This is a genomic window from Neisseria sp. HMSC070A01, from assembly GCF_001810165.1.
Taxonomy (GTDB): Bacteria; Pseudomonadota; Gammaproteobacteria; order Burkholderiales; family Neisseriaceae; genus Neisseria.
On record NZ_KV800119.1, the window covers coordinates 1 to 56,997 of the forward strand.

Sequence of the window (56,997 nt, forward strand, 5' to 3'; positions counted from 1 at the left end):
AAAGGGCAATATATAAGGCCGTCTGAAAACCAAATGCATAGATGCATCATTTTCAGACGGCCTTGTTCATGCCTGAACAACTCGACGCTTAACGCCAGTAACGCCACCAAGGCATATCGTCAGATCGCCATTCGTGTTGCAAGAACGGGCTTTGCGGGAAGTTGGTTTCCAAAACGCGGTGTGTATCGGCAGCCAGTTGCGGCTTGTCCAGTTTTTTGTATGCCAATTCCATCATCGCCAAAGCTTCTTCGACGTAACGGGTATTTTGGTAACGGCTAACGATTTTTTGCGCACGGTTGGCCGCTGCGACATAAGCACCGCGTTTCATGTAATAACGCGCCACAGACATTTCGTTACCGCCCAAAGCGTCCACCAGCTTGGCCATGCGTTCGGTTGCATCGGCAGCGTATTTGCTGTTTGGATAACGTTGTACCAACTCTGCAAACGCCTGATAAGCATCGCGGTTGGCTTTCGGATCGCGGTCGGACCAGTCTTGGGAAGCCAGCTTGTTCAAGAAAGACTGGTCTTCGTTAAACAGGACCAAGCCTTTCAAGTACAGCGCGTAGTCCATATTCGGATGTTGCGGATGATGGCGTTGGAAGCGCGCGATGGCAGCCAAGGCTTTTTCCGGCTCATCGTCTTTATAATAGGCATACGCCGTATCCAACTGGGACTGCTGTGCATAGCGGCCGTTTGGAAAACGGGATTCTAAAATTTCGTATAACTTGACAGCTCGCGTATAATTGTTGCTGTTCAACTCGTCTTGCGCTTCGGCATAAAGCTTTTCCACACTCCAATCTTGAGTAATTTGGGCGTCTTTATCGATTGTGCCTTTATTTGCGCAGGCACTCAGTGCCAAACCTAAAGAAACTACTAAAAGAATTTTTTTCATGCAGAATACTTCCTTTGATAACGAAGCCGATTATAGCGATGATTTAGACTTTCCGTCATCCCCCGAAACAGAAAGTTGTGTTAATTTGACCGTTCCGCTCGAAATGGCGGGCGGAAGGCTGGATGCCGTATTGGCCAAACTCATGCCCGACTACTCGCGCAGCCGCCTGAGTTCGTGGATTAAAGAGGGTGCAGTCATTGTAAACGATAAGCCCGCTCAACCCAAAGATAAAATGATAGGCGGTGAATTGATTGCCGTTACGGTACGTCCGAGCGAAGAAAACCTCGCGTTCACGCCCGAACCGATGGATTTGGACATTATTTATGAAGACGATACCGTCATCGTCATCAACAAACCGGCCGGATTGGTCGTCCACCCTGCTTCAGGCAACTGGAGCGGCACCCTGCTCAACGGCCTGTTGGCGCACTGTCCCGAATTAAGCCAAGTGCCTCGTGCGGGCATCGTACACCGTTTGGACAAAGAAACCAGCGGCCTAATGGTGGTCGCCAAGACCCTGCCGGCGCAAAACTCACTGGTTCAACAGCTTCAAGAGCGCACAGTCAAACGCATTTACCGCGCAATCGCCAACGGCATCGTTCCTTTTGACGGTAAAATCGAAACCCAAATCGGCCGCGATCCGCACAACCGCCTGAAAATGGCAGTCGTCAAATTCGGCGGCAAACCTGCCATCACCCACGTCAAAGTGTTGGAACGTTATCTGGCACATAGCTACATCGAATGCTCGCTCGAAACCGGCCGCACCCACCAAATCCGCGTCCATATGCGCGAAGCCAACCATCCGCTGGCCGCCGACCCTGTTTACGGCAACCTGCGCCACCCGTGCAGCGACGCAGTTAAAGAAGCCGTCAAAGCCCTCGGCGCGCGCCAAGCCCTGCATGCCTACCGCTTGAGCTTTGTCCATCCGAAAACCGGCGAAACTGTTTCCTTTGAAGCGCCTATGCCTGACGATATGTACCACCTGCTTTCCGTCCTGCGTTTGGAAGCCGGTTTGGATTCGTCTTTAAGTAATGAAGAAGAATGGCAGGAGAAATTCGGTACGGACGATGACGACGATTGGAATGAAGACGACTACGATGTCGAAGTCGTTTACGTAAGGGATTAAACCCATTTTTCAGACGGCCTAAAATATTATTTCAGGCCGTCTGAAATCAATCCGTTCCAATATTTCAGCGATTCAAAGATTATGAAAACCATCACAGATACCCTAAACCTCGCTCCCCAAGGCAAGAACTTTTTGACTGCCGACTGGCCTGCCCCTGCCAATGTTAAAACGCTTATTACCACGCGCAACGGCGGTGTCAGCGAAGGCGTGTACCGCAGCCTGAATGTCGGTTCGCACGTCGGCGACAATCTGCAAGCCGTGCTCCGCAACCGTGAAATCGTCCAGGAACAAGTCGGCCTGCCCGTTGCCTACCTCAATCAAATCCACAGCACCATTGTTGTGAACGCCGCCGAAGCGTTAGGCAATACGCCCGATGCCGATGCCTCGGTGGATACGACGGGCACGGTCGCCTGCGCTTCCATGACTGCCGACTGTCTGCCCGTCTTGTTTTGCGACAAAGCAGGGACGGTGGTTGCAGCAGCCCATGCAGGTTGGCGCGGTTTGGCCGGCGGTGTTTTGCAAAACACCATTGCGGCAATGAAGGTCGAGCCGTTGGAAATCATGGCCTATCTCGCCCCTGCCATCGGTCCTGATGCGTTTGAGGTGGGGCAAGATGTATTTGATGCGTTTTGCACACCCATGCCGGAAGCTGTCGATGCGTTTGAAGACATCGGCGGCGGCAAATACCTTGCCGACATTTACGCTTTGGCGCGCATGGTTCTGCACCGCGAAGGCGTGAACATGATTTATAGCGGCACCCATTGCACCGTTTTGGAACGCGATACTTTCTTCTCCTACCGCCGCGACGGACAGACCGGCCGCATGGTCAGCCTGATTTGGTTGGAAAAATAAGATTTGCACCATCAAAGACAAGGCCGTCTGAAATACTTTCCGTTTACGGTCTCAGACGGCCTAAACATTATTCGTTATAATCCGACGATACCGTAACTGGTTTCAACGAAGGAATATCCAATGAAAAAAATCCTATTGCCTGCAATCGCCCTATTGCTTGCCTCTTGCGGTTTCCACCTGAAAGGCACAGGCGTGACTTCTCAGCCGCTGCCTTATCAGAACTGGCATGTAGAAGGCGGAGCCGTCATGCAAAAAGCGCTGGAAAATGCCTTACGCCGTGCCGACGGTCATCCGGTTAGCGAAGCCGAATCACAAATCACCCTGCGCGTTGTCGACTTCCAAAAACGCCGCGACATCTACACCATCACCCGCGCCGCCGCGATCAACGAATACCTGCTGGCCATGACCGTCAAAGCCCAAGCTTTCCGCAACGGCGAGCCGGTTGGCGAACCGATGGAAGTCAAGGTGCACCGCACCATGGACTACGCTGACAGCGAAGTTTTGGGCAAACAGGAAGAGGAAGAAACTATTTGGTCTGAAATGCGCATCGACGCCGCAGATCAAATCGTCCGCCGCCTGACTTTCCTGAAGGCGCAATAATGGCTGCCGCGCCCATTGAGAGCCTGCGCCCCGATACGCCGCTTAAACCGTTGTACATCATCCACGGCGAAGAGGATTTGTTGCGCATCGAGGCTTTGGATACGCTGCGCGCAGCCGCAAAAAAACAAGGTTATCTCAACCGCGAAGTCTATACCGCCGAAAACAATTTTGACTGGAACGAGCTGTTGCAAAGCGCCGGTAGCACAGGTTTGTTTGCCGATTTGAAACTGCTGGAAATCCACATTCCCAACGGCAAACCCGGCAAAAACGGAGGCGATGCCCTGCAAGCCTTCGCCGAACGCCTGCCCGAAGATACGGTTACGCTCATCCTACTGCCCAAGCTTGAAAAAGCGCAAATCCAGTCCAAATGGTTTTCCGCATTGGCAGGCAAAGGCATCGTCTTAGAAGCCAAAGCCGTTGCACCACATGCTTTGCCGCAATGGATACAAGGCCGTCTGAAACAACAGGGTTTGGATATCGAACCTGAAGCACTCGCCCTGTTTGCCGAGCGCGTCGAAGGCAATCTTTTAGCCGCCCGTCAGGAAATCGAAAAACTCGCCCTGCTCCATCCCAAAGGCCATTTGATCAATATTGCCGACGCAGAAGCCGCGGTTGCCACCGTCGCCCGTTTCGACGTATTCCAACTGGCCGGCGCATGGATGAAAGGCAATGCCCTGCGCGTTTCCCGTTTGCTGGACGGCTTGGAAGAAGAAGGTGAAGAGCCGGTTTTGCTGTTGTGGGCGGTTGCCGAAGACATCCGCACCCTAATCCGCCTCACTGCCGCACTCAAGCAAGGCCAAAACATCCAAAGCCTGCGCAACAGCCTGCGCTTATGGGGCGACAAGCAGACCCTTGCACCGATGGCGGCCAAACGCATTTCCATCAACCGCCTGCTCAACGCGCTCAAAACCTGCGCCAAAATCGACCGCATCATCAAAGGCGCGGAAGAAGGCGATGCATGGACCGAGTTCAAACAGCTCGTTACCTCGCTGGCCGCTTGAAACCGTTGCCGCGCGTCAAGAAACTTGCACGCAATACGCCCCAAAAACAGAAAATACTGTAAAATAGCGTAAACTCAAATTCAGGCCGTCTGAACCTCGCATTTCAGACGGCCTCTTCCAGCAAAAAACAAGGAAACACCAACCGTATGGATAATAAAACCAAACTTCGCATCGGCGGCCTGGCCCTGCTGACCACTGCCGTATTAAGCCTCATCATCGTTCTGATCGTCGATTCATGGCCGCTGGCCATCCTGTTGGCCGTCATCATCGTGGCCGCTGCCGCAGGCGGTTTCGTTTGGACTTCGCGCCGTCAGCAACGCCAATTCCTCGAGCGCCTGAAAAAATTCGACATCGATCCGGAAAAAGGCCGTATCAACGAAGCCAACCTGCGCCGTATGTACCACAGCGGCGGCCAACATCAAAAAGACGCGATTACCTTGGTTTGCCTGTCGCAAAAATGTTCCGTTGACGAAGCGCACGCCATCTTCAAAAAACGTCCGACCCGTCAGGAAATGAACCAAATGGCCGCCCAACAGGCACGCGGTCAAAAACGTCCACATCGCTAATCCCGACAGTAACAGGCCGTCTGAACATTCCACTCCGTTTCAGACGGCCTGTTTTTATTCCCATCAAACCCATTTCCGTTTTCATCGCATTATGACCCGCCTTCCCACCGCCCCACTCAAACGCCGCCTCGCCGCACTGGTTTACGAACTTCTGCTGACCGGCGCCGTGACCAGCATTGCCGCCCTTGCAGCCGGTATTGTCGCCATCTTTCTCAATCCCGTTTCCACGCGCCTGTCCATGCTGGCAACCTGCCTGATTCTGTTCTACGCATGGTGGCTCTACTTCCGCGCCAACTGGCACAAAAAAGGCCAAACCCTCGCCATGCAAACATGGAAAATCGGTTTGGCCGATAAAAACGATACCCAGCCGCCCCTGTTGCAGCTGCGCCTGCGCTTTATTTGGGCAAGCATTTTTATTGTTTTCATTCCCCTTCTCGCCTACGCCGGATTGCGTCATCTGCTCAATATACCGCCCAAAGGCGCATTCGGCGCCGCGCTTATTTGGCTCATCCTGCCATGGGGCTTCGCCCTGTTCCATCCCGACCGCCAGTTCCTCTACGACTTCTTGGCCGGAACACGGCTGGTGGATTTAAATCAGAAGAAAACAAACGAATAAAATTCGCAAGCATCTCAAGCTCTAAATAAAATAAAGGCCGTCTGAAACTCCAGATAAGTTTCAGACGGCCTTTAATCATAACATCAAGCAATGATTATTCTTGCCAACGTTTGAACACCAGCGAAGTATTGACGCCGCCAAAGGCAAAGTTATTGCTGACCACATAATCGGTTTGAATCTCGCGTCCGCCTGTTTGAATGTAATCCACCTTGCCGCAACGCGGATCGATGTTTTCCAAATTGACAGTCGGCGCAAACCAACCGTTGTTCATCATTTCGATGGTGAACCAGGCTTCCAACGCGCCGCACGCGCCGAGCGTATGGCCGAGATAGCTTTTTTGCGAACTCATGGGGATGAATCCGAACACAGCCTCGGTCGCCAATGTTTCGGCAATATCGCCTTTTTCAGTCGCCGTACCATGGCCGCTGACGTAGCCGACTTTATCAGGCGTAATACCGGCGTCTTTCAGCGCAAGCTCCATACATTTCTGCATGGTTTCTTTTTGCGGTTGGGTAACGTGGCTGCCGTCGCTGTTGGCACCATAGCCGACAAGCTCGGCATAGATTTTCGCACCACGCGCACGGGCGTGTTCCAATTCTTCCAATACGAAAATTCCTGCGCCTTCGCCGATGACCAAGCCGTCGCGTCCGCTGTCGTAAGGACGCGGCGTCAGCTCAGGTTCGCCGTTACGACGGCTGGCGGCATAAAGTGAATCGAAAACATACACTTCGGACGGACAAAACTCTTCACCGCCGCCAGCTAGCATCATATCAATCATGCCGTATTTAATCGCTTCGTAAGCATAACCAATACCCTGGCTGCCGGAAGAACACGCGCTCGAAGTCGGGATAATGCGGCCTTTCAAACCGAAGAAAATGCCGATATTGGCGGCAGTCGTATGCGGCATCATGCGTACATAAGTATTGGCGTTGAAATTGCGCGATGTGCCTGTTATCAAAAGTTCGCCCATATCGCCGATGTCTTTGGTACTGCCGACAGACGAGCCGCACGCTACGCCCATACGGCCGTCTGTAATGCTTTCATCGCCCAGCAAACCCGCATCCGTCAAAGCTTGTTCCGCCGCATCGACACACAAATGAGATACGCGCCCCATGCTTCTGAGCTGCTTGCGCGTCCAATGTTCGGGCGGGGTGTAGCCTTCAATCGGCGCGCCCAGTTGCGCTTCCAATTCAGGAAAGCGTCCGCTCCAGTCCATGTATTTGACCGCGTTTTTTTCAGCTTTAAAGGCCGTCTGAATACTTTGCCAATCACGGCCGAAGGCGGTAATGCCGCCGATACCTGTTACAACGACTCTTCTGGTATTCAACACAAACCTCCGTTCACAGCAATCACTTGGCGCGTAATGTACGCCGCTTTTTCATCCATCAAAAAGCGCACTGCATGCGCCACTTCTTCCGGCAATCCCATGCGCGCGGCAGGGACGGCCTTTAAGATTTCTTCGACAGGCACGTTCTCATCGATAATATCGGTATCGATAAGGCCCGGCGCCACGCAGTTGACGGTAATTTTTCGTTTTGCCAACTCAACCGCCAAGGCTTTTGCCGCGCCGATCAAGCCCGCTTTGGACGCGCTGTAATTGACCTGACCGCGGTTGCCCGTCAAACCGGACACCGACGCCATGCACACAATCCGTCCTGCTTTACGGCGGCGTATCATCGGCATGGTCAAAGGGTGCAACACATTATAAAAACCGTCCAAATTGGTACGCAGCACCAAGTCCCAATCATCATCTGTAAACGCAGGAAACGCATTGTCGCGCGTCAGGCCGGCATTCAGCACCACGCCGTAATACGCGCCGTTTGCCTCAATGTCGGCGGTCAAAATTTCACGGCAGGCTTCGCGGTCGGACACGTCAAACTGCAACACGCGCGCATTTCTACCCAATGTACGGATTTCTTCCGCGACAGCTTCCGCTTCATCACGGCGGCTGCGGCAGTGGACGAGAATATCAAAACCGTCCTGCGCCAAACCAAGCGCAACGGCTTTGCCGATACCGCGATTAGACCCTGTAATTAAAATAGTTTCACTCATACGTTTTCTCACTATATCGACAGGCCGTCTGAATCTTTGTCTTTTCAGACGGCCTTGTAAACGGTTTAAATGATTTGACCGTCTTTCGGACTGTACACATTTAAAGAGGCTTTTGCCAGCAAACCGTCCGGCGGCAACAGAGGCTTCACATCTTCCGGCGCATCCGTCCAGCGCAACTCGCAATCAAATACGCCCATGCCGCCCAAATCCTGAATGGACACATGCGCCCTGACTTCCAGCTCAGTACCGACAGGCACGGAATCGGCAAACAAATCCAGCTTGCGCGTTCCCAATAAAAAACCCAAGCGTACAGGCTCTCCGGCCTTTAAAGCCTCAATGCCTGCAAATGCGCCTATGCCCTGCGCCATCAATTCCATATAAGCCATAGAAGGCAACACGCCGTCCTGCAGCAAAATATGCTTGTCGCCAACCGGCGCACGGCAAACCGTATAGTCATCGCCAAATTCTTTCACACAGTCGATAAGCACCATATGTCCGCTGTGCGGAAGCAGCGGAGCCACATCATAAATCGGGGCACTCGGTATTGAAGGCATAAAATGTCATCCGGGAATAAATTACGTTACAATATGCATTATAACAGAGCCTAGCTTTTACTAACCCATTTCATTACAATGTATGAAAATGTAAAACATTGAAAGACATCATGCCTCAAAACGTTTGCCGTTTCAGCTTCAATATCGCCGCATGGCAGGCCTCCTCCAGCAAAATCAGTACGCCGGAGCAATGGCGGGACTGGGCGCAGGGAAAACTCGATACCGCCTCACTGCCGGAGTGCAAACCCGCACTCTCCTTTTTGCCGCCCATGCAACGCCGCCGCCTGGGAAAAGCGGCACGCTTGGTTTGCGATGCCGCATGGAATCTGGCCGACCAATATCCCGAAAGCGTCCCGGTGTACGTTTCGCACGACGGCGAAAGTAACCGCAGCTTTGAATTGTGGCAAGAGCTTTTGAACACGCATACCGTGTCGCCGACCTCATTCGGCCTGTCCGTCCACAACGCAACGATTGGGCAATGGTCGATGTTGCGCAAAGACATGAGCGAACATACTGCCTTGGCCGTTGCCGCCGATTCCTTTGAAACCGCGCTGACCGAGGCATTTGCGCTTTTGCAAGACGGCGCGCCATCCGTTTTAGTGATTGTCGCCGATGATCCGTTGTCTGAAGGCTATCCCGTCTTGGCTACACGTGCGCCGTTCGCCTATGCATTGGCACTGGTAATCACAAAGGGCGAAGACTATACCTTAAACTTGGAAACCACATCCGCAAGGCCGTCTGAAAACCCTAACGATACAACAGTCGAGCCCTATTGGAGTAGCTTGGAGTGGGTACGCTTCCTGCTTTCAGACGGCCGACAACACACGCAACACTATATCGGCAGAAACTGGCACTGGCAGAAAAACGCATGAAGACTTTAGACTATTTCCGTCGCTTTTTTGCCACACTCTTCGGCTTCATCCTCTTCGGCGTTGCAGGCGTATTGTTCAAAATCGCACTTTTACCCTATACGCTCAAATCGACCAAAGGCGACATCAAACGCCAACTTGAAGCAAGACGCATGATAGGCAAAGTTTGGCGTTTCTTCGTCGGCTACCTGCAATGGTCGGGGGTATTGAGCGTCCGTTTCAACGGCTTGGAAAAACTCGGCAGACCCGGCCAGCTCATCCTTGCCAACCACCCCTCGCTCTTGGATGTTGTTTTACTGATCAGCCACTTCCCCGACCCGAACGTGTTGGTCAAAAAAGACCTGTTGCACAACCCCAGCATGAAAAGCCAAATTATCGCTTCAGGCTACATTCCCAACGACGAAAGCATGGAAATGTTGGAAGAAATCGACGCCGTGTTCAAAAGCGGGCAAAGTATGCTGATTTTCCCCGAAGGCACGCGCACAGGTTGGGACGGACAGGTTAAAATGCACCGCGGCGCCGTATCGCTCGGTTTGCGCAGCGCATCAGTCATCACGCCCGTGTGCATCAAGATGACGCCGCCCAATTTCAAAAAGGGGCAACCGTGGTACAAAATCCCGCCGCAAAAAATTCATTATGAAATCACCGTCGGCGACGACATCCTGCCGGAAGAATGGCTGGCAGAAAAACCCCTGCCCATCGCCGCAAGGCGTTTAAACGAATACCTGCAAGACTATTTTACAAGGAAAACCACATGAGCAATTTAGAAAACCAAATTAAACAATTAATCATCGACAGCTTAGGTCTGGAAGACATTACCGTTGCCGACATCGGCAGCGAAGACCCGCTTTTCGGCGATGACGGCCTGGGTCTGGATTCGGTTGATGCATTGGAACTTGGTTTGGCCGTACAAAAAACCTTCGGCTTCCAGCTCGACGGCGAAAACGACAACCTGCGCGAAAACTTCGCCAACGTCAAAACACTGGCCGAGTTCGTCAAGAGCCGCCAAGCATAAGGGAGAGAGAAGATGACCGAACAAGAAGTACGCACCCTGCTGACCGATGCACTGGTTAACCTGTTTGAAATCGAACCGGAACGCATCAAACCCGAAACCAACCTCTACGAAGATTTGGAAATCGACAGCATCGACGCCATCGACCTTATCGACCACATCAAACGCGAAACCGGCCGCAAACTGCAAGCCGAAGACTTCCGCAATGTGCGTACCGTAGAAGACGTGGTTCAAGCGGTTTTGAAAGTACAACAAGATTCCTGATTTTGCTTTGAATCAGCATATTTTCAGACGGCCTTGTCAATCCGCAAGGCCGTCTGAAAATCAATCGCAACCATGAAAATATTAGGAAAACTCCTACTGACCCTTGCCAGCCTCGCCTATCCGCTCCTATGGTATTACGGCAGGGAAAACGGCGCATTTTTCTGGCTTGCAGCGGCCATGTGTGTGTTATGGCTGATACGCGCCGCCATGCCGCAAACCACGGCACAACGCATTACGGCGATTATCCTTGCCGCTTTTTTTGCGGCGGTACTGGTTTTCAGACGGCCCGACTCGATGTATTGGTATCCCGTCGCCGTCAACACGCTGATGCTTGCCGTTTTCGGCGGCAGCCTGTTTGCTAAACAAACCGTTATCGAACGCCTTGCCCGACTGCAACACCCCGACCTGCCGCCCGAAGGCGTGCGCCACACCCGGCGCGTTACGCAAATCTGGTGCGCGTTCTTTATCTTAAACGGCGCAACCGCCGCCATTTTGGCAGGCTTGCAATATTACGATTGGTGGGCGGCTTATACAGGCATTGTGTCGTATGTGTTAATGGGAATCTTATTTGCCGGAGAGTGGATTTATCGGAAATTGGTTTTGAAGGTTTAAACCATTAAAAATATTTCATCAATTAGACGAATAACCATAATGAAAAAAATCATCCTACTTACCCTGATTTCCTTCACATTTACCGCATGTTCTTCGACATCTAAAACGCCTTTATCCCCTGAAGAAAAGGCAGAAACCGAATACAAGAAAAATTATACGGAAGTTGCCAGCCACACCATCAAAACGCGCTCGGGAAACCTGACTGTCATTGACCGAATACACAATAGGTATTCTGACGATACTACAACCAGCAGCATGAATTTGATGATTATTCGGAAATCCAATACGGTAAAAGCAAGGGCTGCACAAACAGCCGTATTTACAGCAACTTTTGCATTACTGATTCTTGCCCGCAACAGCAATCATATTGGATATGAAGGCCCTGACCTGCTGGACAAACACAGCTTAAGCGGGAAGCCCATTAAACCGAATTTTGCGAATCCTGTTTTTGAACAATTCTCCCCAAGAGTTCGCAACTGGGCGGCAAAACGATCATTTAAAGGCAATAGTGCCAATAAAAAACTATTTATCCAACCAGGCCGTTTCTATTTGGTTTATGAAAAATTCAATAAACGAGACCGATTCTTTCTAAACAATGAAGTCAGCCTTTTGGTAGACGGACAAAGCGGCAAAACCGATCGCTTACTCCATTGCTTCAAAAGAAGTGAAAGCCATTCATTGGAAGAGTGGCAGGCAAATGATTACGAATTGGTACGCCAAACGACAAACAAACAATACGATGAATGCTTGGCACAAATCAAAGAAGATACCAAGGCAAATACATCGAAATTATAAAACCTTAGAACCATCATGCACCTAACCCGAATCCTATCCCCCAACCTACCCCAACACGACCTTATCGCCACCCATCCGAATTGGACGCGTGCTGATTTCAACCGTGCGGTTTTCCATCTGTCAGGCCGTCTGAAACAGGCAGGCGTGCAAACGGCCGCGTTGTGGTTTGACGATGCCGCGCTGTTTGCCTGTGCCGTGTTGGCAGTGTGGCATTCTGGCGGAAAGGTTTTATTGTTGCCCAATTTGGCGCAAGACAATTTGGAATGGGGGAAAACGGCAGAAGCGTTTTTAACGGATTCAACAGATAAAAAGCTGTCTTCAGACGGCCTGAACATTTGGCACTTGCCTGATGTATTGACTCGAACAGAATCGGAAGAGCTGAGCACCTATCCCGAAAACCATCTGATTCCCGACCATGCCGAAGCATGGCTGAAAACATCAGGCTCCAGCGGCGAAGCGCAGATTATTGTGAAAACCGCCGCGCAAATGCAGGCAGAAGCCCTGACTTTGGCAAATACGCTGCCATTTGGACAACACGGTGAAACCGTGATCGGCAGCGTCATTCCGCAGCATCTTTACGGCTTCACATTCCGCTTCGCACTCGCGCTGACAATGGGTTGGACTATGGAGCGGCAGCAGGCGGTTTATCCGGAAAACCTGCTTTCCAGCACGGCCGCACATGATAAAGTGGTTTGGATTGCCAGCCCGGCCGTACTCAACCGCTTGGGAGAAAACCGCAACTGGCAAAGTATCGGCCATAAAATTGCAGGCATTGTCTCGGCCGGCGGCGCATTGCCCGCAGCCACGGCGGATTTGCTGCAACAGGATGCCGTCCGCCCGTTTGAAGTTTATGGCAGTACCGAAACCGGCGTGATTGCCTCACGTTGCGAACGCCAAGAATGGCAGCCTTTCAATGGCGTGGAAATCGGGCAAAACGAAGAAGGCGCACTTTGGGCTTCTTCGCCTTGGTCGCCCGAACGCCGCCAAACCGCCGATTTGATCGAGCCGCAAGATGACGGTTTTCTGTTACTCGGTCGCCAAGACCGTATTATTAAATTTGAGGACAAACGCGTGTCGCTGACCCAAATCGAACACGAACTTTTACAACACCCTTGGATTGCCGACGCCCACTGCGGCCGTCATCCGCAACATCAACGCATTGCCATATGGGCGGCATTGAACGCAGACGGTATCGCTGCCTTGCGCGAGAAAGGCCGCGCTGCGGTCGCCGATACGCTCAAACACCATCTGGCCGCCACGCAGGACACCATCGCCCTGCCGCGTTACTGGCGTTTTACCGACAGCCTGCCGCGCAATGCCCAAGCAAAAATCGCTGCGGCGGATTTTCAGACGGCCTTTACCGTAGCCCAAACTTCGCCTGTTTGGTCGAAAACATCATCTGACGATGAAACCAATACCGAAACCTTCATCGGCCGCGTGCCTTTGGATTTGGTTTATTTCGGCGGCCATTTTGCCACCTTCCCGCTGGTTCCCGGCGTGGTCGAGCTGCAATGGGTGCGCAACCTGATCGCGCCCCAGCCATGGGGCAAACAGCGCATCATCCGCATCGAAAATCTAAAATATCAGCAGTTTATCCGTCCTCATGATGAAGTGTCGGTAGAGCTGAAATACGATGAAGGTAAAAACAAACTGAGCTTTAAAATCAACAACGGAGAGCATCCGTGTGCATCAGGACGGATTGTGTTTGAGGCCGTCTGAATATACCTATTAACTTTTTAGTGGAAACCAACAATATGCAACTCTTCCCCGCCCTAGAACAACGCTATTCCCACGAACACCAGTCCGCAGGCGAGGCTCAACGTCTGGCTCAAGAAATCGCTTTTGCACCGATTGTGTTCCAAGTTTCCCGCCTGATGGTAAAATTTGGCATTCTGGACCTGCTGAACGACCATCCAGACGGCCTCACTCAAGCCGAAATCGCTGAAAAAGCGAAAATCAGCAACTACGCGGCACAAGTCCTGCTGGAAGCTTCACTTTCTATCGGCACTGTCTTGACTCGCGACAACCGCTATTTCATCAGCAAGGCCGGTTGGTTTGTCCTCAAAGACAAAATGGCCCGCGTCAATATGGATTTCACGCAGGAAATCTGCTACCTAGGCATGTTTGATTTGGAAAAAACCCTGCAAACTGGCAAGCCCGAAGGCCTGAAAGTATTCGGCGACTGGCCGACCATTTACGAAGGCTTGTCTTCATTGCCAAGTATCGCGCAGGAAAAATGGTTTGCATTCGACCATTATTATTCCGACAACTCCTTCGCCGAAGCACTCAACACCGTGTTCGCCAAACCGGTTAAAAAACTGCTCGATGTCGGCGGCAATACCGGCCGCTGGGCAGAGCAATGCGTCAACCACAATGCCGAAGTCGAAGTCACCATCATGGATCTGCCGCAACAAATCGGCTTGATGCGCGAAGCGACCAAAGGCAAAAACGGAGCAGACCGTATCCACGCCCATCCGGCCAACCTGCTTGATCCTGAAATTCCGTTCCCGACCGGTTTTGACGCGATTTGGATGAGCCAATTCCTGGACTGTTTCACCGAAGAACAAGCCACCAGCATTCTTCAACGCGCCGCCGCGTCCATGAGCGAACACACCAGCCTCTACATTATGGAGCCTTTCTGGGACAGACAACGATACGAAACCGCCGCCTACTGCCTGACCATGACCAGCCTGTATTTCACTGCCATGGCCAACGGCAACAGCAAAATCTTCCATTCTGAAGACCTGATCCGTTGCGTTGAAAAAGCCGGATTGAAAGTAGCGGAAATTTCAGACGGCATCGGCCGCGGACACAGCATCTTGCGCTGCGTTAAGGCCGTCTGAACATCATCTTTTAAACCCTAAAAAGAAACCGACCCCAACAGCCATTGCAGCTATCAGGGTCGGTTTATTTTTGGGTATCCGTCTCAAAACATCAGCCGTGCAACATCCATACTGCACACACTAACGCAATCGCTACCAACAAAGCGGCAAGCAGTTGTCCCACTCCGGCCAATTTAGGCTGCTTGGCATCGATGGTTTTAAAGCCGTTAATCATCGGCGTAATCAAATCCTGTTTTTTCACAAGGCGATACAGCAAAACAGCTGCGATATGTACGCCCGCCAAAACGGCCAAAATATTAAAGAAATTGACATGGATTTTTCGTGCCAGCGTACCGGCGTGTTCGCTGACCAAATGATTCAAAAAACCGGAATTGGTAAACGTATTTTCATCGGCGGCAAATAAGCCAGTGGCCGTCTGAAAAACCAGCGCGGCCAATAAAGCGATGACCATCAGCGCACCCAAAGGATTGTGGCCGACCAATTCGTCTTCAGACATCTGGCCTTGTGTATAGCGGCGGATTTCGGAAAATGGACGCACAAATCGGCTGAATCTTGCCGTATCGCTGCCCCATATCCCCCAGCACAAGCGGAAAACCACCAACGCCAACATCAACAAACCGCCGCGTAAGTGCCATACCAGCATATCGCCGCCTCGGGTGGCGCTGTACCACATAAAACCCATCAATAACACCAAGAGCCAATGGAACAGGCGCGTAGGTGCGTCCCAAACTTTTATTTTTTGCTTCATTACCTTTTACTTTCTGATTTAAAATTAAATTTCTTATCTTGGAAGGTTACGCCATGCAGCCCATCTACACGCTTCCCGAATCGTTTCAAGCTTTTCAGACGGCCTTAGCATTTCCCGACGTATTCCGCCCCCGCGTCCAAGAGTCGCACAAAGGCACATACGGCACGCTTGCCATTATCGGCGGCGCAACGGGAATGAGCGGCGCGGTGGTTTTGGCAGCCACAGCCGCCATATATCAAGGATGCGGCAAGGTTTGGGCGGGTTTCAACCAAGCCGCGCTGCCTTTTGCCATCATTCCCGAACGCCCTGAAATCATGCTCGCCACTGCGGCCCAACTGATGGAACGCAACGATGTCAGCGCACGGGTAATCGGCTGCGGATTCGGTCTGGACGGATTATCAAAGCAGCTGCTGCCCAGAATCCTGTCGACACACCATGACCGGCCTTTATTGCTCGATGCAGATGCCTTGACACTGCTGGCCCGTTCTCCCGAATTAGCCGAATGCCTCAAATCGTACAAACATATCGTCCTGACACCCCATCCGGCCGAAGCCGCCCGCCTACTCGGTACCGATACCCAATCAGTTCAAGCCGACAGACAAAAAGCCGTAACCGAAATCAGCCAAAAATATGGCGCGACCGTCGTATTGAAAGGCCATCATACATTAGTTGCCGCAACTGACGGCATGGTCTATACCAACACCAGCGGCAATGCTGGTTTGGCCACCGCCGGCAGCGGCGATGTCTTAAGCGGTATGATCGGCAGCCTGCTGGCACAAGGCATTCCGGCATTCCAGGCCGCTTGTGCCGGCGTTTGGCTGCATGGCGCGGCAGCCGATGTCATCAAACATAGCAGCCAAATCGAAACCGGCATACTTGCCGGAGAAATCGCACCTGCCGCCCGATGGCTGCGCAATATTTTATCAAAAGAGTAATACCGCCTATATCATCAATACAAATTGCAGGCCGTCTGAAAATCAATCTCTATTTTCAGACGGCCTGGTTTATTTTTAAGTCATTTTGCAAATTAAGGTTAAGACGTGTATCCTTGACTTCCCTTAAAAACAACTTCACAACATATTATCATGAGTATCCTCAATAAAATCAGCAACTTTATTGGAAAAACATTTTCCCTTTGGGCGGCGCTCTTTGCCGGTATCGCTTTTTTCGCACCCGACACCTTCAAATGGGTCGGCCCTTACATTCCTTGGCTTCTGGGCATCATCATGTTCGGTATGGGCTTGACGCTCAAACCTTCCGACTTCGATATTTTGTTCAAACGCCCCAAAGCCGTCATCATCGGCGTGATTGCACAATTCGCCATCATGCCGGCAACCGCCTATCTGCTGGCCAAGCTGTTGAACCTGCCTGCCGAAATCGCAGTCGGTGTGATTTTGGTCGGCTGCTGCCCTGGCGGTACGGCTTCCAATGTAATGACTTATCTCGCGCGCGGCAATGTGGCTTTGTCGGTTGCCGTTACATCGGTTTCCACCCTGATTTCCCCATTGCTGACCCCCGCCATCTTCCTGATGCTTGCCGGTGAAATGCTGGAAATCCAAGCGGGCAGTATGTTGATGTCCATCGTCAAAATGGTTTTATTCCCCATCGTTTTGGGCTTGATTGTCCATAAAGTCTTGGGCAACAAAACTGAAAAACTGACCGACGCGCTGCCGCTGGTTTCCGTTGCCGCCATCGTGCTGATTATCGGCGCGGTTGTCGGTGCCAGCAAAGGCAAGATTATTGAAAGCGGCCTGCTGATTTTCGCGGTTGTCGTACTCCACAACGGCATCGGCTATCTGCTCGGCTTCTTTGCCGCCAAATGGACCGGCCTGCCTTATGATGCACAAAAAACGCTGGCCATCGAAGTCGGTATGCAAAACTCGGGCTTAGGCGCCGCGCTTGCCGCCGCACACTTTGCCGCCGCGCCGGTCGTTGCCGTTCCCAGCGCATTGTTCAGCGTGTGGCACAATATCTCCGGCTCACTTCTGGCAACTTATTGGGCAGCCAAAGCCGATAAAAATAAAGAATCCTAATCGCCTTTAATCATCAGGCCGTCTGAACAGGCATAAACGAAATCAACAATTTCTGCCTAAGCTGTTCAGACGGCCTTTATTTTAAAATCAAGCAGGATTATTGTTTGGCTGCTTCGATTTGGATATTGATGTTTACTTTTTTGCTCATGCCGGCACTTACCAGATAATCCAAGCCCCATTTGGTACGGTCGATGGTGGTGCTGAAGTCGCCGCCGCAAACTTCTGCTTTTAACATCGGGCTTTGGTAGCAGTTGAATTTGTCGGCTTTGAGTTTCACCGGCGCAGTTTTGCCGTTCATGGTCAGATTACCGTCAACGGAAAGTAGTTTTTTGCCGTTGAAATTGAATTTGGTGGAAACAAAACGGATTTCAGGGTATTTGTCCGCGTTGAAAATATCGGCAGATTTCAAGTGTTGGGTAAAGTGTTCAGAACCGGTTTGCAGTTTGGACAAAGGCAATACGATATCGATAGAGCCTTGGCGTTTGGCGCGGTCAAATTCCAAATTTCCGGTCAAACCATAAATACCGCCGACGTTGGTGCTGGTGTTGAAATGGTCGATGGCAAAGCGGGCATTGGCATGAAATTCGTCCACTTTATAAACAGCGGCGGACGCAGCGGAAGCCAACATGGCCGAACACAATGCAAACATGATTTTTTTCATCGTCTTATCCTTAAAAGTGTGAGAAGTTCCCTATCATATCACTTTTTGATGCCAACATCTTTTGCAACTGAGAAAGACAGTGTTTTATCCTAAGAAAACTTCAGGCCGTCTGAAAGAATGAGCAGCAAATTCAGGTGAAGCAAACACAGTTTAGTTTTATTACAAAATAGCGTGCTTCATCGCTCGTAATTGGTATAAAATACCGAGTTATTTCTACAACGGGCCGCCAAACTACCAGCCTATTTCAGACGGCCTCAGCATAAAACAAAGGAACAAAAATGCCTGAATACCGCTCCAAAACCTCTACCCACGGCCGCAATATGGCAGGCGCGCGCGCATTATGGCGTGCGACCGGCGTCATGGAAACCGACTTCGGCAAACCGATTATCGCCATTGCCAACTCCTTCACCCAATTCGTCCCAGGCCATGTGCACCTGCACAATATGGGTCAACTGGTTGCCCGTGAAATTGAAAAAGCCGGCGGCATTGCTAAAGAATTCAACACCATCGCCATTGACGACGGTATCGCCATGGGCCACAGCGGTATGCTCTACTCCCTGCCCAGCCGCGATCTGATTGCCGACTCCATCGAATACATGGTCAACGCCCACTGCGCCGACGCGCTGGTCTGCATTTCCAACTGCGACAAAATCACCCCGGGTATGCTGATTGCCGCCATGCGCCTGAACATTCCGACCATCTTCGTTTCCGGCGGCCCGATGGAAGCCGGTAAAGTTATCGGCGTGGCCAATATTCAGCCCGAACGCCGTTTGGACTTGATTGATGCCATGATCGAATCGGCAGACGACAATATCAGCGACAAACAAGTCGAAGAAGTCGAGCAAAACGCCTGTCCGACTTGCGGCTCCTGCTCCGGCATGTTTACCGCCAACTCCATGAACTGCCTGACCGAAGCGCTCGGCCTTTCCCTGCCGGGCAACGGTTCTTATCTGGCTACCCACGCAGGCCGCAAAGAATTGTTCCTCGAAGCCGGCCGCATGATTGTCGAAATCACCAAACGCTATTACGAGCAAGACGACGAAACCGTGCTGCCGCGCAGCATCGCCACCAAAAAAGCGTTTGAAAACGCCATGACGATGGACATCGCCATGGGCGGTTCCACCAACACCATCCTGCATTTGCTCGCCGTTGCCAACGAAGCGGGCGTGGATTTCAAAATGGCCGACATCGACCGCTTAAGCCGCGTCGTCCCCTGCATCTGCAAAACCGCGCCAAACAACCATGACTACTACATGGAAGACGTGCACCGCGCAGGCGGCATCTTCGCCATCCTGAAAGAATTGGACAAAGCGGGCAAACTGCACACCGACGTGTACACCATCCACGCACCGACGCTGAAAGACGCGATTGAAAAATGGGACGTGACCAACCCTGAAAACACCCACGCCATCGAGCGTTTCAAAGCGGCTCCCGGCGGCGTGCGCACCACTCAGGCGTTCTCGCAAAACCGTATGTGGAAAACCCTCGACCTCGACCGAGAAAAAGGCTGTATCCGCGATGTCGAACATGCCTACTCGCAAGACGGCGGTTTGGCAGTATTGTTCGGTAATATCGCCGAGCGCGGTTGCGTGGTAAAAACCGCAGGCGTGGACGAGAGCATCCTCAAATTTACCGGCCGCGCCCGCGTATTTGAAAGCCAAGAAGACGCAGTCGAAGGCATTTTGGGCAACCAAATCGTCGCCGGCGACATCGTTATCATCCGCTACGAAGGCCCTAAAGGCGGCCCGGGCATGCAAGAAATGCTGTACCCGACTTCTTACCTGAAATCCAAAGGTTTGGGCAAAGAATGCGCCCTTCTGACCGACGGCCGCTTCTCCGGCGGTACTTCCGGCCTGTCCATCGGCCACGCTTCGCCTGAAGCGGCAGAAGGCGGCGCCATTGGTTTGGTACACGAAGGCGACACCATCGAAATCGACATTCCAAACCGCAGCATCCACCTTGTCATTTCCGATGAAGAGCTTGCCGCACGCCGTGCCGAAATGGAAGCACGCGGCAGCAAAGCGTGGAAACCGGAAAACCGCGACCGCTACGTCTCCGCAGCCCTGCGTGCCTACGGCGCGATGGCGACTTCCGCCGACAAAGGCGCAGTACGCGACGTATCGCAAATCGAACGTTAATTAACCTGACTTTAAGGCCGTCTGAACGCTTTCAAGTGCTTCAGACGGCCTTCATTCAAACGGACCAATATGGACAAATTCATTTTAGCGATGATCGGCATGGCCATTGCCCTACTGATTATTATTGGCGGCGGGTTTGTCGCTGTCGAATATTTCAAATCCCACCCTGAAGCATTCCAAGTCAAACCGCCATCAAAATAATCATGTAGCGGCATGAGTTTCAAGGGGAAAGAGCCACAGCTCAAGGCCGTCCGAACGCAGCATATATAATGAAACATATTCTTTACTGGCTGGGCGGTTTTGCTGTCGCCCTCGGCATATTCCAATACTACGAAACCCATCGCTATTCCGAAGACCAGCTCATCTACGCCCAACCGCCGCAAAATCGTACTGCCATTGCCGATTTTGACGCCTTGGCGTATTTAAACTTCCTCCGCGCTTCAGCCAATCTGCCCACACTGGCGCACTCGGCCACACTCGAACGCGCCGCACGCAATCATGCCCGCTATCTACTGCAAAACCCTGACGACGGACATGACGAACACAATACACGCAATCCCTTTTACACGGGCCCACGCCCATCAGACCGCACGCGCAAAGCCGGTTATGCCTATAAAGGCGTGCATGAAAACGTCAGTACCGGCCAACATCCGCCAAACGAAAAAATCAACGACCACCTACCTGCCCAACATCAGCTGGACAACCTGATGACAGCGATTTACCACCGTTTCTCCTTGCTCGATCAAAATATCGACGAGGCCGGTGCAGCATTTGAATCGCAAGGCAAACAAATCGCGCTGAATATCAATCAGGGCGACAGCAGATTCAACAGCCTCTGCCAAAAAAACCGCCCCCTGTCCGACCTCAGCCGTTCGTTTTATCAAGATGCCTGTCATGGTCATGCCATTGTTTATGCGGACGAAATTTCCAACCGCAAATTCCGGCCTTACATCACCTATCCGCAAGGCAATTTCGCTTCGCCGGTTTTCCATGGCGAGCGTCCTGATCCTATGCCGCATTATGAAATGACCGGCAATCCGGTCAGCATCGCGTTCTCAGAACAATCGCCCCCGGTCAAAATGCGTTCGTTCAAACTGTATCAGGACACAAAAGAAATCAGAGACGTCAAAATCTTAGATAAAGATAATGACCCAAACCACCTCCTGACCGACCGCCAATTTGCGCTGTTTCCTTTACAGCCCTTGGAATACGACACCGAATACCGTGCCGTGTTCGAATACCGTCAAAACGGAAAAAACAGAACGGCCGAATGGACATTCAGCACGCAAAAACCCGATTATCCTTATTTCATCGTCAAAGGCGGCGAAACGCTGGCCATCGAATCCGGACAAAAATATTTTATCCATTGGCAGGATTTTTGGTGCTTGAAGCAATGCGAACGCTACAACTACCGCATGAACCGCGACACCCAACTCGACATCATCGAGCGGCAGGCCGGCGGCATCATTATCCGTGTCAACGGAAGCAAAGGCAGCAGCATCCGCTTAATGCCCGAAGGCGAAGACAGGCGCGCCATTACACTTTATTTATGGAAATAAAGCCGTTTTCAGACGGCATGAAGCACCAAAAAACTGATAAAATACCGCCTCACCACCCTACGGCAAGCCATCCAATATGACCAAACATCCGCAAACAGCAGCCAATACCCGCTATGCCTTTGCCAGCATTGCCGCCATGTTGGCCGCATTTTTACTGTTCGTTGCCGTGATGTTGCTGCCCTTAGGGCTGACGGCGGACACACAAGTGGGCCTGATACGGTTTTCACTCTACGCAATCGTGCTGTTTGCTGTACTTGGCGGTATTTTTTCTGTACGCGTTGCCTATTTGCGTAAAAAGAACGGAGCATGACATGACCCAAGCCGATAAAATTCCACAAGAAATCCGCCTCCAAAAAGAACGGCGCGTACTGACTTTGGTCTATGTTGACGGTGCCAAGAGCCTTCCTGCCGAATACCTGCGCGTGTACTCGCCCAGCGCGGAAGTGCGCGGACACGGCCCCGGTCAGGATGTTTTGCAAACAGGCAAAGCCGAAGTCAGCATTACCGATTTAGACCCCGTCGGTCAATACGCATTGAAAATTACTTTTTCAGACGGCCACGACAGCGGCCTTTACGATTGGGACTATCTCTACCGACTGGCGCACAATCAAGACGCGCTTTGGCAAGACTATCTCGACCGCCTCGAAAAAGCCGGCGCGTCCAGAATGCCAAGTGCAGAAGATTTAAAACACAAACACACACATTCCTGCGGTAGCGGCGGTTGCGGCGGAAAGGCCGTCTGAAAAAAGGCAAGACCGTAAGCTTGAATGACGGAAGGACCATTGACGGCAAAGCGTTCCTCTCCCCGCCCAAAAAAAGACGGGTAGTGGCTATCTTCGGCGATACCAAAGCCTGTCCGCGTGCAGCATGCTCCGTACAAAACGCAGACGTTTTGGTGTATAACCTTTTCCGCAGGCGATGAAGAGACAGTGGAACGAGTATTCCATTCGACCGTAGCCGATACAGCCAAGCTGGCTTTACAGGCCAATGTGAAACAACTTTACCTGACCCACATCAGCGCACGTTATACCGAAGAAGAACAACGCCTGATGCTGGAGCGGCAGGCACAAACTATATTTCCCGCGTCGAAAGTGGTTGGCGATTTCGACGTATTCGATACCTGAATCCGTATTATTTTAAGAAGGCAGACACTATGAGCGACCACAAAACCCATTTCGGCTTCACTACCGTTGACGAAGACGAAAAAGCAGGCAAAGTTGCCGAAGTCTTCCACTCCGTGGCAAAAAACTACGACATTATGAATGACGTAATGTCCGGCGGTCTGCACCGTGTTTGGAAACATTTCACCATCAATACCGCCCGCCTGAAAAAAGGCGACAAAGTATTGGACATCGCCGGCGGTACAGGTGATTTGTCCCGAGGCTGGGCGAAACGTGTGGGCAAAGAAGGCGAAGTTTGGCTGACAGACATCAACTCCTCCATGCTGACCGTCGGCCGCGACCGCCTGCTTAACGAAGGCATGATTCTGCCCGTATCGTTGGCAGACGCTGAAAAATTGCCGTTCCCCGACAACTATTTCAATCTGGTTTCCGTCGCATTCGGCCTGCGCAACATGACGCACAAAGATGCCGCGCTGAAAGAAATGTACCGCGTATTGAAACCGGGCGGCACCCTGCTGGTGTTGGAATTCTCCAAAGTGTACAAACCTTTGGAAGGCGTGTACGACCTCTACTCTTTCAAACTGTTGCCGATTATGGGCAAACTGATTGCCAAAGATGCCGACAGCTACCAATACCTCGCCGAGTCCATCCGTATGCACCCCGACCAAGAAACTTTGAAGCAAATGATGCTGGATGCAGGCTTCGACAGCGTGGATTACCACAACATGAGCGCAGGCATCGTTGCCCTGCATAAAGGCGTGAAATTCTAAGGCCGTCTGAAACAAACACAAAGGGCGTGATTGATAGACACGCCCTTTGTTTTTTTCAAACCTTATTCAAGCCAGTCTGACACAAACCAAAGGCCGCCTGAACAGCCGTAAAACGAAATCAAGGATTTCGGTTACACCATTCAGACGGCCTGAATATGATTCAAATCAGCTTATTTTCCTGCTTTCACGCTTTGCCATTGGCGGACCATAAATTTCAACGCCGCAGGTTGAATAGGCACCATGATAAAGCTGTTTTTCAAATCTTCATCAGTCGGGAAAATCGTATTGTCGTTTCTAAACTCTTCATCCATCAGCTCCTGAGCTGGTTTGCTGGACGGCGCATAAGTAACAAAATTGCCGTTTTTCGCCGCAACTTCAGGATCTAAGAAATCATTGATATACGCATGGGCATTGGCCACGTGTTTGGCATCTTTCGGAATCACAAACGAATCCACCCAAATTCCCACGCCTTCTTTCGGCATCATCACACGGATTTTTTCCTTGCCGCCCGCTTCTTCGGCACGACGTTTGGCAATGTTCAAATCGCCGCCAAAACCAATTGTTACGCAAGTATCGCCGCGCGCCAAATCATCGATAAAACCGGACGAGGTAAAACGCTTGATGTACGGACGGTTTTTCTTCAAGACTTCCGTAGCCGCCTTAATATCCACCGTTTCACTGCTGTTTGGATTTTTACCCATATAATTCAATACCATAGGATAAATCTCTGCCGCGCTGTCCAAATAGCTGATGCCGCATTGCTTGAGTTTGGACGTGTATTCGGGGTTAAACACCAAATCCCATTGATTGTCCGGCAGTTTGTCCGTACCCAAAGCCTTTTTCACACGCTCGGTATTGATGGCGAAAGTGTTAGTCCCCCAATAAAACGGAACGGCATATTCGTGGTTCGGATCAACGCCTTCCATCAGCTTCATCAACTGAGGATTCAAGTTTTTATAGTTGGGAATCAGGGATTTGTCGATTTTCTGATACGCACCTGCCTTAATCTGCCTACCGACAAACGCATTGGATGGACCCACGATGTCGTAACCCGACTTGCCGGTCAACACCTTGCTCTCCAGCGTTTCATCGCTGTCATATACATCATAAGTTACTGAGATACCGTGTTTTTTCTCAAACGCGGCAACCGTCTCGGGATCGACATATTCCGACCAGTTGTAAATGCTCAATACCTTTTGATTATCGGTTTGCGCCGCCTTGTCGGCAGAAGTTTTGTCCGAGCCGCCGCAGCCGGCCAATGCCAGCGCAGTCAGTACGATGAGGGGCAGATGTTTGGCCATTATCATTCCTTGCGTATCCGGTTGAAAAGAGAAAGGCATTATAAAGCAGGCAAGCCGGGGCGGATAGGCTTCATTGCTAAAAGATATCGACCCGCTTGAAGCCGTCTGAAAGACAGCTTGCCGCCAACTTAAAACCTTTCTGCCGATAGCTTGAAATATGGTTTTGCGGTAAGATAACGCCCATTCGTTTTTAATCTCAACGTGCCGTCCGGGCCGTCTGAAATCTTTGTACAAAATTTTATCGAGACATTATGAAAACCACCGAACTACGCCAAAAATTCCTGAAATTTTTCGAATCTAAAGGCCACACCATCGTCCGCTCCTCCTCGCTCGTGCCACACGACGACCCGACCCTGCTGTTTACCAACGCAGGTATGAACCAATTTAAAGACGTATTCCTCGGCTTTGACAAACGCCCCTACAACCGCGCCACTACCGCGCAAAAATGCGTACGTGCAGGCGGCAAACACAACGACTTGGAAAACGTAGGCTACACCGCCCGTCACCACACCTTCTTTGAAATGATGGGCAACTTCTCCTTCGGCGACTACTTCAAACGCGATGCCATCCACTTCGCTTGGGAATTCCTGACTTCCCCCGAATGGTTGAACATCCCTAAAGACAAACTGTTGGCAACCGTTTACGCAGAAGACGACGAAGCCTACAACATCTGGTTGAACGAAATCGGTATGCCTGCCGAACGCATCGTCCGCATCGGCGACAACAAAGGTGCGAAATACGCATCCGACAACTTCTGGCAAATGGGCGACACCGGCCCTTGCGGCCCTTGCTCCGAAATTTTCTACGACCACGGCGAAGAAATCTGGGGCGGCATTCCGGGCAGCCCTGAAGAAGACGGCGACCGCTGGATTGAAATTTGGAACTGCGTATTTATGCAGTTCAACCGCGACGAACAAGGCAATATGAATCCGCTGCCTAAGCCTTCCGTCGATACCGGCATGGGCTTGGAGCGCATGGCCGCCGTCATGCAGCATGTTCACAGCAACTACGAAATCGACTTGTTCCAAGACCTGCTCAAAGCCGTTGCCCGCGAAACCGGCGCAGCTTTCAGCATGGAAGAACCCAGCCTGAAAGTCATCGCCGACCACATCCGATCCTGCTCCTTCCTGATTGCAGACGGTGTCTTGCCTTCCAACGAAGGCCGCGGCTACGTATTGCGCCGCATCATCCGCCGCGCCGTGCGCCACGGTTACAAACTAGGCCAGAAACAGGCGTTTTTCTACAAACTCGTGCCCGATTTGGTGAAAGAAATGGGCGCCGCGTATCCTGAGTTGAAAGAGAAACAGACACAGATTATGGAAGCCTTGCGCGCGGAAGAAAGCCGCTTCGGCGAAACGCTGGAAAAAGGCATGGGCTTGTTCAACCAAGTGCTCAACGGCATGAAATTCCTGAAACTGGAAAGCTTGTTGCCGCAAGACGGTGTAGGCAAACCTCTGACATTGAAAACCGCAGATGGTGTGGAATTTACCGCCGCTTCCCGTGTTGCTCCGAGCAAAAAGCAAATCGTTATCCGTCCTCGAGTTTCAGGCAGCCTGAACGAAGGCATGTATATCGATTTGCAGGCTGCTTTGGAAACCGCCCATATTCCCGACGCGAAAAAACCGTTTGCCGAAGCCTTGAATACCTACTTGATGGACAACATCGCCAACAGCAAACTCGTTATCGGCGGCGAACACATCTTCAAACTCTACGACACCTACGGTTTCCCCTACGACCTAACCGCCGACATGGCGCGCGAACTGGGCATCGAACTGGACGAAGCAGGCTTCGAGCGTGAGATGGAAGCCCAACGCACACGCGCACGCGCCGCACAAAGCTTCAAAGCCAACGCTCAACTGCCTTACGAAGGTCAGGACACCGAGTTTAAAGGTTATAGCGAACGCCAAACCGAATCCAAAGTCCTCGCCCTCTACAAAAACGGCGAGCAAGTCAACGAATTGAACGAAGGCGACGAAGGTGCCGTCGTTATCGACTTTACCCCGTTCTATGCAGAATCCGGCGGCCAAGTCGGCGACGTCGGCTATATCTTCGCAGGCGAAAACCGCTTTGAAGTACGCGATACCCAAAAAATCAAAGCGGCCGTATTCGGCCAATTCGGCGTACAGACTTCAGGCCGTCTGAAAGTCGGCGACAGCGTTACCGCCAAAGTGGATGACGAAATCCGCAATGCCAATATGCGCAACCACAGCGCGACCCACTTGATGCACAAAGCCCTGCGCGACGTATTGGGCGAACACGTTGAACAAAAAGGCTCTTTGGTTACCGCCGAATCCACCCGTTTCGACATTTCCCATCCTCAAGCGGTCACTGCCGAAGAAATCGCCGAAGTAGAACGCCGAGTCAACGAAGCCATTTTGGCCAACGTTGCCGTCAACGCAGCCATTATGAGCATGGAAGATGCCCAAAAAACCGGCGCGATGATGCTCTTCGGCGAAAAATACGGCGACGAAGTACGCGTACTGCAAATGGGCGGTTTCTCTACCGAATTGTGCGGCGGTACACACGTTTCACGCACCGGCGACATCGGCCTCTTCAAAATTATCAGCGAAGGCGGTATTGCCGCAGGCGTGCGCCGTATCGAAGCCATCACCGGCCTGAACGCACTCAAATGGGCGCAAGAACAAGAGCGTTTGGTGAAAGACATTATTGCCGAAACCAAAGCCCAAACCGAAAAAGACGTACTGGCGAAAATCCAAGCAGGCGCAACACACGCCAAAGCATTGGAAAAAGAATTGGCACGCGCCAAAGCCGAACTCGCCGTCCATGCAGGCGCCAAACTCTTGGACGATGCAAAAGACTTGGGTTCAGCCAAACTCGTTGCCGCACAAATCGAAGCCGATGCCGCCGCCCTGCGCGAAATCGTGACCGACTTGACCGGCAAATCAGAACAAGCCATCGTATTGCTCGCCGCAGTCAACGACGGCAAAGTCTCCCTATGCGCCGGCGTATCCAAACCGTTGACTGCTAAAGTCAAAGCAGGCGATCTGGTTAAATTTGCAGCCGAACAAGTCGGCGGCAAAGGCGGCGGCCGTCCTGACTTGGCGCAAGCCGGCGGCACAGATGCCGACAAATTGCCTGAAATGCTGGTAAGCATTGAAAATTGGGTAAGTGAAAAACTGGCTTAATTGTTGATTAAATGCTGTAATCAAAAGGCCGTCTGAATTTCAGACGGCCTTTCTGTTTTCATTTCAAGCTAATATTTAAGCTTTTTATTCAATCATCTAACAATCAATCTTTCTCAACCGTAAAAAACAGTTCTTCCTGTTTCAAAGCATTACCGTCTGCATCGGTTAATGCTGCTTCTGCGGCGGAAAACTTGATAACGGCGAGGCTGAGGCTGCCTTGCTCTGTGAGTGCAGTATTAAGAATAACGCCTGCTTCTTCCTCGCCGACTTTGATGGCAATACCGGCGGCTTCTAAAGAATCGCCGCTTAATACGGCCAGACCGCGTTTGACTTGGCCTCGGTATTGGGCGCGGGCGATAATTTCTTGGCCGGGGTAGCAGCCTTTACGGAAATGGACTGCGCCGATGATGTGTTGGTTGAGCATTTGGGCAACAGCCGCTTCTTTGGTTGAGGCGCAAATCCACGGATAGCCGCTGCGGATTTCATGCAGGTTCCATGCGTTTTCGGCTCCTGCCTTATATTCGGCTGCGTTTTCGGCTACTGAAATTTTCAGACGACCTGTGTGCGGCAAGGCAATTTCTACGGTGTTTTCTTGAATTTGGGCTGAAAAAGACAGTTGCGGTTCGGTAGCAGGATGAGGTTCTGCATTGTCTGCCAACTCGCCGCTTACTGCTAAATCAGGCATCAGCTCGAAGACGACTTTTGCACGCAAGACAAACATTCTCAGGCGTTTGACGATGGCTTCGGTCAAATCTTGAGCCATGACCAACAGTAAATCTTCTCCGCGATTGACGACCAACATATTCGCCAACACGCGGCCTTTAGGCGTATTGTATGTGGCGTAACATGCCTGACCGGAAGCTAAATTATTAATATCGTTGGATAATTGGCCATGAAGAAATGAAGCTCTGTCTTCACCGCTGACGCGGACAACGCCGAAAAAAGGCAGGCGGGTTTGCATAATCGACTCCTTAAATAGTAGATGCTGAATTATCGCCCAAATTGCCTCTTATTATCAAATAAATAAATTCAGGCCGTCTGAATGTTTCAGACGGCCTGTTGTTTGGATTCAAGCAATCAAAATTATTTGATGCTGACTTTGCGGATAATCACGGCTTCGGTCGGTACATCTTGATGGAAACCGCGTGTCGCCGTTTTCACTTTGCTGATTTTACGGACAACGTCCATGCCGGAAGTAACTTTACCGAAAACGGCATAGCCGTAGCCTTGAGGGGTTTTGCTTTTGAAATTCAAAAAGTCGTTGTCGGCCGTATTGATAAAGAACTGACTGGTTGCGGAATTCGGATCGCCGGTGCGCGCCATGGCGATGGTGCCGACGTTATTTTTCAAGCCGTTGTCTGCTTCGTTGTTGATGGCTTTATCGGTGGATTTTTGAACCATTTTCTCAGTAAATCCGCCGCCTTGTATCATAAAATTGTCGATAACGCGGTGGAAAATCGTGTTGTCGTAAAAACCTTTTTTGGCGTAATTGACAAAGTTTGCCACGGTTTTCGGCGCTTTGACTTCATCCAACTCCAGTTGGATGTTGCCCATATTGGTTTCAATCACGGCATGGGTAACCGCTTGCGCTTGCACGGAGAGTGACAGTGCGAGGGCGCACAGGGTCAGTTTGATGGATTTTTTCATATGTCTTCTCGAATGATGTATTGTGAAAATGGAATATTAACCTTGTTTCGCGTGAAATCCATAAAAAACATGTAAGATTTTTCAAGCAAAAAACATAAGGCAATCAAATCAGGCCGTCTGAAAAGGGATAAAAAACAAATTTCTGCTTTTTATCATTCCCTTTCAGACGGCCTGCTATTACGGTCAAACCGAAATCAGATTAGAAATCCAATTCCGCTTTCAGCCAATAAGTACGCGGCATACCGACAACGGCGAAGCTGCGGTCGTATTGGCCGCGCTGTACCTGCCAGTAGTTTTTGTTGAACAGGTTTTCCACTGAGCTGCTGACGGTCAAAGTATTTTTGCCGAGCTTGGTTTTGTAGCGCGCGCCTACGTCAACCAAGGTATAGGACGGGAAAGCGTATTGTTTTTGCGTGTCTTGGTAAGACTTGCCGAAATACGAAACATTGCCGTTCAAGGTCAAGCCTTTGGCAAACGGGGTATCCCATTCAACGCCCGCTTTGGCAATCACGCGCGGATTGGCAACTTGTACGCCGTTAACGAGATTGTCGGCTGCGTTCGGATAATTTTTCACGGTTGATTGCAGATACATCAAACCAAAACTTGGGCGCAAGGTATTGTTCAACAGGTTAGCATAGGTGTTGAACTCAATACCGCGATTACGTTCCATGCCTTGCTCGTCGCCGGCCGCGCCGCCAATAGCTTTGTATGCAGCAAAATCAGTGCCCTTGGCAGTATTACCGCGCCAGTAGCCCGGACGTTTGATTTGGAACGCGTTCAACGTGGTTACGAAATTGCCCCAGTTTTTGCGCACACCGACTTCAAACTGACGGCTGACACGAGGTTTGGACATCGTAGTTTCGCCGGAATCATCGGTTTTGATGTCGGCAGGCTCCAAGTCTTCCATGTAGTTGCCGTAGACGACTAAATCAGGTTGCGGCACCCACGCGGCCATAAACATAGGGCTAAAACGTTTGGCATCGCCACTTTGACCTGCTTTTTTATCGGTATATTCAACCGCTTGGAAACGACCTCCCAAAGTCAGACGGTATTTGTTGTCGGCAAAGCCCAAGGTGTCGGACAAAGCTAGGCTGTTAACTTTGATATTGGCATCCAGGTTTGCTGAGCTTTCCCAGTCTGTCGCGTAATTAGGGACAAAAGAAGCCAGTTGATTGTTAATATTGCCGTTTGCATCAACCTCAACGCGGCTTTTGCCCGCAGCCGAACCACGGACAGTCGCACGCTGACGAATGATACGGTCAAAAGCAGTACTCCAGTTATGCGTTACCGGGCCGGTTTCAAATTCGCCGCGCGCGGATAAATTCATACTCAAAGTACGGAAATATTGGTCGGTCAGGCGTGCCGTACCTGTGTGGTATTGGTTGGCACTTGAGCAGGTTGCGGTTTGGCTGCTTGCGCCTTTTTTACCGCAGATGGTCGGAGAAATCAGCGTGCCGTAATAACGCGCCTTGTTGTAACCGATACCGCCGGTAATTTGCGCATTTTCAAACGCATCCCATTCGAAAGTCAGCATATTGGTTTGACCGACGGTATTTTGCCAGTTCCAGCTTGGCAACAGATTTGTTTTGCCATCCGGTGCATCGAACAAACGACCATCAGCGTTTTGGATGTCCTGCATACGTGCACGGCCGCCGTTGGTTTTGCGTTTCGCGTAGATGGAATCGAACGCCACGCGCAGTTTTTCGCCGCGATAGTCGGCATTTAAGGCAAATTCTTTGTTGTCTTCGCTGTAGCCGTGGCGCGGGGTGTCGCCGTGGCGCAGTTTGCCGTTGGCACGTACGCCGAATTCTTTGTTTTCGCCGAAGCGTTGACCCAAGTCGAACGTACCTTGGGCGCGATTGTTGCTGAACCAGCCCAAACCGATTTTGCGGTTGCCTTCGTCGGCGGCTTTTTTGGTTTCGATATTGACGGAACCGGATACCGCGCCTTCAGGGTCCATGCCGTTTACGGCGGTGGACGCACCTTTAATCAGTTGCGCGGAGCCGACTTGCACGCTGGCCGTACCTTGTGTGCCATACATACCGGCCAAACCGTTGACGCTGAATTGGCGCGCATCAAGTTGGTAACCGCGGAAGTACAGACCGGTCAGCGTATTGCTTTCGCCGCCAAACTGCCAAGTCGAAGCGTCTTTTTTCGCTACGGCATCTACCAAAGTACGCGCTTCGGTATTATTGAGGGCTTTTTCGTCGTAATTGACCACGGTAATCGGAGCGGTAAAGGCATTGGCTTTACCCAATACGCCCAAATTCACACGATCGCGCATATCGCCATCGCTGGCAATAGAATACGAGCGTGCGGCCTTCACGCGTTTGGCGTCGGCGTGGACTTTGACTTCCTGCACTTCTGCATGGGCTTCGGGAGCAGGGGTGGCTTCATCGGCGGCGTAGGCGAATGCGCTTGCAACCACAAGCGGCATCAGGGCTAATTTGCTGTTCATAAATTAATTCCTTCTGAATTGAAATATTAATAATTCTTATATCGGGTAAAAAATTATAAAGTAATTTAGCTTTGCGATTATATTTGATAAGATTCCTACTTTCCACAAAAACAAATAAGAACTGTTTGTAAATACAAAAATACAACAGTTTGAAAAACTATTTTTATAGTGATCATAATTCCATAAATTTGCCGTCCTTTCAGACGGCCTTTACGACCCTTTCAGAGAATACATCCATGCAAAAATGGCAAACCGAGCTTTATTCCTCACCGTCTTGGCTGGTGCAGACCTTGTTGATGGTCGCCGCAGCTTCGGCGGTGATTCTGTTTTTTGCACGCAACACGCGCTTCGGGCGCGAGTTTAGCTATATCCTGCGCCTTTGCCTGACGCCGAAAAGTGCAGTTAAAGTATTGCTGCTGATTACGGCGATGATTACGCTGCTGTTAACCGAAGTGCGGTTGAATGTGTTGAGCACCTTTATGTCCAAAGGGCTTTACGACTCGATGCAGGATTTAAATGCCTCCGCGTTTTGGATGTTTGCGGCGATGAATGCGGGCGTGGTGTTAATACGGGCGTTTAACAACGTCGTCAACGACTTTCTCGATCAAGGCTTGGCGATTAAATGGTCGGAGCGGCTCAATGAAGTTTTGACTTCGCGCTGGCTTGCCGACAAAAACTACTACCGCCTGCAAATGCGCCGTCATGCGCCGGACAATATCGACCAGCGTATCCAACAGGACGCGCAGGAATTCATTGCTTCGACCATCGAATTTGTGCGCGGCATGGTCAATTCAGTCGTTACCTCGCTGGAATTTGCCGTTGTTTTGTGGGGCTTGGCGGGCATCCTGACCGTGTTCGGCTTTGATATTCCGCACGGCATCGTTTGGTTTGTCTATATGTTTGTAATTTTGGCGACCTTTATCGCCATGTGGATAGGCAACCCTTTGATTCGTTTTAATTATGAAAACGAAAAACTCAACGGCGACTACCGTTATTCCCTTGTCCGCGTGCGCGACCACGCCGAAAGCGTGGCGTTTTACAGCGGCGAAAAACACGAACACGACCAGCTTTCCGACCGTTTTAAAGCCATTATCCGCAACCGTTGGCGCATTGCGCGACAAAGCGTTTGCCTGAGCGGCTTTAACGATATGTTCACTAACGGCATCAAACTCTTCCCCATTATTTTGCAAGCTCCGCGCCTGTTTGCCGGACAAATCAAAATCGGCGACATCCAGCAGACCGTCCAAGCCTTTGCACGACTGCAAAACGCGCTGTCTTTCTTCCGGATGTTCTACAACAAATTCACCGCCTACCGCGCCCGACTGGAGCGTCTGTACGGCTTTTTGCTGAGTACGGAAGAAAAACACACCGCACGACAACCCGACCTGACCGAAGTTTCAGACGGCCTGATCTTAGAAAACGTTGCCCTATACCGCCACAACGGCGAAGTTTTATTAGACGGCATCAATATCAACCTCAAAAGCGGCAATTCCCTACTGATACGCGGCCCGAGCGGTTGCGGCAAAACTTCGTTGCTGCGTGCACTGGCTGGACTTTGGCCTTTCGGCAGCAGCGGTAAAGTCAGCCATCCGCCGCATCAAAACATCCTATTCCTGCCGCAACGCCCCTACACAGCACAAGGCAGCCTGCGCGATGCGATTTGTTACCCCGACATTGACCATCATCACCCCGAGTTAGCCGAAGCCATGAATACCTGCCGCCTAGGTTATCTCGTTGATAAATTGGACAAAACCGACGACTGGCAACACAAACTCTCCCCCGGCGAACTGCAACGCGTCGCCTTCGTCCGCGCCCTGCTCTCGCAGCCCAAAGTCATCCTGCTCGACGAAGCCACTGCCGCCTTGGACGAACCGACCGAAGCTATGCTCTACCGTGCCTTAAAGCAAAAACTGCCCGACAGCATCATCATCAGCATCGGCCACCGCAGCACACTCAACGAGTTCCATGATTCATGCCTCGATGTCGGTCATGTACAATGCTGAATTAATGGCATACCAAAGGCCGTCTGAAACAGTGAGAAACGAAATCAAACGATTTTGTCATCGCCGTTTCAGACGGCCTTTTCAAACGCTATGGCATGTTTATTTGCTATACTCTGCATTGTGTTAACGTCGTCTAAAAATATTTATGAAAACCCTGGCCCTTATTCCACATTACAACCACCCGACCACCATCAGCCACGTTGCCCAAACCATGCGTAGCTTTGGTTTAAACGTTTTAATTGTGGACGACGGTTCACGCGAAGAATGCAAACCTATATTGCAGACTTTGGTTTCAGACGGCATTGATGTCCTTTACCGCCCCATCAACGGCGGCAAAGGCGCAGCGGTCAAAACCGGTTTGGAATACGCTGAAGAACATGGCTATACCCATGTCTTGCAGGTTGATGCAGACGGCCAGCATTGCTTGAGCGACACACCCAAACTCCTCGCAGCAGCAGAACAAAACCCCGAAGCCGTTGTTTGCGGCTGGCCGCAATACGGCGATGATGCGCCCAAAGCACGGCTTTACGGACGCAAAATTACCGATTTCTGGAATATGCTGCACACTTGGTCATGCGATATCAAAGACGGCATGTGCGGCTTCCGCCTATATCCGCTTGCACCCGCGCTATCCGTCGTCCGCGAAGAAACCGTAGGCGACCGTATGGACTTCGACACGGAAATCCTTATCCGCCTGTACTGGCGCGACATCAAACCGGTTTGGATTAAAACGCCTGTCCAATACGCCGCCGACGGCGTGTCCCACTTCGATGCCTTTGCCGACAATGTCCGCATCAGCAAAATGCACACACGGCTATTTTTCGGTATGTTGAAACACCGATTGGGTAAAGTTTTTGGAAAGGCCGTCTGAAACCATGACCAACAATAAACAAACCCATTGGGCGGCGCAGCCCGAACGCGGCAGCCGCCTGTTTCTCGCTCTGACCACATTGATGGTGCGCTATCTGCCGGCTTTTTTGATGAGGCCGTGCATTTGGTTTGTGGTGCTGTATTTTTATGCAACCGCGCCCAAACCGCGCCGTCATGTCTTACGCTATCAAACCCGTCTTCAGACGGCCTTTCCCCATACCGTCCTGCCGAAACACAGCGTATTCAAACAATTCGTTGCATTTGGCGAAGCGGTTTGCGACCGTTTTGCCGTGTGGCAACGCAAAATCCGTTATGAAGATTTGGTGATTGAAGATCCGGACGATATCTATTCGCAAATCAAACGCAACGAACGCGGCCAGATTTTTGCCTGTTCGCACTTGGGCAATACCGAAGTTTGCCGTGCGCTGGTGTCGCACCATAAAGATTTCAGACTCAATGTATTAGTACACAGCAAACACGCGCAGGCATTTAACGAGGCATTGCAAAAAGCCGGCGCAGAACATATCCGCCTGATTCAGGTAACCGATTTGGACACCACCCTGATGATGGAATTGAACCGCCGTATCGAAGACGGCGAATGGATTGCCATCGCGGCCGACCGAGTACCTGTCCGCGGCGAGAAAACCGCCGACATTAATTTCTTAGGCCACACCGCCCCTATGCCGCAAGGCGCATGGCTATTGGCTTCGCTTTTAAAAACGCAAGTAAACACGCTGTTTTGCGTCAAACAAAACGGCCGCCATCATTTGAAACTGCGCCGCTTTACCGATACTTCCAGCTGGAAACGCGGCAACCGCGAAGCCGCCGTCAAAGACGCGATGCAGGGTTTTGCCGACATTTTGGCGCAAGAATGTGCGCAAAATCCGCTACAATGGTTCAATTTTTATGATTTTTGGGGCGAAGACGCCGTCTGAAACCAACACACTCACTTTTTTAAGCCATGAAAAAACACATCTATTGCCAACACAGCTTTGAAACTGAAGTTCCTTTTTTTGACGTAGATGCCATGCACATCGTGTGGCACGGAAACTATGTCAAATACCTTGAAACCGCACGTTGCGCTTTTCTGTCTTCCATCGGTTATGACTACAACGAAATGGGGCGGCAAGGGTACAGCTGGCCGATTGTGCAGATGAACCTCAAATACATCCGCCCTGCCAGTTTCGGCCAAAAAATCCGCGTTGATATGGACATCGTCGAGATCGAAAGCTGCCTGCGTATCGATTACACCATTTACGATGCCGAAACCAATGAAAAACTGACCCGCGCTTCGACTACCCAAGCTGCGGTTTCGCTTTCAGACGGCCTGATGCAGTTTCAAACGCCGGACAGCTGGTTGGAAGCTGTCAAAAGACATCCGACATTTAAGGCCGTCTGAAAAATTTAACGATTAAACCAATCTTTGTCTGTGTACAAACATTACCCTTTATAATTTTAAATTTCCGTTTTCAGACGGCCTTTGTCCTCAAACCGCACACATTATGCTACTGAACCTCAACCGCTTTGCCTTTCCTGTTTTCTTAAAAGAAACCCACCTGCTTACCGCCCTCGCACTGCCCATGCTGTTGGCGCAAGTGGCGCAAGTGGGCATTGGTTTTGTCGATACGGTGATGGCCGGTGGCGCAGGCAAGGAAGATTTGGCCGCGGTGGCGCTGGGCAGTAGCGCGTTTTCTACGATTTACATTACCTTTATGGGCGTGATGGCGGCGTTGAACCCGATGATTGCCCAGTTGTACGGCGCGGGTAAAACCGAAGAAGTCGGCAAAACAGGAATGCAGGGCATTTGGTTTGGCTTGTGTTTGGGCGTATTCGGCATGCTGTTGATGTGGGCGATGATTACGCCGTTCCGTCATTGGCTGACATTGAACGATTATGTCGAAGACACGATGGCGCAATATATGTTCTTCACCAGCTTGGCAATGCCGGCCGCCATGATACACCGCGCCCTGCACGCTTATGCCTCCAGCTTGAACCGTCCGCGTGTGATTATGTTGGTCAGTTTCGCGGCATTTGTGTTGAATGTGCCGCTGAACTATGTGTTTGTTTACGGCAAATTCGGTATGCCTGCTTTGGGCGGCGCAGGTTGCGGCGTGGCAACGGCGGCGGTATTTTGGTTCAGCGCATTGGCCTTGTGGCTTTATATCGCCAAAGAAAAATTCTTCCGTCCGTTTGGTTTGACGGCAAAAATCGGTAAACCCGATTTGACGGCCTTCAAACAGATTTGGAAAATCGGTGCACCCATCGGCTTGTCTTATTTTTTAGAAGCCAGCGCGTTTTCGTTTATCGTCTTTTTGGTGGCGCCATTCGGCGAGGATTATGTCGCCGCGCAACAAGTCGTCATCAGCCTGTCAGGGATTTTGTATATGGTTCCGCAAAGCGTCGGCTCGGCAAGCACGGTACGCGTTGGCTTTTCGCTCGGGCGGCGCGATTTTTTGCGGGCGCGTTATATTTCAGGCGTTTCATTGGTGTTGGGCTGGATGCTTGCCACCTGCACCGCGCTGCTCTTGGTCATCTTTCGCTTTCAATTAGCCGGTATGTACACCAACGATGCGGCCGTATTAGGCATTGCTGCGACTGTTTTATTTTTCGCCTCCCTATTCCAATTGGCAGATGCCACCCAATGTATCGCTTCATATGCGCTGCGCGGCTATAAAGTGACCAAAATGCCGATGTTCATCCATGCCGTGGCTTTCTGGGGGTGCGGCCTGTTGCCCGGCTACCTGCTTGCCTATCATGCCGATATGGGCATTTACGGCTTCTGGACTGCGCTGACCGTTTCACTGACGATTGCCGCCATTGCATTGGTATGGTGCCTGGAGCTTTGCAGTAAAGAGAGGGTCAAATCGCATAAGGCCGTCTGAAATTTCTTTCAGACAACCTCCATTGATATTTCATTTACGGCTTATTCACTTTTAAGGAAAAAAATGTTTTCAACCTCCATTATAGAAAAACTTGCTTACTATATTTATTGCTTGATTGACCCTAGAGACGGCAATATTTTCTATGTAGGTAAAGGCGTGGGCAATCGCGTTTTCCATCATGCCCTAGGTTCATTACAAGAAACAGAAACGCCAAGTGATAAAATTGCCTTGATTAGGGAAATACATCAAAGTGGAAACCAACCCGTGTATTACATTCTGCGGCACAACATCCAAACAGACAAACAGGCTTTTGAATATGAAGCGATGGCAATAGACCTACTCTCCTTAGTCAAGCCGAGCCAGCAGCCGCTGAATAATATTCAAGGCGGCACGCATTCTTCTGAAGTAGGATTGATGAGCTTGTCCGAATTAAAACGAAAATATGATGCGCAAGAATTGAAAACTGATAAACCTATTGTTTTAATTACGATTAATAACGAATACGAGAAACTGAAAAAAGACATCAGATCAGGGAATATTCCTGAAGCCGATAGGCATAAGGAAATTTATGAGCGCACACGGAAATATTGGAAAATCGGAAGTAGGCGTGAAAAAGCAAAATATGCAGTTGCAGTCTATCGCGGCTGGACATTGGCAGTGTATGAAATCGAAAGATGGATTTCTGCCGACGATATTATTCAAGGCCGTTGGATGTTTGAAGGCAAGCCGTTGCCAAAAGAGTCCGACGTTTATCAAGAAATCGTAGACAAGCTGACCTATTCTTCCCAAGAAAACTATAAAGCCCCCCAAAACCCCATTACCTATCGTAATTGTTAAATAGTAAGTTTTCAGACGACCTGAATCCACAAAATCACAAATCATCATGCAACCCATCCAATACCAAACCGACCTTACCCCTTACAACACTTTCGGCCTCAAAGCCCAAGCCCAAGCATTTGTTGCACTTAAACACGCCGACGAGTTGCGCGACATCGTCCGACTGCCCGAGTTCGACCGCGATACCGTTTTATGGCTCGGCGGCGGCAGCAATATCCTTTTAATGGAGGACTATGCTGGTCTGGTTGTGCATATGGAAAACAAGGGAATACGCGAAATTGAGCGTTCAGACGGCCTGGTTTATATCGAAGCTCAGGCCGGGGAAATTTGGCATGATTTTGTTTTGCATACGGTTGGACTGGGTTTAAGCGGGCTGGAAAACCTCAGTCTGATTCCGGGCACGGTCGGTGCGTCTCCGGTACAAAACATCGGTGCATACGGCGTTGAAGCGAAAGATGTTATCCATAGCGTACGCTGCTTTGATTTGGATACGGAAACCTTTGTCGAGCTTTCCAATGCCGACTGTGACTTTGCCTATCGTGAAAGCCTATTCAAACAGGAAGGCAAAGGCCGTTATGTGATTGTTTCGGTTGTATTTGCGTTAAAAGAGCATTTTGTGCCGAACTTGGGCTATGGCGATTTGGCGGCAGCGGTTGCCAAACTGAGCCAAGGCCGCGAGGCGACGGCCAAAGATGTTTCCGATGCAGTGTGTGCAATCCGCAACAGTAAACTGCCTAATCCTAACGTACTTGGTAATGTCGGTAGTTTCTTTAAAAATCCAGTTGTCAGTGCTGAAAAAGCGGCCGATTTGTTGCAGCAATACCCCGATATGCCACGCTATCCGCAGCCTGACGGTTCGGTCAAACTCGCGGCCGGCTGGCTGATTGACCAATGCCGTCTGAAAGGCCATCAGATCGGCGGTGCGGCCGTGCATGACAGACAGGCTTTGGTTTTAGTGAATAAAAACAACGCGTCCGCGCAAGATGTCCACCAGCTGGCACAATATGTTTGTAATACAGTATTTACTCAATTTCAGGTAGAATTACACGCAGAACCCAACTGGCTGCCGACTTCATACAGCCTATAAAACAAAGGAGTGTATCCCATGCCGCGCATTGCTAAAGTCAACACTTACACACGAATCATCAATGCCAGCCTCGCCTTGTTCAACGAAGAAGGCGAGCGCAATATCAGCACCAACCACATTGCCGCCCATTTGGGCATCAGCCCGGGCAACCTCTACTACCATTTCCGCAACAAAGACGAAATCATCGTCCAATTGTTCAAACGTTACAGTGAGGCCCTGCTTGCCTATCTTAACGAAGCCGTGTTGCCGTCTAATGTCGAAGACTCCATTAACTACATGGCCGGTATTTATGATGTGATGTGGGAATACCGTTTCCTTTTCAGCGATGTGAACACCCTGCTTGCCCGCAGTGCCGAATTATTGGGCGAACACAATACCTTTACCCAAGCCAAAGTGTCCCCCCTGTTGGTCAACCTGCTGACCCAGCTCAACGGCTTGAACATTATTAGCGCAGACCAAACCGCCATGAACGACCTTGCCGTCAATATGTGGATGGTAACGAAATACTGGTTCGACTTCGACAGCTCCCTGCGCGGCCGCGCCAAGTTGACCGAAGATTCCAAAGTACGGGGCATCAGCCGCACACTCAGCCTGTTACGCCCTTACCTCCTTCCGGAACACCGTGCCGAATTTGACCAAAAAATCGGCAGCAACCATTAATTTTTCCATACAAAGGCCGTCTGAAAACGTGGTTTTAACCAAGTTAAAGCTATTTTCAGACGGCCTGTTAATTTTCGGATGCTTTCTTTATGCACCTTCCCGATATTTCCATTCTCGGCTTAGGCTATCTCGGCCTGCCGCTGGCACAAAAATGTTACGAGCAAGGCAGTCAGGTAGCCGCCGTCAAACGCAACCTGACCTCCGACGACATCAATCTGCCGATTGAACTCGACATTATCGATTTGAATCAAGACGATGTTTTTCAAAATTCGGCATTATGGCAAAACCATATCAACAAGTCGACATGGTTTTGCCTGCTTCCGCCTTCGTCATTGAACCATTACGCCGATACCCTGAAAAAATGGATTCAGCTTGCCGAGCGATGCAAGGTACAACACATCATCTTTACCGGCAGCACCAGCGTGTATGGCGACCAAGCACGCGTATGCGATGAAACCACGCCGCCCGATCCGCAAACCGAATCCGCCCGTCAAATCCTCGCGGTTGAGCAAGCCCTGCTGGAAAGCGCCGTCCCCCATATCGACATATTGCGACTGGGCGGACTTTACTCTACCGACCGTCACCCCGTTACCAAGCTGGTTCAAAAAACACACATTCAAGGTGGCAATCAACCCGTCAATATCCTTCATAAAGACTTGGCCGTCCAAATCCTTTTTCAGACGGCCTGCCAAGCCGACGGCAAGCGTATCCGCAATATTGTCGAACCCCGCCACCCAAGCCGTGCCGAATTTTATACTGCCGAAGCGGCCAAACTCGGCCTGCCGGCTCCTGATTTCATCGTTGATGATGAAAGCAACGGCAAAATTGTAAATACCGTTTGCGCAGACGGGCTAAGCCTGTAAAATTGCGACTCAACCCATTCATCCGTTTCAGACGGCATTTAGAGTAAACCATGTCCGCCCTATTTCCCATTATCAACCACCTGATACAGCAAAATCCGGAGCAACAGCGCGAGCTGTCTGAATTTGCAGGCAGCATCATCTGCATCAGCCTGACCGGTTTCAGACTGACCGGACGCATCAGCGAACAAGGTTTTCTTGAAACCGCAAACGACACCGCCGACACCAACATCACATTCCACAACAGCGCCATCCAAAAAATCCTCCAAGGCGGCCAGCCCGGCGTGGGCGATATCAGCCTTGAAGGCGACTTGGTATTGGGCATGTCCGTCCTTCCTATTTTGGGTGGATTGCGCTATTATCCGAGCGAAGATTTGGCGCGCGTATTCGGTCATGTGGCCGCAGAAAGCATCAGCTCGCGCGCCGGCGACATCGGCCGCACCATGAAAAAAATCGGCAAAAGCATTGCCGAGCAAATCAGCGACTTTTCACGCGAACCCGAATCCCCTGTTATCGACCAAGCCACGCTTGCCGCATGGTTGGAAGAAGTGGACAAACTGCGCGACGACGTTGCCCGCTTAAACGAACGCCTCGACCGCCTCGAGCGCGATATCTGGATAGATTAAATACTTAATTTCAGACGGCCTATTACATGAAAAGCCCATTTAAAAACATCGGTATCGTTACGCGTCCCAATACGCCCGAGATTCAAGATACCGTCCACACATTGGTTTCTTTTCTGCGCGAAAACGGCTTCACCATCTATCTGGATGAATTGAGCGTAGAAGAACACTGCGTCTATATCCAAGATTCCGCCTACTGCGAAACCGTAAACAAAGCCCAGCTGGGCAAATACTGCGACCTTGTCGTTGTACTCGGCGGCGACGGCACCTTCCTCTCCGCCGCCCGTGAAGTCGCCCCGCGCGCCGTCCCCATCATCGGCATCAATCAAGGCCACTTGGGCTTCCTCACCCAAATCTCACGCGACACCATGGTTGAGGGCATCCGCCCCGTACTGGAAGGCAAATATCTGCCCGAAGAGCGCATCCTCATCGAAGCCAGCATCATTCGTGACGGCGAAACCATCGAACGCGCCCTCGCCCTCAACGATACCGTACTGTCTCGTGGCGGCGCAGGCCAAATGATTGAATTTGAAGTATTTATCAATCAAGAATTTGTCTATACCCAACGCTCGGACGGCCTGATTATTTCCACACCGACAGGTTCGACCGCTTACGCGCTTGCCGCCGGCGGCCCCATCATGCAGGCCGGTTTGCACGCCTTCACGCTCGTGCCCATCTGCCCGCAATCCATGACCAACCGCCCGATTGCCATCCCCGACACCAGCGTAATCGAAATCCTCATTACCAAAAGCGGCGACGCACGCGCACATTTTGACGGACAATCCCATATCGACGTGCAAAACTTCGACCGCATCATCATCCGCCGCTATCACAACCCCTTGCGCGTCCTCCATCCCACCGATTACCAATACTTCAAAACCCTGCGCCAAAAGCTGCATTGGGGCGAACAATTAATTTAAACACCACTTCAATAAATAGGCTGACCATGAAAACCATTTCCCAAACCTTAATCATCGCGCTGTGCGCCCTTTCCTCCCTCTCCGTCTCCGCACACGGCATGCACAAAAGCAAACCCTTGTCCTTTGAAGAGTTGCCGAAAATCTGCCAGCAATACTTTACCCGTGCGGATGCGTGTTACCAAAAAGCAGGCGATAAAGCATCGTTCCAACGCGACAACACAAAATACCTGCGCCAAATCCTGCCTGCCGCCGACGTAGGCCAACGTGAACGCATGTGCCAAATTGCCATGGATACATTCGCTGAAAAAACAAAAGGCTTAAATTGCGAATAAAGACCTCTGTCTTAGCTCTAACAATTTTTGATTTCATAAAAAGGCCGTCTGAAACATTGGATTGTTTCAGACGGCCTTGGATTCGGATTTCAAGTGCAACACTAGTGTATCAGTGGTTGGAATAGATTCAAGAATAAAACACTTGGCGTTTCGTAGCCAAGTGTTTTTCTTGGTCGGTGGTTCAACTCATCTTGAACCCTGCGTATCTCCCGATTACTGATGTTGCGGAAATCGGTTTGTTTGGGGAAGTATTGCCGGATGAGTCCGTTGGTGTTCTCATTCAGCCCTTTCTCCCAAGAATGGTAAGGGCGGCAAAAATAAGTCTCCGCTTTCAATGCTTTGGTTATTTTGGTGTGTTGGTAGAAATCGCAGCTAATGTAGGAAAAGGTGCTGCTGAAGCTGCGGGGTTAGGGGCACTAGCCTTAACTAAGTTGCCAAAAGGAGCCAATGCAAACGAAAAATTGCCGATTATTGGGAAAACAAAAGGATATGAAAACCATAAGATTAAAATTTCTTCTGGTGCGGAGAATAATGCTAAATCTATCCCATTAAAAGAGCAGCTATCAAACGAAATGCTTAAAGCACAAGGCACAAAACTTGAGAAGATTGATGTCATTGCGAGAGTGGATGTTAATGGCAGGGTTTATGTTGATACCAATCAGATGGCTAGGGCGGATAAATTTTCAGATCCAAATAAACTGACACTAATTGCAGAAAATGTGGCAGCGAAACCGCCTTTAAAAAACGGCTCGCCTTATCCAAATAGTAATATGGAAAATGCTCATGCAGAAATAGGAGCTATTCAACAGGCTTATGACCGAGGTGTAACTAAAGGTAAAAGTATGGTCATTAATGTTCAAGGTAAGGATGTTTGTGATTATTGTAAAAATGATATAGCTACAGCTGCTGAAAAAGCTGGGTTAAAATCTGTTACTGTTCATGTAATAGATAATAGAACTAAGTTACCCAAAGTGTACGTTTGGTCTAAAGGTCAACGATCAATAAAGGAACCAAAAAAAATGACAAATAATTTATTTTTTACCTGTGGATTTCAAAGAGGAAAGGACTGGATTATAGCATCTAATAGGGAGAGAGTATCTTCTATTGATAAAGATAAAATGATATCTATACTTAATAATATTGAACTAAATGAGGGGGCTGCGGGGTTAGAGTTTATCCCAGAGCCAGAAGTTGGAATCTCAGGATTATCAGTTCAATGTGACGGTGAAAGATATTTATTTACTTTAATTGAGTATGGAAAAGATGGGGAGTTCCTAATTAGAACAAAATCTGACTTTAATGGTACTCCTGGATTGGTTTACTTTGAGGGAGAACCCTATCCAGCTTGTTCGGTGATAGAAGACTTTGATTTTATTAAAAGAGTATTTATTGAGTTACTAGAAACCGGAAATGTTTCTTATGAGTTAATGGATATATAATTTAAAACATCTACATTATGTATGGCATTCATTCGATTGCCTATTCGCAACTGGAAAGCTATTTTTACCTGCTTGCAGTCCGCCGTAGCGGACATTGGCTTTCAAAAGCTGGTTGAGGATTTTCGATTTATCCCTTCTGCCCGACCCTTCTGTCTATGAAGTACAGGCAGTATTTTGGCGGCTCGAACTCTCCTCAGTCGTCGGCGTAGATTATTTTACTGCCCGTTGAATATCGTGTCCCTCATGAGGCAATGTTCGGATATTGGTTCATAATTTGCCTATGGAAAGCGGGCTTGCCCAAACTGCCGTTGCCCACGCTACAGCCTGCATAGGCCTAAATCAAAGGTCGTCTGAAACCGCATTTTTGAGTTTCAGATGACCTTATATATTTACTTTTCCCCTTCCCTACCCATGCGACGCCATATTGTCGCGGTGGATGACTTCGTCTTCTCGCCAAAAAGTTCGAGATCGCCCAAATCATCTTTGATTTGCTGCCATCGTTGCAGCAAAGGTTTATCCCACGGATGCTGGGTAGGTGCAGTATGACTACGGGCATAGAGGCCGTGTGCAGCAAAGCAGTTGTTTTGTCCATCTAATTTTTCGGTTAAAACCAACTTCGGCAGCTCGGCAAAATATGAAAGAAAGCCACGCGGCATAAAGCGGTCGTCAGAGGTTGTGCCGAGGCTGATGGGCGCATGCAGGCTGCGGGCGTATTTTTGAGGTTCGTTAGTCGTCATAATATTTTTTCCTTTTTATTTATTTTTTAATTTTCTTGTCATGTGTTCCCAGCAACCCGTTACATTTTCCCCACCATATTTCCTTGTTTTGAAACCAAAAGCTGGTCGATTTTCAAATTTTCAGTATCGATGATTTCAAACTTATAACCGGCATAAACCAGAAAATCCGTGCGCTTCGGGATTTTGCGCAGGGAATACATCATAAAGCCGGCGATGGTTTCGTAGTTTTCCGAACCGGGAAACTCTTCGATATCCAACGCACGCATGACATCGGCGAGCGGGGTCGCGCCATCCACCAGCCAGGTGTCTTCGGTGCGGCGGATGATTTGCGGCTCTTCTTCGGTATTGACCAGCTCGCCCATGACAATGCTCATCACGTCTTTCAGCGTTACCACACCGACCACGAGCGCGTATTCGTTCACTACGACGGCAAAGTCTTCGCCGGAAGTTTTGAAGGTTTCCAATACATCGTAAAGCGACAGCGTGTCAGGGATGAACAAGACTTTGCGCAATACACGCTTGTCGGTCAGGCGGACGTCTTTTCCTTTTAAAAACAGGGTCAATAGCGTGTGCGATTCGATATAGCCGATGACGCGTTCCAAATCGCCGTCGCATACAAGGAATTTGTTGTGCGGTTTGTCCGACATCATTTCCAACACGGTATCGCTGTCATCGTGTTTATCGAAATAGACAATGTATTCGCGCGTGCTCATGGTGGAAGTTACCTTGCGCTCTTGCATATCGAAAATGTTTTCAATCAGATAGTGTTCTTGTTCTTTCAACACACCAGCCTGCGCACCGGCATCGACGACGGCGTAAATATCTTCCGAAGTCAGTTGCTCCTGACGGACGGTAGAAATTTTGAAGAGCTTGAATATTGCGTTTGCCAATCCGTCAAAAATCAAAATAAACGGCTTTAAGATAAAAATTAAAAACATCATCGGCCGCACAATGCGTACCGCCACCGCTTCAGGGTGGGTCATCGCCACGCGCTTGGGCATCAGGTCGGCAATCAGGATAAAGCTGCCTGTTACCAACGTAAATGTCAGCAGCGACGCAGCCGTACTGCCCCAACTGCCAGCGTTTGCCAACAAGCCGTCAAAATAGGGGCGCACCGCCGCCTCTCCGACGATACCGGCAAGAATGGCGACGGCGTTCAAACCGATTTGGACGACGGTAATAAAACTACCCGGCTGCTGCTGCATATTGAGCACATCCAGCGCGCGTGTATCGCCGCCGTCTTTCGCCATGACCTGCAATTTGATTTTGCGCGCCGAAGCAAGCGCAAGTTCTGAACAGGACACAAACGCGCTAATGACGATCAGTAGGCACAATAATAGTAAGGCTTCGAGAATATTCATAAAAAATTATGTGTGGTATAGGTTAAAAACATTCATACATCAAATGCCGTCTGAAAAATTCAATTTGATCTTAGATTTGCGTTTTATTTGTCAGTGATGCGTGAAGTAAATGATGTTTTGGAATAAATTTTACCTAGAAGTAAGTCATATTTTTTTCAGATAATCTTGAGGAAAACCTCATTATCTAGACAGATAAGGCACGACACTTTCCTTCAATATTTCTATCAATTCTTCATCCATGTATCGATAATCATCAGGAATATCTAAAACAATCATTTCCTTATATTGCAAAGTACGGGGAAACTGTGCCAGCAGACGGCTCTTATGTTTTTGTTCCATTACGAAAATCTTATCCGCCCATGCAATGTCATCTATGGAAACAGTATGCCGCGCATTGGGGCTGGTTCCTGCAGAACGTGCCTGTACATTTGGATAACGTCGAAATACGGTTTCAGCGGTAGGACTGCGCCATTGGTTACGACTACAAATAAAAAGTGCATTCATAAAAATTAAAAAAGGCGGAAAATATCCGCCTTGTGAAAACCATCTCGATTGAATCGAAAATGTATCTTTTGAGTTAGTCAAACCATTCAGCATCAAATTCATGCTGTCTGAACGGATAAATAAAACCCAGTTTTTGTGCACGTTTGATTTTATTGCTGCGGAGATACATCAAATCCCACTTTTTTTCGGGTTTATATTTCAAAGGATTTTTGCCACGTACACGATGACTGGGGCGTTGCTCTTGATGTCGTCGCCATGCACGGCTACGACTTTGATCTAAATTATCCATTATCTGCTTTCTAATTTTGTTTCGGAAATCGGGTTCAGCAGCCGCGATTTTTTATGTATTCGATTATTCGGCAAGAAAATAGGATGACAAAATTATAGCGAAATTAAAGATCTAATGCCAATATTAAACAATTTATTACGCTCAAAATAGCCAAATGCCGTCTGAAACTTGAGACACATTTATTGTTTTAATCATCCAGCGCATCTTCATCCAAGGATTTCAGCCATTTCAGCTTTTCACCAATTTTGATTTCCAATCCGCGAGGGACGGGTTGGTAGAAGTCGGGTTCGTCCAAGCCGTCGGGCATATAGCTTTCGCCGGCGGCGTAGGCATTTGGTTCATCATGGGCGTAGCGATATTCGCGTCCGTAACCCAATTCTTTCATCAACTTGGTCGGCGCATTGCGCAGGTGGACAGGCACTTCGTCGCTGGCATTTTCTTTGACGAAACGGCGCATTTGGTTGTATGCCTTATAGCCTGCATTGGATTTGGCAGCGGCGGCAAGGTACAACACGGCTTGCGCCAAAGCAAGCTCCCCTTCCGGCGAGCCTAAGCGCTCATAAGTCGCGGCGGCATCATTAGCAATCGTTAAGGCACGCGGATCAGCCAAGCCGATGTCTTCCCATGCCATGCGGACAATGCGGCGGGCGAGATAGCGCGGGTCGGTGCCACCGTCGAGCATACGGCAGAACCAATACAATGCCGCGTTAGGATGCGAACCGCGTACGGATTTGTGCAGGGCGGAGATTTGGTTGTAGAAACTCTCGCCACCCTTATCAAAACGGCGGATTTGCGCCCCGAGACTGTCGGCGAGAAATTCGGCGGTTAAGGTTTTCAGACGGCGTGTATCGGCAGCACGTAAAAGTTGTTCCAATAAATTCAACAATCTGCGCGCATCGCCGTCGGCGGTATTCACAAGCAATTCTTGCGCATCCGCTTCAATCGTAAAGTCTTGGTATTCGGGCAAAGCCAATACTTTGGCAATCAGTTTTTTTAGGTCGTCTGAAGACAAGGATTGCAAGACATAAACCTGCGCCCTGCTGAGCAATGCCGGATTGACTTCAAATGACGGGTTTTCCGTGGTCGCGCCAATAAAGGTTAATAAGCCGCTTTCGACATAAGGCAAAAATGCGTCCTGTTGCGCTTTGTTGAAGCGGTGTACCTCGTCAACAAACAAAATCGTCGCTTGCCCTTGTTGCAAGGCAATTTCAGCTTTTTCAATGGCCTCGCGTATGTCTTTCACGCCGGAAAATACGGCGGAAACAGGCAGAAACTGCGCATTGAAACTCTGCGCCAAAATCCGTGCCAGCGTGGTTTTGCCTACGCCCGGCGGCCCCCACAGCAACATAGAATGTGGCTTTCCTCCTTCCACCGCCACGCGCAAAGGTTTGCCCTCACCGATTAAGTGCTGCTGCCCGATGACATCATCTAAAGAATGCGGGCGCAGGCGTTCGGCTAAAGGGGCTTCGGGTTGGCGGGCGAAAAGGTCAGACATAGAGGCTTTCGTGCTGATTGATTGAAAAGAAAACTCGCTAGCATTATACGGTAGTTTCGCAAACACACATATCGGGCCGCATTACGGTATAATACATGCTATTTTGAGAATTCTTCGGACGTTTCAGACGGCCTTGTTTACAGGAAACATCATGACTTCAAAAGCTCTTTTGGCAGCTGTTACATCAGCTTTCTTATTGGGTGCATGCGCTACCGGCGGCGACTCTTTCGGCGGTTTGGGCAGCGGTACGGGTATCGGCAGCAGCGTAGTAAAAATGGCGGTAGACAGCCAATGCCGTACCGAATTAAACAAACGTAACGAATGGCGCGTCATCGCTTTGGCCATGAGCGCGGAAAAACAAGCCGAATGGGAAAATAAAATCTGCGGCTGCGCCAGCGAAGAAGCGCCAAACCAATTGACTGCAACCGAAATGATGCAGGTATTGAGTCCGGCAACCCGCGAACAGGCCATTGCTTCCGTTACTGCAAAAACGGTTACCGCCTGCTTCAAACGACTCTACAAATAATCGTTCAGACGGCCTTTTTTCACATCAAGGCCGTCTGAATTCGTTTTGACTTTCTATTTGAATTTTAAATACATAGAGAAGAAACCATGAAATACATCAGCACCCGCGGTGCGACCGCACGCAAGCAATTTAGCGAAGTTTTATTGATGGGTTTAGCTCCTGACGGCGGTTTGATGCTGCCTGAGCAATACCCTCAAATCGACCGTGCTACTTTAGACCAATGGCGCACACTCAGTTACCCCGAGCTGGCGTTTGAAGTCATGAGCCTGTTTGCCACCGACATCCCTGCTGATGATTTACGCGACATCATCAACCGCACCTACACCGAAGAAGTATTCGGTACCAAAGCCATCACGCCGGTGCGTACACTTTCAGACGGCATCAAAATCCAAGCCCTGTCCAACGGCCCGACTTTGGCATTCAAAGACATGGCCATGCAATTCTTGGGCAATGCGTTTGAATATGTATTGAATAAAGAAGGCAAAGAACTCAATATCTTAGGCGCCACCAGCGGCGATACCGGCTCTGCCGCCGAATATGCCCTGCGCGGTAAAAAAGGCGTCAACGTCTTCATGCTGTCTCCGGAAGGCAAAATGAGCGCATTCCAACGCGCGCAAATGTTCAGCCTACAAGATGCCAACATCCACAACATCGCCGTTGAAGGCATGTTTGACGACTGCCAAGACATCGTCAAAGCCGTACAAAACGATGCCGAATTCAAAGCCAAATACCACATCGGCACAGTCAACTCCATCAACTGGGGCCGCATCGTCGCCCAAGTCGTGTACTACTTCGCCGGTTATTTCAACGCCACATCAAGCAATGACGAAAAAGTCAGCTTCTGCGTACCAAGCGGCAACTTCGGCAATGTCTGCGCCGGCCATATCGCCCGTCAAATGGGTCTGCCTATCCACCGCTTGATTGTCGCCACCAACGAAAACGACGTATTGGACGAATTTTTCAAAACCGGCGCATACCGCCCACGCAACAGCGAACACACCCACGTCACTTCCAGCCCGTCTATGGATATTTCCAAAGCCTCCAACTTCGAGCGTTTTGTGTTTGACCTGATGGACCGCGATGCGGACGAAATCCAAACCTTATGGGCGGAAGTAGCCTCCGGCAAAGGCTTCAATTTGGAATTTGCCTTAAACAAAGTACATCAACAATATGGCTTTGTTTCCGGTAAATCGACCCATGCCAACCGCCTTGCCACCATCAAACAGGTTTACGAGCAAGATCATGAATTGATTGATCCGCATACAGCCGATGGCGTCAAAGTTGCCCGTGAAGTCCGCGAGGCCGGCGAAACTATCGTCTGCCTCGAAACCGCACTGGCCGCCAAATTTGAAGCCACCATCCATGAAGCGGTCGGAGAAGTTTCCATCCCCCGCCCTGCCGCATTGGAAGGCTTGGAAAATCTGCCGCAACGGGTCCGTGTTGTCCCTAATAATGCGACGGCAGTAAAAGACATCATTAAGGAAGCTCTGGCTTAACCGGCCGTCCTTGACGACTGATGAGGCCGTCTGAAACTTTTTCAGACGGCCGCAACCGATATTTAAGAAGTGGGCAACATTATTGCCAAACCCACCAAACCACAGTCGTTCCCAATATAAAATCAAGGCGTTAAAACAATACCGACTCCTTTTGACTTTCAATTGCAAACATTGTAATGACAGATATTTTCGTTTAGAATTGCATGTTTGCTCTAAATTTGGATTGATATGCAGACAACACAAGCCACATCCAACTGGGAGTTATACAAGCGCTTGCTTGGATATTTGAAAAGCTATTGGAAGATGTTTATCGTCTCCGTAGTGGCCATGCTGATTGTCGCCGGTACGATGCCGGCTTTCGGTTACTTGCTCAAACCTTTGATCAATGAAGGTTTTGTCGATAAAAACATGAAAAGCATGTCATGGTTGCCGCTGGCAATTGTGGCGCTGTTTTTCGTTCGCGGCCTGTTTAACTTCATCAACGAATATTGCACGACGTATCTGTCCAGCCACTTGGTGCAGCGCTTGCGCGGTGAAATGTTCAACAAAATGATGCACCTGCCGACTTCGTATTTCAGCAGCAATACCGGCGGCCGTTTGATGTCTCGCATCTTGAACGACGTCAATCAAATTACCGATGCAGGGTTTAACGTCATTACCGTGATTGCCAAAGACGGCGTGAGCGTAGTCGGCCTGTTGGGCTTGCTGACTTATCTGAACTGGCGTTTGACCCTGATTACTTTTATCATCTTACCGGTCGTCGCCGTATGTATCCAAACAGTCAGTAAACGCCTGCGCAAACTGTCTGCCAACAATCAAATTTATCTTGGCCAGCTGATGCAGGTCTTGGGCGAAAGTATTAATGGCGAACGCGTTGTAAAAATCTACGGTGGTCAAGATTATGAAAACCGCCGCTTCGACCGTATTGCCAATGATGTTCGCCGCAACCTGCTCAAACAGGTTTCCGCCAGCTCTGCCGGTACCGGTATTACGCAATTGATGGCTTCGGTCGCTCTGGCCGCAATTATTTACGCAGCAGCCCGCCAAGCAGGGCTTTCCGGCTTTAGTGCAGGCGATTTCATGTCGTTTTTGTCCAGCATGATCATGATGTTTGACCCCATCAAACGCATGACCGGTGTGATGCAATCCCTGCAGCGCGGTTTGGCGGCGGCAGAAAGCGTCTTCACCTTTTTGGACCAACCCGAAGAAAACAACGAAGGCAAACAAACCCTCAGCCCAAACCCTGGCAATATCGAATTTTGCGATGTTGTACACCGTTATCCTGAAGCCGAACGCAACAGTTTGAACCACATCAACCTGCTTGTCCCGCAAGGCAAAGTGACTGCATTGGTCGGCGCATCGGGTTGCGGCAAAACCACCTTGGCCAATATGTTGCCGCGCTTCCTTAATCCCAATGAAGGCGAAGTTTTGATCGGCGGCATCAACATCAATGAATATACGCTCGAAAGCTTGCGCAGCCGCATGGCATTCGTCAGCCAAAACGTTGTCCTGTTTAATGGTACGATTGCTGAAAACATTGCCTATGCACAAGCTGACAAATTCAGCGAAGAAGAAATTATCAATGCCGCAAAAGCAGCCAATGCCTGGGAATTTATCCAAAAAATGCCGCAAGGCCTGCACACTGAAGTCGGCGAAAACGGTTTAAAACTGTCCGGCGGCCAACGTCAACGTCTCGCTATTGCGCGTGCGCTTTTGAAAAACGCGCCGATTTTAATTTTGGACGAAGCCACCAGTGCATTGGATAATGAATCCGAACGTTTGGTGCAAACCGCATTGGAAAACCTGATGCAAAACCGTACCACTTTGGTGATTGCCCACCGACTTTCTACCATCGAAAAAGCAGACAACATCGTTGTCATGCATGAAGGCAATGTCGTCGAACAAGGCACACACCAAGAATTAATCAGCGCAGGCGGACGCTATGCCGACCTGCACAGCCTCAGCGAAAAATCAGCCGTACCGGCGAGCAAGTAGCTGAAGCCGTATTCCACTCTTTTTATTAACCTCGGCCGCCCCGACTTATCCTATTCAGACGGCCTTATCCGACAGGAAATATCAATGGCAGCATTCAACACCCAGAAAGTCTTGTCCGTACACCACTGGACCGACGCTTACTTCACTTTCACCTGCACCCGTGACGAATCTTTGCGCTTTGAAAACGGCCAATTCGTCATGGTCGGCCTGATGGTTGACGGCAAACCGCTGATGCGCGCATACAGCGTGGCTTCGGCCAACTGGGAAGAGCATCTGGAATTTTTCAGCATTAAAGTACAAGACGGCCCATTGACCAGCCGCCTACAACACCTTAAAGTCGGTGATGATGTCCTCATCAGTAAAAAACCGACCGGTACACTGGTTGCCGGCGACCTGAATCCGGGCAAACACCTCTACCTCTTGAGCACCGGTACCGGCATCGCCCCTTTCTTGAGCATTACCAAAGACCCTGAAATTTACGAGCAATTCGAAAAAATCATCTTGGTTCACGGCGTACGCTACAAAAAAGACTTGGCATACTACGACCGCTTCACCAAAGAATTGCCCGAACACGAATACTTGGGCGACTTGGTTAAAGAAAAACTGATTTACTATCCAATCGTTTCACGCGAAGACTATGTACACCACGGCCGTCTGACCGATTTAATGCGCAGCGGCAAACTCTTCGAAGACATCGGCCTGCCTAAAATCAATCCGCAAGACGACCGCGCCATGTTGTGCGGCAGCCCTGCTATGTTGAAAGACACCTGCAACGTCTTGGACGAATTCGGCCTGACCGTTTCTCCGAAAACCGGTGTCCGCGGCGACTACCTGATTGAGCGCGCATTCGTCGATCAATAACGTATCTCCGGCAACAGGCCGTCTGAAACCCTTCTTTCAGACGGCCTAAAACCTTAATAATTTATCCCACATTATGCCTACTCTACTCATTATCCGTCCGTCCAACCGTCCGCAACAAGATATCCAAACCTGCCATGCAGCCGGTTGGCAGGCTCAAGTATTGAGTCCGATCGAAATAGAGGCAGACCGTTCGGGACTAAACAAACTTCCCGAACAATTCAAGCAAGCCGATGTCGTGTTTTGGGTCAGCCCGACCGCTATTGAAACCGCAGCGCCGCACCTGAACTTTTCAGACGGCCCCAAAGCACACATTACCGTCGGCCAAACCAGCCAACATACTTTGGCACAATTCTCCCCTTATCCCGTATTCTCTCCCGAAGACGGCAACGACAGCGAAGCCGTCTTGAGAATGCCTATTTGGAAAAACCTACCGCCCAACGCCCGAGTTCTCATTATTCGAGGTCATGGCGGCCGCGATTATTTGGCAGACAAATTAAGCGCACTGGGTTTCCAAATCGACTTCGCCGAAATCTATTTCAGACGGCCACACGCCATCGATTGGCAGCACTTTAAAACCGAAGACATCGCCGCCGCCTACGTTACATCCGGCGAACTTGCACGCGAATTTTTCCATCAGATTCCGCCGCAATTTTCCCGATTCTTCGAATCCTTGCTATACTTTACCCACCATCCGCGCATTGCCGATGCACTTCGCATCGTCGGCGCCAAACATGTAGAAACCGTCACTTCTTTATCCGCTGCACTTTCATCCATGCCACAAAGGAGTCAAGCAGTGACCCAAGTCGAAGACAATAAAGATACCCGACAAGTTGCCAATACGGCAGCTTCGGCGCCTGAACGTTCTGAAAACACCAGGCCGTCTGAACCAATCAAACCTACCCAACCTCAGCGAGTGGAGGCGAGCATGCCCGAGTCCAACAATCTCCCACAAAACAACGCCCCTGTCATCATCAAACAATCCGGCGGCAAAGCCTTGGCCGCAGGTGCAACCGTCTTGGCACTGCTTGGCTTGGGCGCGAGCGGATTCCTGTTTGTACAGGGTCAAAATGTTTTAAAAAACCAAGAGCTCGAATTCAATCAAAAAATCGACAAAGCTGCGTTGGGCGAGTCTGAAAACGCCAGCCTTTTAAAAGACAACCTCAACCGCCAAACCGCTATTCAGGCCGAGTTAGACCGCTTGAACAACGGTCAAAAAAGCAATAGCGATCAAATTCTGCAAACGCAAAAAGCTTATCAAGAGCTGCTTAAAGGCCGTATCAACTGGCTGGTTGACGAAGCCGAATCCATGCTGAACACTGCTTCGCAACAATTGATGCTGTCAGGCAACCTTCAAGGCGCGGTCAGCGTATTGGAACACATCGACAGCCGCCTGAGCCGTTTTGACCAGCCCGAGCTTATCCCCGTCAAACAAGCCATCAGCAATGATTTGGCCGCACTGAAAAACCGTCCTTATGTCGATATTTCCGCTACCGCCCTGCGTATCGACCGTTTGGAAACCGCCATTTCCGGCCTGCCTTTGGTCTTGGACGGCGTATTGAAACCGGGTGCCGCGCCTGTCGAAACCGCCCATTCAGGAACTTGGTGGGAAAATATATGGGAAAAATCCCTCAATGCCCTCAAAGGCTTGGTTGAAGTCCGTCATCTGGACAGCAACGACGCCATGTTGATTTCGCCCGAACAAACCTACTTCATCCGTGAAAACCTGCGCCTGCGCCTTTTGGATGCGCGCATTGCCCTGTTGCAACACAACAGCGAAGTGTATCAAAGCGATTTGAACAATGTTGAAGCAACCGTGAAGCAATACTTCGACAGCAAATCCCCTGCTACCCAGTCATGGCTGAAAGAGTTGGCCGAACTCAAAGCCCTTGATGTCCGCATGATTTCAGACGACAGCCTGAAAGCCAGCTTGAGTGCCGTTCGCGCTTATCAAGAAGGTTCGCGTACACAAATGACGAACGAAGAGGCTGCCCAAACCCAAGCTGCCGAGAAAACCGCTTCCGCTCCGGCGGCAGCTGCCGATCAAGCTACGACTGCCGCACCGGCCGCCGCTTCCGCCCCTCAATCTCTGGAAGCGCCTGCATTGCCGTCTGAAAACAAAAAAGAACCGGCTGCCGAAGCTACCAAACCACAAAACCAAACCAAGCCTGCTGCCAAAATTAAAGGAGAGCAAGCATGAAAACCGTCGTTTGGATTGTCATTCTGTTTGCCGCCGCCGTCGGTTTAGCGTTGGCTTCCGGCATTTATACAGGCAACGTGTACGTCGTGGTTGAGCAAACCATGCTGCGCATCAATCTGCATGCCTTTGTTTTAGGCCTGCTGTTGAGCGTATTCGTCTTGTATTTCCTGATTAAATTCGTGTTCGGCCTTTTGAACCTTCCGGCGCGTATGCAACGATTCGGCATTGCCCGCAAAGGCCGTCAGGCTTCTGCCTCTTTGAACAGCGCAGGTTTGGCATATTTTGAAGGCCGTTTTGAAAAAGCCGAACAAGAAGCCGCCAAAGTCTTGCAAAACAAAGAAGCCGGCGACAACCGCACCCTGGCTTTGATGTTGGGCGCGCACGCGGCCGACCAAATGGAAAACTTCGAACTGCGCGACCGCTACCTGCACGAAATCGAACACCTTCCGCAAAAACAACAGCTTTCCCGTCATCTTTTGCTGGCCGAATCCGCACTGGGCCGCCGCGATTATCCGACTGCCGCACAAAATCTTGAAGCTGCAGCCAAAATCAACGGCAACTTAAGCCGCCTGGTGCGCCTGCAATTGCGTTATGCCTTTGATCACGGCGATGCCTCAGATGTCCTAGCAAAAGCGGAAAAACTGGTCAAAGCCGGCGCCATCAACGATTACGAAGCAGAACAGTATCAAAACTGGGCATATCGCCGCCTCTTGAGCGAAGTAACCGATGCAGGCCGTCTGAAAGCCTGTTTGAAACAGATTCCCGAAAGTGTGAAATCTGGCGAATTGTG

57 protein-coding genes and 2 pseudogenes (1 of these 59 only partly in view) are annotated in these 56,997 nt (G+C 50.3%); 43 read left to right on the plus strand and 16 right to left on the minus strand.

What is annotated here, in order from left to right:
* Nucleotides 1-88 precede the first annotated feature (88 nt).
* Entirely contained in the window at nt 89-892 is an 804-nt protein-coding gene (locus HMPREF2711_RS01235) for an outer membrane protein assembly factor BamD (RefSeq protein ID WP_003746438.1), read from the minus strand.
* On the opposite strand from HMPREF2711_RS01235, the gene rluD reads away from it, so the two are divergent.
* The 6 genes from rluD to HMPREF2711_RS01265 all read left to right on the plus strand — a co-directional run bounded on the left by rluD (nt 891) and on the right by HMPREF2711_RS01265 (nt 5,650).
* A complete protein-coding gene (rluD, locus tag HMPREF2711_RS01240) occupies nt 891-2,015 on the plus strand; it encodes a 23S rRNA pseudouridine(1911/1915/1917) synthase RluD (protein ID WP_003746436.1) in 1,125 nt (374 codons plus the stop codon). The genes HMPREF2711_RS01235 and rluD overlap by 2 nt on opposite strands.
* 81 nt (nt 2,016-2,096) lie before the next feature.
* Nucleotides 2,097-2,867 (plus strand): peptidoglycan editing factor PgeF, encoded by a 771-nt coding sequence (gene pgeF / locus HMPREF2711_RS01245; protein WP_003746433.1) that lies wholly within the window; start codon nt 2,097-2,099, stop codon nt 2,865-2,867.
* A 120-nt stretch (nt 2,868-2,987) separates the two neighbouring features.
* Nucleotides 2,988-3,467, plus strand: coding sequence for an LPS-assembly lipoprotein LptE (gene lptE, locus HMPREF2711_RS01250; RefSeq protein ID WP_070615229.1), 480 nt, complete (start codon nt 2,988-2,990; stop codon nt 3,465-3,467).
* The gene (gene holA / locus HMPREF2711_RS01255) at nt 3,467-4,468 is read left to right on the plus strand and encodes a DNA polymerase III subunit delta (protein WP_070615231.1); all 1,002 of its coding nucleotides are present in this window, start codon (nt 3,467-3,469) and stop codon (nt 4,466-4,468) included. The genes lptE and holA overlap by 1 nt, the downstream gene beginning before the upstream one ends.
* A 146-nt stretch (nt 4,469-4,614) precedes the next feature.
* On the plus strand, nt 4,615-5,034 hold the full coding sequence (locus tag HMPREF2711_RS01260; RefSeq protein WP_003746427.1) for a hypothetical protein: 420 nt from the start codon (nt 4,615-4,617) through the stop codon (nt 5,032-5,034).
* A gap of 91 nt (nt 5,035-5,125) precedes the next feature.
* Nucleotides 5,126-5,650, plus strand: a complete 525-nt coding sequence (locus HMPREF2711_RS01265) for an RDD family protein (protein ID WP_070615233.1) — start codon at nt 5,126-5,128, stop codon at nt 5,648-5,650.
* Nucleotides 5,651-5,744: 94 nt separating this feature from the next.
* Here HMPREF2711_RS01265 and HMPREF2711_RS01270 read toward each other — a convergent pair whose 3' ends face one another.
* The 3 genes from HMPREF2711_RS01270 to HMPREF2711_RS01280 form a co-directional block, all read right to left on the minus strand.
* Nucleotides 5,745-6,980, minus strand: coding sequence for a beta-ketoacyl-ACP synthase (locus tag HMPREF2711_RS01270; RefSeq protein WP_070615236.1), 1,236 nt, complete (start codon nt 6,978-6,980; stop codon nt 5,745-5,747).
* The gene (fabG, locus tag HMPREF2711_RS01275; protein ID WP_070615239.1) at nt 6,974-7,702 is read right to left on the minus strand and encodes a 3-oxoacyl-ACP reductase FabG; all 729 of its coding nucleotides are present in this window, start codon (nt 7,700-7,702) and stop codon (nt 6,974-6,976) included. Before fabG ends, HMPREF2711_RS01270 begins: the two co-directional genes overlap by 7 nt.
* A 65-nt stretch (nt 7,703-7,767) precedes the next feature.
* On the minus strand, nt 7,768-8,256 hold the full coding sequence (locus HMPREF2711_RS01280) for a hotdog family protein (RefSeq protein WP_049359743.1): 489 nt from the start codon (nt 8,254-8,256) through the stop codon (nt 7,768-7,770).
* A 110-nt stretch (nt 8,257-8,366) separates the two neighbouring features.
* Between HMPREF2711_RS01280 and HMPREF2711_RS01285 the strand changes: the two genes are divergently transcribed.
* The 8 genes from HMPREF2711_RS01285 (at nt 8,367) to HMPREF2711_RS01320 (ending at nt 14,651) form a co-directional block, all read left to right on the plus strand.
* On the plus strand, nt 8,367-9,128 hold the full coding sequence (locus HMPREF2711_RS01285; RefSeq protein WP_070615241.1) for a beta-ketoacyl synthase chain length factor: 762 nt from the start codon (nt 8,367-8,369) through the stop codon (nt 9,126-9,128).
* Nucleotides 9,125-9,883, plus strand: coding sequence for a lysophospholipid acyltransferase family protein (locus HMPREF2711_RS01290; protein ID WP_003746415.1), 759 nt, complete (start codon nt 9,125-9,127; stop codon nt 9,881-9,883). Before HMPREF2711_RS01285 ends, HMPREF2711_RS01290 begins: the two co-directional genes overlap by 4 nt.
* Nucleotides 9,880-10,140, plus strand: coding sequence for a phosphopantetheine-binding protein (locus HMPREF2711_RS01295; protein WP_003680822.1), 261 nt, complete (start codon nt 9,880-9,882; stop codon nt 10,138-10,140). Before HMPREF2711_RS01290 ends, HMPREF2711_RS01295 begins: the two co-directional genes overlap by 4 nt.
* A gap of 12 nt (nt 10,141-10,152) precedes the next feature.
* Nucleotides 10,153-10,401 (plus strand): acyl carrier protein, encoded by a 249-nt coding sequence (locus HMPREF2711_RS01300; protein WP_003680823.1) that lies wholly within the window; start codon nt 10,153-10,155, stop codon nt 10,399-10,401.
* 72 nt (nt 10,402-10,473) lie between these two features.
* Nucleotides 10,474-11,013, plus strand: coding sequence for a COG4648 family protein (locus HMPREF2711_RS01305; RefSeq protein ID WP_070615244.1), 540 nt, complete (start codon nt 10,474-10,476; stop codon nt 11,011-11,013).
* 39 nt (nt 11,014-11,052) lie between these two features.
* Nucleotides 11,053-11,808 (plus strand): hypothetical protein, encoded by a 756-nt coding sequence (locus HMPREF2711_RS01310; RefSeq protein ID WP_070615247.1) that lies wholly within the window; start codon nt 11,053-11,055, stop codon nt 11,806-11,808.
* Nucleotides 11,809-11,823: 15 nt separating this feature from the next.
* Nucleotides 11,824-13,527: an ApeI family dehydratase gene (locus HMPREF2711_RS01315; protein WP_070615251.1), complete on the plus strand. Its 1,704-nt coding sequence runs from the start codon at nt 11,824-11,826 to the stop codon at nt 13,525-13,527.
* A gap of 35 nt (nt 13,528-13,562) precedes the next feature.
* The gene (locus tag HMPREF2711_RS01320) at nt 13,563-14,651 is read left to right on the plus strand and encodes a FlxJ family methyltransferase (protein ID WP_070615448.1); all 1,089 of its coding nucleotides are present in this window, start codon (nt 13,563-13,565) and stop codon (nt 14,649-14,651) included.
* 91 nt (nt 14,652-14,742) lie between these two features.
* Here the strand turns inward: HMPREF2711_RS01320 and HMPREF2711_RS01325 are convergent, their stop codons facing one another.
* Nucleotides 14,743-15,399 (minus strand): cytochrome b/b6 domain-containing protein, encoded by a 657-nt coding sequence (locus HMPREF2711_RS01325; protein ID WP_070615253.1) that lies wholly within the window; start codon nt 15,397-15,399, stop codon nt 14,743-14,745.
* A 53-nt stretch (nt 15,400-15,452) separates the two neighbouring features.
* On the opposite strand from HMPREF2711_RS01325, the gene HMPREF2711_RS01330 reads away from it, so the two are divergent.
* Together HMPREF2711_RS01330 and HMPREF2711_RS01335 are read left to right on the plus strand one after the other, a co-directional pair.
* Nucleotides 15,453-16,334 carry an NAD(P)H-hydrate dehydratase gene (locus HMPREF2711_RS01330; protein ID WP_070615256.1) on the plus strand — a complete coding sequence of 294 codons (882 nt, stop codon included), beginning with the start codon at nt 15,453-15,455 and terminating at the stop codon, nt 16,332-16,334.
* Between the two features lie 150 nt (nt 16,335-16,484).
* The gene (locus HMPREF2711_RS01335; RefSeq protein WP_003746401.1) at nt 16,485-17,432 is read left to right on the plus strand and encodes a bile acid:sodium symporter family protein; all 948 of its coding nucleotides are present in this window, start codon (nt 16,485-16,487) and stop codon (nt 17,430-17,432) included.
* Nucleotides 17,433-17,529: 97 nt separating this feature from the next.
* Here HMPREF2711_RS01335 and HMPREF2711_RS01340 read toward each other — a convergent pair whose 3' ends face one another.
* The gene (locus HMPREF2711_RS01340; RefSeq protein WP_070615259.1) at nt 17,530-18,093 is read right to left on the minus strand and encodes a YceI family protein; all 564 of its coding nucleotides are present in this window, start codon (nt 18,091-18,093) and stop codon (nt 17,530-17,532) included.
* A gap of 278 nt (nt 18,094-18,371) precedes the next feature.
* Between HMPREF2711_RS01340 and ilvD the strand changes: the two genes are divergently transcribed.
* From ilvD to ubiE, 7 genes are all read left to right on the plus strand, one after another.
* Nucleotides 18,372-20,231 carry a dihydroxy-acid dehydratase gene (gene ilvD / locus HMPREF2711_RS01345; RefSeq protein WP_070615262.1) on the plus strand — a complete coding sequence of 620 codons (1,860 nt, stop codon included), beginning with the start codon at nt 18,372-18,374 and terminating at the stop codon, nt 20,229-20,231.
* Between the two features lie 69 nt (nt 20,232-20,300).
* Nucleotides 20,301-20,432, plus strand: a complete 132-nt coding sequence (locus tag HMPREF2711_RS11215) for a hypothetical protein (protein ID WP_283118145.1) — start codon at nt 20,301-20,303, stop codon at nt 20,430-20,432.
* A gap of 68 nt (nt 20,433-20,500) precedes the next feature.
* Complete coding sequence (locus HMPREF2711_RS01350) at nt 20,501-21,790, plus strand: CAP domain-containing protein (RefSeq protein ID WP_070615265.1); 1,290 nt, start codon at nt 20,501-20,503, stop codon at nt 21,788-21,790.
* A gap of 76 nt (nt 21,791-21,866) precedes the next feature.
* Nucleotides 21,867-22,100 (plus strand): hypothetical protein, encoded by a 234-nt coding sequence (locus tag HMPREF2711_RS01355; protein ID WP_003746394.1) that lies wholly within the window; start codon nt 21,867-21,869, stop codon nt 22,098-22,100.
* 1 nt (nt 22,101) lies between these two features.
* Nucleotides 22,102-22,533: a gamma-butyrobetaine hydroxylase family protein gene (locus HMPREF2711_RS01360; RefSeq protein ID WP_070615267.1), complete on the plus strand. Its 432-nt coding sequence runs from the start codon at nt 22,102-22,104 to the stop codon at nt 22,531-22,533.
* Nucleotides 22,534-22,650: 117 nt separating this feature from the next.
* Nucleotides 22,651-22,914: an MBL fold metallo-hydrolase gene (locus tag HMPREF2711_RS01365; protein WP_234395979.1), complete on the plus strand. Its 264-nt coding sequence runs from the start codon at nt 22,651-22,653 to the stop codon at nt 22,912-22,914.
* A 29-nt stretch (nt 22,915-22,943) separates the two neighbouring features.
* Nucleotides 22,944-23,681, plus strand: coding sequence for a bifunctional demethylmenaquinone methyltransferase/2-methoxy-6-polyprenyl-1,4-benzoquinol methylase UbiE (gene ubiE, locus HMPREF2711_RS01370; RefSeq protein ID WP_003746386.1), 738 nt, complete (start codon nt 22,944-22,946; stop codon nt 23,679-23,681).
* 170 nt (nt 23,682-23,851) lie between these two features.
* Here ubiE and HMPREF2711_RS01375 read toward each other — a convergent pair whose 3' ends face one another.
* The gene (locus HMPREF2711_RS01375) at nt 23,852-24,982 is read right to left on the minus strand and encodes a polyamine ABC transporter substrate-binding protein (RefSeq protein WP_049322171.1); all 1,131 of its coding nucleotides are present in this window, start codon (nt 24,980-24,982) and stop codon (nt 23,852-23,854) included.
* Between the two features lie 251 nt (nt 24,983-25,233).
* Between HMPREF2711_RS01375 and alaS the strand changes: the two genes are divergently transcribed.
* Nucleotides 25,234-28,128, plus strand: coding sequence for an alanine--tRNA ligase (gene alaS, locus HMPREF2711_RS01380; protein WP_070615270.1), 2,895 nt, complete (start codon nt 25,234-25,236; stop codon nt 28,126-28,128).
* 103 nt (nt 28,129-28,231) lie between these two features.
* On the opposite strand, the gene HMPREF2711_RS01385 is transcribed toward alaS, so the two are convergent.
* The 3 genes from HMPREF2711_RS01385 to HMPREF2711_RS01395 all read right to left on the minus strand — a co-directional run bounded on the left by HMPREF2711_RS01385 (nt 28,232) and on the right by HMPREF2711_RS01395 (nt 32,233).
* Nucleotides 28,232-29,089, minus strand: coding sequence for a CAF17-like 4Fe-4S cluster assembly/insertion protein YgfZ (locus tag HMPREF2711_RS01385; protein WP_070615273.1), 858 nt, complete (start codon nt 29,087-29,089; stop codon nt 28,232-28,234).
* Nucleotides 29,090-29,211: 122 nt separating this feature from the next.
* The gene (locus tag HMPREF2711_RS01390) at nt 29,212-29,775 is read right to left on the minus strand and encodes a peptidylprolyl isomerase (protein WP_004519955.1); all 564 of its coding nucleotides are present in this window, start codon (nt 29,773-29,775) and stop codon (nt 29,212-29,214) included.
* Between the two features lie 199 nt (nt 29,776-29,974).
* Nucleotides 29,975-32,233, minus strand: a complete 2,259-nt coding sequence (locus tag HMPREF2711_RS01395) for a TonB-dependent receptor (protein WP_070615276.1) — start codon at nt 32,231-32,233, stop codon at nt 29,975-29,977.
* A 236-nt stretch (nt 32,234-32,469) separates the two neighbouring features.
* Between HMPREF2711_RS01395 and HMPREF2711_RS01400 the strand changes: the two genes are divergently transcribed.
* The 12 genes from HMPREF2711_RS01400 (at nt 32,470) to HMPREF2711_RS01455 (ending at nt 43,307) form a co-directional block, all read left to right on the plus strand.
* Complete coding sequence (locus HMPREF2711_RS01400; protein ID WP_070615279.1) at nt 32,470-34,236, plus strand: ABC transporter ATP-binding protein/permease; 1,767 nt, start codon at nt 32,470-32,472, stop codon at nt 34,234-34,236.
* 145 nt (nt 34,237-34,381) lie between these two features.
* On the plus strand, nt 34,382-35,107 hold the full coding sequence (locus tag HMPREF2711_RS01405) for a glycosyltransferase family 2 protein (RefSeq protein ID WP_070615282.1): 726 nt from the start codon (nt 34,382-34,384) through the stop codon (nt 35,105-35,107).
* 4 nt (nt 35,108-35,111) lie between these two features.
* Nucleotides 35,112-36,041 (plus strand): LpxL/LpxP family acyltransferase, encoded by a 930-nt coding sequence (locus HMPREF2711_RS01410; RefSeq protein ID WP_070615285.1) that lies wholly within the window; start codon nt 35,112-35,114, stop codon nt 36,039-36,041.
* A gap of 26 nt (nt 36,042-36,067) precedes the next feature.
* Entirely contained in the window at nt 36,068-36,505 is a 438-nt protein-coding gene (locus HMPREF2711_RS01415; RefSeq protein WP_003746365.1) for an acyl-CoA thioesterase, read from the plus strand.
* A gap of 103 nt (nt 36,506-36,608) precedes the next feature.
* Nucleotides 36,609-37,988 carry an MATE family efflux transporter gene (locus HMPREF2711_RS01420; RefSeq protein ID WP_003746363.1) on the plus strand — a complete coding sequence of 460 codons (1,380 nt, stop codon included), beginning with the start codon at nt 36,609-36,611 and terminating at the stop codon, nt 37,986-37,988.
* A 63-nt stretch (nt 37,989-38,051) separates the two neighbouring features.
* On the plus strand, nt 38,052-38,825 hold the full coding sequence (locus HMPREF2711_RS01425) for an LEM-3-like GIY-YIG domain-containing protein (RefSeq protein WP_070615288.1): 774 nt from the start codon (nt 38,052-38,054) through the stop codon (nt 38,823-38,825).
* 46 nt (nt 38,826-38,871) lie between these two features.
* Nucleotides 38,872-39,912, plus strand: a complete 1,041-nt coding sequence (gene murB, locus HMPREF2711_RS01430; protein WP_003746359.1) for a UDP-N-acetylmuramate dehydrogenase — start codon at nt 38,872-38,874, stop codon at nt 39,910-39,912.
* An 18-nt stretch (nt 39,913-39,930) separates the two neighbouring features.
* Entirely contained in the window at nt 39,931-40,572 is a 642-nt protein-coding gene (locus HMPREF2711_RS01435; protein WP_036491149.1) for a TetR/AcrR family transcriptional regulator, read from the plus strand.
* A gap of 89 nt (nt 40,573-40,661) precedes the next feature.
* Complete coding sequence (locus HMPREF2711_RS01440; RefSeq protein WP_003746355.1) at nt 40,662-41,435, plus strand: Rossmann-fold NAD(P)-binding domain-containing protein; 774 nt, start codon at nt 40,662-40,664, stop codon at nt 41,433-41,435.
* Nucleotides 41,436-41,485: 50 nt separating this feature from the next.
* Nucleotides 41,486-42,058, plus strand: coding sequence for a ubiquinone biosynthesis accessory factor UbiJ (locus HMPREF2711_RS01445; protein WP_003746353.1), 573 nt, complete (start codon nt 41,486-41,488; stop codon nt 42,056-42,058).
* Between the two features lie 26 nt (nt 42,059-42,084).
* Complete coding sequence (locus HMPREF2711_RS01450; RefSeq protein WP_003746351.1) at nt 42,085-42,975, plus strand: NAD(+) kinase; 891 nt, start codon at nt 42,085-42,087, stop codon at nt 42,973-42,975.
* A 26-nt stretch (nt 42,976-43,001) separates the two neighbouring features.
* A complete protein-coding gene (locus HMPREF2711_RS01455) occupies nt 43,002-43,307 on the plus strand; it encodes a hypothetical protein (protein WP_003746349.1) in 306 nt (101 codons plus the stop codon).
* Nucleotides 43,308-43,408: 101 nt separating this feature from the next.
* On the opposite strand, the pseudogene HMPREF2711_RS10710 reads toward HMPREF2711_RS01455, so the two are convergent.
* The 6 genes and pseudogenes from HMPREF2711_RS10710 to HMPREF2711_RS01485 form a co-directional block, all read right to left on the minus strand.
* A pseudogene (locus tag HMPREF2711_RS10710) lies at nt 43,409-43,675 on the minus strand (IS30 family transposase); the annotation flags it as partial.
* Between the two features lie 1,460 nt (nt 43,676-45,135).
* On the minus strand, nt 45,136-45,483 hold the full coding sequence (locus tag HMPREF2711_RS01465) for an RNA ligase family protein (protein ID WP_003746345.1): 348 nt from the start codon (nt 45,481-45,483) through the stop codon (nt 45,136-45,138).
* Nucleotides 45,484-45,542: 59 nt separating this feature from the next.
* On the minus strand, nt 45,543-46,844 hold the full coding sequence (locus HMPREF2711_RS01470; RefSeq protein WP_003746343.1) for a polyamine export protein PaeA: 1,302 nt from the start codon (nt 46,842-46,844) through the stop codon (nt 45,543-45,545).
* 180 nt (nt 46,845-47,024) lie between these two features.
* Entirely contained in the window at nt 47,025-47,450 is a 426-nt protein-coding gene (locus tag HMPREF2711_RS01475; RefSeq protein ID WP_231288066.1) for a low molecular weight protein tyrosine phosphatase family protein, read from the minus strand.
* Nucleotides 47,422-47,637: a hypothetical protein gene (locus HMPREF2711_RS01480; protein WP_003746339.1), complete on the minus strand. Its 216-nt coding sequence runs from the start codon at nt 47,635-47,637 to the stop codon at nt 47,422-47,424. The genes HMPREF2711_RS01475 and HMPREF2711_RS01480 overlap by 29 nt, the downstream gene beginning before the upstream one ends.
* 187 nt (nt 47,638-47,824) lie before the next feature.
* The gene (locus HMPREF2711_RS01485; RefSeq protein WP_003746337.1) at nt 47,825-49,132 is read right to left on the minus strand and encodes a replication-associated recombination protein A; all 1,308 of its coding nucleotides are present in this window, start codon (nt 49,130-49,132) and stop codon (nt 47,825-47,827) included.
* A gap of 151 nt (nt 49,133-49,283) precedes the next feature.
* Between HMPREF2711_RS01485 and HMPREF2711_RS01490 the strand changes: the two genes are divergently transcribed.
* From HMPREF2711_RS01490 to HMPREF2711_RS01515, 7 genes and pseudogenes are all read left to right on the plus strand, one after another.
* Entirely contained in the window at nt 49,284-49,658 is a 375-nt protein-coding gene (locus HMPREF2711_RS01490; RefSeq protein ID WP_003746335.1) for a hypothetical protein, read from the plus strand.
* An 86-nt stretch (nt 49,659-49,744) separates the two neighbouring features.
* Nucleotides 49,745-51,154 (plus strand): threonine synthase, encoded by a 1,410-nt coding sequence (gene thrC, locus HMPREF2711_RS01495; protein ID WP_003746333.1) that lies wholly within the window; start codon nt 49,745-49,747, stop codon nt 51,152-51,154.
* 228 nt (nt 51,155-51,382) lie between these two features.
* A complete protein-coding gene (gene msbA, locus HMPREF2711_RS01500; RefSeq protein ID WP_003746332.1) occupies nt 51,383-53,149 on the plus strand; it encodes a lipid A export permease/ATP-binding protein MsbA in 1,767 nt (588 codons plus the stop codon).
* 84 nt (nt 53,150-53,233) lie between these two features.
* Entirely contained in the window at nt 53,234-54,010 is a 777-nt protein-coding gene (locus HMPREF2711_RS01505; protein ID WP_003746329.1) for a ferredoxin--NADP reductase, read from the plus strand.
* A 73-nt stretch (nt 54,011-54,083) separates the two neighbouring features.
* Nucleotides 54,084-54,776 (plus strand): annotated as a pseudogene (locus HMPREF2711_RS11220) (uroporphyrinogen-III synthase); the annotation flags it as partial.
* A gap of 159 nt (nt 54,777-54,935) precedes the next feature.
* Nucleotides 54,936-56,207: a uroporphyrinogen-III C-methyltransferase gene (locus HMPREF2711_RS11225; RefSeq protein WP_283118163.1), complete on the plus strand. Its 1,272-nt coding sequence runs from the start codon at nt 54,936-54,938 to the stop codon at nt 56,205-56,207.
* Nucleotides 56,204-56,997, plus strand: the 5' portion of a protein-coding gene (locus tag HMPREF2711_RS01515; RefSeq protein ID WP_070615294.1) for a heme biosynthesis protein HemY. It continues 430 nt past the right edge of the window; only the first 794 of its 1,224 coding nucleotides appear in the window; the start codon lies at nt 56,204-56,206; its stop codon lies off the right edge, out of view. Before HMPREF2711_RS11225 ends, HMPREF2711_RS01515 begins: the two co-directional genes overlap by 4 nt.

Bases quoted from the DNA above. Each gene is read 5' to 3' on its own strand.
- fabG (WP_070615239.1), bottom strand. From the start codon at position 7,702: ATGAGTGAAACTATTTTAATTACAGGGTCTAATCGCGGTATCGGCAAA.
- pgeF (WP_003746433.1), top strand. From the start codon at position 2,097: ATGAAAACCATCACAGATACCCTAAACCTCGCTCCCCAAGGCAAGAAC.
- HMPREF2711_RS01455 (WP_003746349.1), top strand. From the start codon at position 43,002: ATGAAAACCATTTCCCAAACCTTAATCATCGCGCTGTGCGCCCTTTCC.
- thrC (WP_003746333.1), top strand. From the start codon at position 49,745: ATGAAATACATCAGCACCCGCGGTGCGACCGCACGCAAGCAATTTAGC.
- HMPREF2711_RS01385 (WP_070615273.1), bottom strand. From the start codon at position 29,089: ATGCAAACCCGCCTGCCTTTTTTCGGCGTTGTCCGCGTCAGCGGTGAA.
- ilvD (WP_070615262.1), top strand. From the start codon at position 18,372: ATGCCTGAATACCGCTCCAAAACCTCTACCCACGGCCGCAATATGGCA.
- HMPREF2711_RS01475 (WP_231288066.1), bottom strand. From the start codon at position 47,450: ATGAATTTGATGCTGAATGGTTTGACTAACTCAAAAGATACATTTTCG.
- HMPREF2711_RS01375 (WP_049322171.1), bottom strand. From the start codon at position 24,982: ATGGCCAAACATCTGCCCCTCATCGTACTGACTGCGCTGGCATTGGCC.
- HMPREF2711_RS01440 (WP_003746355.1), top strand. From the start codon at position 40,662: ATGCACCTTCCCGATATTTCCATTCTCGGCTTAGGCTATCTCGGCCTG.
- HMPREF2711_RS01420 (WP_003746363.1), top strand. From the start codon at position 36,609: ATGCTACTGAACCTCAACCGCTTTGCCTTTCCTGTTTTCTTAAAAGAA.
- HMPREF2711_RS01300 (WP_003680823.1), top strand. From the start codon at position 10,153: ATGACCGAACAAGAAGTACGCACCCTGCTGACCGATGCACTGGTTAAC.
- HMPREF2711_RS01390 (WP_004519955.1), bottom strand. From the start codon at position 29,775: ATGAAAAAATCCATCAAACTGACCCTGTGCGCCCTCGCACTGTCACTC.
- HMPREF2711_RS01425 (WP_070615288.1), top strand. From the start codon at position 38,052: ATGTTTTCAACCTCCATTATAGAAAAACTTGCTTACTATATTTATTGC.
- HMPREF2711_RS01415 (WP_003746365.1), top strand. From the start codon at position 36,068: ATGAAAAAACACATCTATTGCCAACACAGCTTTGAAACTGAAGTTCCT.
- lptE (WP_070615229.1), top strand. From the start codon at position 2,988: ATGAAAAAAATCCTATTGCCTGCAATCGCCCTATTGCTTGCCTCTTGC.
- HMPREF2711_RS01400 (WP_070615279.1), top strand. From the start codon at position 32,470: ATGCAAAAATGGCAAACCGAGCTTTATTCCTCACCGTCTTGGCTGGTG.
- HMPREF2711_RS01320 (WP_070615448.1), top strand. From the start codon at position 13,563: ATGCAACTCTTCCCCGCCCTAGAACAACGCTATTCCCACGAACACCAG.
- holA (WP_070615231.1), top strand. From the start codon at position 3,467: ATGGCTGCCGCGCCCATTGAGAGCCTGCGCCCCGATACGCCGCTTAAA.
- HMPREF2711_RS01450 (WP_003746351.1), top strand. From the start codon at position 42,085: ATGAAAAGCCCATTTAAAAACATCGGTATCGTTACGCGTCCCAATACG.
- HMPREF2711_RS01310 (WP_070615247.1), top strand. From the start codon at position 11,053: ATGAAAAAAATCATCCTACTTACCCTGATTTCCTTCACATTTACCGCA.
- ubiE (WP_003746386.1), top strand. From the start codon at position 22,944: ATGAGCGACCACAAAACCCATTTCGGCTTCACTACCGTTGACGAAGAC.
- murB (WP_003746359.1), top strand. From the start codon at position 38,872: ATGCAACCCATCCAATACCAAACCGACCTTACCCCTTACAACACTTTC.
- HMPREF2711_RS01410 (WP_070615285.1), top strand. From the start codon at position 35,112: ATGACCAACAATAAACAAACCCATTGGGCGGCGCAGCCCGAACGCGGC.
- HMPREF2711_RS01445 (WP_003746353.1), top strand. From the start codon at position 41,486: ATGTCCGCCCTATTTCCCATTATCAACCACCTGATACAGCAAAATCCG.
- HMPREF2711_RS01355 (WP_003746394.1), top strand. From the start codon at position 21,867: ATGACCAAACATCCGCAAACAGCAGCCAATACCCGCTATGCCTTTGCC.
- HMPREF2711_RS01470 (WP_003746343.1), bottom strand. From the start codon at position 46,844: ATGAATATTCTCGAAGCCTTACTATTATTGTGCCTACTGATCGTCATT.
- HMPREF2711_RS01295 (WP_003680822.1), top strand. From the start codon at position 9,880: ATGAGCAATTTAGAAAACCAAATTAAACAATTAATCATCGACAGCTTA.
- HMPREF2711_RS01260 (WP_003746427.1), top strand. From the start codon at position 4,615: ATGGATAATAAAACCAAACTTCGCATCGGCGGCCTGGCCCTGCTGACC.
- HMPREF2711_RS01325 (WP_070615253.1), bottom strand. From the start codon at position 15,399: ATGAAGCAAAAAATAAAAGTTTGGGACGCACCTACGCGCCTGTTCCAT.
- HMPREF2711_RS01280 (WP_049359743.1), bottom strand. From the start codon at position 8,256: ATGCCTTCAATACCGAGTGCCCCGATTTATGATGTGGCTCCGCTGCTT.
- HMPREF2711_RS01335 (WP_003746401.1), top strand. From the start codon at position 16,485: ATGAGTATCCTCAATAAAATCAGCAACTTTATTGGAAAAACATTTTCC.
- HMPREF2711_RS01485 (WP_003746337.1), bottom strand. From the start codon at position 49,132: ATGTCTGACCTTTTCGCCCGCCAACCCGAAGCCCCTTTAGCCGAACGC.
- HMPREF2711_RS01290 (WP_003746415.1), top strand. From the start codon at position 9,125: ATGAAGACTTTAGACTATTTCCGTCGCTTTTTTGCCACACTCTTCGGC.
- HMPREF2711_RS01505 (WP_003746329.1), top strand. From the start codon at position 53,234: ATGGCAGCATTCAACACCCAGAAAGTCTTGTCCGTACACCACTGGACC.
- HMPREF2711_RS01360 (WP_070615267.1), top strand. From the start codon at position 22,102: ATGACCCAAGCCGATAAAATTCCACAAGAAATCCGCCTCCAAAAAGAA.
- HMPREF2711_RS01315 (WP_070615251.1), top strand. From the start codon at position 11,824: ATGCACCTAACCCGAATCCTATCCCCCAACCTACCCCAACACGACCTT.
- HMPREF2711_RS01340 (WP_070615259.1), bottom strand. From the start codon at position 18,093: ATGAAAAAAATCATGTTTGCATTGTGTTCGGCCATGTTGGCTTCCGCT.
- HMPREF2711_RS01305 (WP_070615244.1), top strand. From the start codon at position 10,474: ATGAAAATATTAGGAAAACTCCTACTGACCCTTGCCAGCCTCGCCTAT.
- HMPREF2711_RS01235 (WP_003746438.1), bottom strand. From the start codon at position 892: ATGAAAAAAATTCTTTTAGTAGTTTCTTTAGGTTTGGCACTGAGTGCC.
- HMPREF2711_RS01330 (WP_070615256.1), top strand. From the start codon at position 15,453: ATGCAGCCCATCTACACGCTTCCCGAATCGTTTCAAGCTTTTCAGACG.
- HMPREF2711_RS01480 (WP_003746339.1), bottom strand. From the start codon at position 47,637: ATGGATAATTTAGATCAAAGTCGTAGCCGTGCATGGCGACGACATCAA.
- HMPREF2711_RS01490 (WP_003746335.1), top strand. From the start codon at position 49,284: ATGACTTCAAAAGCTCTTTTGGCAGCTGTTACATCAGCTTTCTTATTG.
- alaS (WP_070615270.1), top strand. From the start codon at position 25,234: ATGAAAACCACCGAACTACGCCAAAAATTCCTGAAATTTTTCGAATCT.
- HMPREF2711_RS01435 (WP_036491149.1), top strand. From the start codon at position 39,931: ATGCCGCGCATTGCTAAAGTCAACACTTACACACGAATCATCAATGCC.
- HMPREF2711_RS01405 (WP_070615282.1), top strand. From the start codon at position 34,382: ATGAAAACCCTGGCCCTTATTCCACATTACAACCACCCGACCACCATC.
- rluD (WP_003746436.1), top strand. From the start codon at position 891: ATGCAGAATACTTCCTTTGATAACGAAGCCGATTATAGCGATGATTTA.
- HMPREF2711_RS11215 (WP_283118145.1), top strand. From the start codon at position 20,301: ATGGACAAATTCATTTTAGCGATGATCGGCATGGCCATTGCCCTACTG.
- HMPREF2711_RS01350 (WP_070615265.1), top strand. From the start codon at position 20,501: ATGAAACATATTCTTTACTGGCTGGGCGGTTTTGCTGTCGCCCTCGGC.
- HMPREF2711_RS01395 (WP_070615276.1), bottom strand. From the start codon at position 32,233: ATGAACAGCAAATTAGCCCTGATGCCGCTTGTGGTTGCAAGCGCATTC.
- HMPREF2711_RS01265 (WP_070615233.1), top strand. From the start codon at position 5,126: ATGACCCGCCTTCCCACCGCCCCACTCAAACGCCGCCTCGCCGCACTG.
- HMPREF2711_RS11225 (WP_283118163.1), top strand. From the start codon at position 54,936: ATGCCCGAGTCCAACAATCTCCCACAAAACAACGCCCCTGTCATCATC.
- HMPREF2711_RS01465 (WP_003746345.1), bottom strand. From the start codon at position 45,483: ATGACGACTAACGAACCTCAAAAATACGCCCGCAGCCTGCATGCGCCC.
- HMPREF2711_RS01285 (WP_070615241.1), top strand. From the start codon at position 8,367: ATGCCTCAAAACGTTTGCCGTTTCAGCTTCAATATCGCCGCATGGCAG.
- msbA (WP_003746332.1), top strand. From the start codon at position 51,383: ATGCAGACAACACAAGCCACATCCAACTGGGAGTTATACAAGCGCTTG.